Source organism: Stenotrophomonas sp. AB1(2024), assembly GCF_037482345.1.
Taxonomy (GTDB): domain Bacteria; phylum Pseudomonadota; class Gammaproteobacteria; order Xanthomonadales; family Xanthomonadaceae; genus Stenotrophomonas.
The window spans coordinates 2,261,007-2,317,445 of the sequence record NZ_JBBHKO020000001.1 but is presented as its reverse complement, the minus strand read 5'-3'; the positions used below and the strand labels follow the sequence as shown (position 1 = coordinate 2,317,445).

Sequence of the window (56,439 nt, the reverse complement as noted above, 5' to 3'; positions counted from 1 at the left end):
CGTTCCGATCATCGACACCCCGGCACGCGCGGCGCGCTTCATGAACGCATCCCGCTCGCCGGAGTCCAACCATCGATAGTTGAACGTGGTGGGCTGCCCATCAACGACAAAGTCATCGGCTTTTTCCTGGACCCCATACAGACCGTCGTGGGCCGCCAGGTACTCCCATCGGCGCGCGCTGTAATCGTAGAAGAACCTGGCGAAGTGACGACCACTGAACCCGGTAGTGGCGATCGGCGGACGATCTCCGTCCTTGTTGAGTTCCAGGCGCAGCAGGCGGCCACCGGAGGCTTCGGTGTCCAGGAAGCCCAGTACCGGATGTGATGCAAGGAACCGCGCCACGGTCTGGCGCGCCGCGCGATGATCCGGGTGCAGCGCGGAAAAGTGCTCGGACGACAGGTACTGACTCACGCGCGCGTGGTCGCTACCGGGTGCATAGAGGTAGACCTCTTCGAACGAACCCAGTGGCTCCAGACTGCGGCCACCCAAGTGATGCCCGTACAACTGCACAAACCCGATGAACTGTTTCTTCACCCACTCCTCGGCCGGGAACGGATCGGCAACCAGTATTCCTCCCTGCAGCGCCACGTTGAAGCCCACAATATGCAGCCCGCTTACGTCGTACACGTAATGCTGCCCCACGCCTTGAAGCAGCGCCACATCCTCCATCTCGGCAGGTGTGCAGTAGTAGCACTTGTAGGCGATGGGGTCATCGGCCTGTGCCGTCGCGGTCATCGGCAGTGCTGCAAGCAGCAGCCACAACAGTCTGCGCATCGTCTGGTTCCTTTGGTTTTCCGCACGCGCGGATGACCAGTGGAGCAGCGGTGAACGGCGATTGGAATCGGAACGGGACGAATCGGGGTGTAGGGCGCACTACAGCGCGTCACTGTCGGTAGAGCCACGCCCTGCGTGGCTGCTTTACCGCGTGACCGAACCGCGCACTGCCTTAGTGCACATTGCGTCATGCACGTCTTGTTCCGTGGTTCTTGAATTCTGGAATGAGGTTCAAACCAACCATGTGATGCAGCGCAAGATGATCGGTGAATCTACCTCATTGTTGTCTGAAAATTCTGAAATCCAGTTGCAACCAACACGTCCGGCGGCTACTTTCGCGCCCTCGGACAGGGCTGGCGGCGCAGACAGAATGCGACACCGGCCCACCTCAGGAGGGTATGGATGGCGCACGACGGGTTGATCAAGAGGCTTCAAGCAGGAATTTCAACCCTGCCAGCCGGACTCCTTGTAGCAACCCTGTACGCCATCGCCTGCTGGGCGACACGACAGATCTCGCTGGATCAGTTCTTTCTTCCCTCGGGTGTCCGGGTGGCAGTTCTGCTGGCATCGCCGATGCGCATGTGGCCCTACCTGCTACTTGGGGAGTACGCCTACTTCGCCGAATTGCGCCTTCCGTTGGTTGGCACGTATGGCCTCAACTGGGTGCTTCTCTCTTCCGTCTATCAGTTTCCCGTCGTCGCACTCATCGTCTATCTGCATCGCCGCGCCATCCCGGGCCGAACCGACGCCTGGCTGCTGACGATCGCGGCAGCGGCTGCCCTCGCGATCGGGGTCGGAAATCTTGCACTGATGCGGATACTCTGGCCGTCACCGCTGCCGGGGGATGTTGCGGTTGTCGCAGCTCGTTTTGTCATTGGCCACTATATGGCAATCATTACGGTTGCCCCTTTGGCAGCGCTGCTCACACGGCGAATCGCCCCATCAGGGTGGTCAGCATGGCTGTATCCGCCGTCTGCCGCATGCCTGGTCGTGATGTTGATGACTGGTTACGGCATAGCGCTGCTGCCTGCAGGCCATTCCGACGAGAGAGCCGGACTGCAATTGCTTATGGCTGCTCCAGTGATCCTTCTCACCTGCATTCACGGCTGGCGCGGCGCGGCGGTCGGCGTGCCGCTCATGAACCTCATTGTTCACTTCACAACTCCCGTTACAGGACTTCCAGGTTCCTTCGACGCTGCCACCTTCAGAGCGCAGCAGGGTCTCGCACTCGTTTCCACGTCGCTGATCGCACTTGGTTCCATCACCAGCCACTATCGTCGCCGCTTGAACATTTCATTGCAGGATCGGAGCCAGGCGATGCGTCTGGCCAAATCCTCTTTCCTGGCAAGCGAGAAGGATCTTCGGGCGCGTGCACAGCGAATGCGCCACATTGTCGACCACATCGATTTCGCTTTGAATCAGACGGTCGAATGGCTGCAGGAGCAAGGCCATAAGCAGTTCGCTAGCAGCGTACTCAAGGCCATATCGATCAGCTCGCGAAACTTCCGCGAGCAAGCCAGCCTGGTCTATCCAATTCCGCTGGAGCAGGTTGGCCTATACCTGGCGCTGCAGGGATGCGGCATCAGCGAGGCGTGGCACAAGACCGGGCGCGTCAGCTGCGAACACTTCTCAGGCGATCCATGCCTGCTCAGTACAGGTTTACAGTTGGCAGCCTACCGGGCGATTACCGAAGCTGTCTCCCTCCTCCTTGAGCATGAGTCGGGCCAACTCCAGATTCGGGCGCGATGCGGACGACGTCCGCATCTGCAGGGGATTGTGATGACGGTAAAGGTCTTGAACCTTCCCACTGGCCTGGCACCGAGGACTGCTGAAATCGCCATTCAGAATCTGACGGCGCGGGCCAACACCTACGGCGGCCGTCTTCAGTGTCACCGCAACACCATAAGGCTGCTACTGGTCGAGACGCGCGGGTCATCCTCAGTGACGAACCAATGTATGTAGCTGCGCAGCCACGCAGGGCGTGGCTCTACCGGCATGACCGCGTAACCGCGCGGTGCGTGGCAACCGTGCGTAGAGCCACGCCCTGCGTGGCTGCGCGGTATCAGGCGCGTGCGGGCGCCCGCGACCGCCACAGGCTGTCGCCGATGAACAGCAACAACCCGGTCCAGATCGCGGCAAAGCCCACCGCCTTGGCGGTGTCGAACGGTTCGCGGAAGAAGAACACGCCCAGCAGCAGGCCCAGGCTGGGGGCGATGTACTGCAGGATGCCCACCAGCGAGAGTGGGATGCGCTTGACCCCGTAGGCGAAGCCGATCAGCGGCAGGGCGGTCACCGCGCCGCCCAGGATCAGCAGCAGGTCGTTGCGCCAGCCCCAGCCCCCGAAGAAGCCGCCGCCGTGGCCGTTTTCGCTCCACAGGGCGAAACCAATCGCCGGCAGGAACAGGTACAGGCTCTCGATGCCCAGCCCGGCCACCGGGTCTACCGAAATCATCTTGCGCAGCAACCCGTACAGCCCGAACGAGCACGCCAGCCCCAGCGCGATCCACGGCGGGGTGCCGGCGTCGATGGTGAGCCAGGCCACGCCCAGTGCGGCGCAGGCCACCGCCAGCCACTGCAGGCCGCGCAGGCGCTCCTTGAGCACCACCACGCCCAGTACCACGCTCACCAGCGGGTTGATGAAGTACCCCAGGCTGGTTTCGATCACGTGCCCGGCGTTGATCGCCCAGATGTACAGGCCCCAGTTGAAGGCGATGGCCAGGCTGCTCAGGGCCAGGGTGGGCAGCGCGCGCGGCTGGGCAGCGATCTGCTTCCACCAGCCGGTGCCATTGCTGAGCAGCAGCCAGGCCACCACCAGCACCGTGCTCCAGATGATGCGGTGGGCGATGATCTGCTGCGACGGCACCGCCTTGAGCAGGTGCCAGTACACCGGCACCAGCCCCCACAGGGTGAAGGTGAAGGCGGTGATGGCCAGGCCACGGCGCTGTTCCTGCAGGGGCGTCCTTTCCTGTGCGCTCATTTGCGGCGGGTCCTTGCCAGGGTCAGCACCAGCACGCCGGCCAGGATCACACCCATGGCCAGCAGATCGCGCGGGCCGAAGTGCTCATTGCCGATCAGCGCGCCCAACAACACGGCAATCACCGGGTTGACGTAGGCATAGCTGGCCGCCAGCGCCGGGCGCACGTTCTGCAGCAGCCACACGTAGGCGGTGAAGGCCACGATGGAGCCGAACATGCACAGGTAGGTCACCGCCAGCAGCCCATTCATGCTGGGCCAGGTGGTGGGGCGTTCGCCGCTGGCCAGGCCAAGGGCCACCAGCATCACCCCGCCGCACAGCATCTGCCCGGCGGCGGTCATGAAGGGGCTGGGCAGGTCCAGGCCGCGCGCCCAGACCGAGCCGAAGGCCCAGCCGATGGGCGCAATGAGCAGCAACACCAGGCCCTGCGGCGAGGCGGTCAGGCTGCTGCCGGCGTTGAGCCAGACCACGCCCAGGAAGCCGATGGCGATACCCATCCATTCGCCCCGGGTGGCGTGCTGGCCGCGAAGGGCGCCGAACAGGGCCATCCACAGCGGCACCGAGGCCACGGCCGTGGCGGCAAGGCCCGAGGAAACGGTGCGCTCGGCCAGCACCACCATGCCGTTGCCCAGCACCAGCATGGTCAGGCCCATGATGCCCAGGTTGCGCCATTGCCGGCCGGTGGGCGCGGGCATGCCGCGCCAGCGCAGCACCGCGTACATCAGGGTGCCGGCCACGATGAAGCGGGCCCCGGATACGGTCGTCAAGGGCAGCGCGCCGCCTTCCAGCGCCAGCCGGATGCCCAGATAGGTGGACCCCCACACCACATACACCAGCAGCAGGGCCAGGACGACCAGGCCGCTGCGGGGAGCGGCCTGCGGGGTTGCGGAGGAGACGGCCATACACGACCAGCAGGCGGGGGAGAGGCGATTCTAGGCCTTTGCCACCGGCCCGGCATGCCCTGTGGTGGCACGCTGTCGTGCGTGGCCTAGTTACATGGTGCAATGCCCACCGGCCATGCACGTGGGGTAAGGTAAAAGCTGGCAGAACCACCGCTCGACCGTGAGGACCGTTTTCCAGCATGAGCATTTCCCCCACCCTTTCCGCGCCAGCCACCGACAAGGCCGCGCTGAAACGCTCGATTTCCAACACCCTGAAGGGCTCGGCGGGCAATCTTGTCGAGTGGTATGACGTCTACGTCTACTCGGTGTTCGCGGTCTACTTCGAATCGCAGTTCTTCTCGGCCGCCGACAAGAACTCCACCATGTACGTGTGGGCGATCTTCGCGGCGACCTTCCTGATGCGCCCGATCGGCGCCTGGTACTTCGGCCGCTTCGCCGACCGTTACGGCCGCCGCCTGGCGCTTACCGTCTCGGTGACGATGATGGCGGCCTGTTCGTTCCTGATCGCGCTCACGCCCACGGCCAACAGCATCGGGGGCTGGGCCGCGCTGATCCTGCTGTTCGCCCGCCTGCTGCAGGGCTTCGCCACTGGCGGCGAATACGGTACCAGTGCCACCTACATGTCCGAGGCGGCGATTCCCGGCCGTCGCGGCTTCCTGTCCTCGTTCCACTACGTCACCCTGGTGGGTGGCCACGTGCTGGCGCAGCTGACCCTGTTCACCATGCTGATGTTCTGGGAGAAGCCCGAGATCTCCGCATGGGGCTGGCGCATCGCGTTCGGCATCGGCGGCCTGGCGGCAATCGTGGTGTTCTGGCTGCGTCGTTCCATGGATGAATCGCTGGGCGAAGACTCCATCGAAGCCGCCCGCGAAGGCCGTGCCAAGGCCTCCGGCTCGATGTACGAACTGTTCGTGCACCAGTGGCGCCCGCTGCTGCTGTGCTTCCTGATCACCGCCGGCGGCACCGTGGCCTTCTACACCTACTCGGTGAACGGGCCGAAGATGATCCAGAGCGCGTTCGCCGGTACCGACGTGATGACCGGTACGCTGATCAACCTGGGCGTGCTGACCTTCCTGATGGTGCTGCAGCCGATCGGCGGCTGGCTGTCGGATATCGTGGGCCGCAAGAGCCTGCTGGTGTTCTTCGGCGTGGGCGGCGTGCTGTACAGCTGGTACCTGATCACCGAGCTGCCGAACCAGCACGACCCGCTGATCGCCTTCCTGACCCTGGCGCTGGGCTTTGTGATCCTCACCGGCTACACCTCGATCAACGCAGTGGTGAAGGCCGAGCTGTTCCCCACCCACGTGCGTGCACTGGGCGTGGGCTTTGGGTATGCGCTGGCCAACTCGCTGTTCGGTGGTACCGCGCCGCTGCTGTACCAGGGTGCGTTGAAGACGGATCGGGTGGGCGACTTCGCCATCTACGTCACGGCGATCATCGCGGTGTCGCTGGTGGTGTATGTGTTCTTCCTGAAGAACAAGGGCCCGAACTACCTGGATGGCACGCGGAAGTAAGGGTGCCGCGACCGCAGGTCGCACGCATCGGTAGCGCCGGCCGTTGGCCGGCACCACCACCGCAAAGCAGAACGCCGGGGCATGCCCCGGCGTTTTTGTTTGGTGTGTGCCGCCGGAGTGGTGCGTCGCCGTGGCAGGGACCGCCTGGGCCGGCCAACGTTATGGCCGCCTTCCTGTCGGCCACCCTTCGGGCCGTTGCGCTGCAACGTTGGGAACGGCTCCTGCCGTTCCCTGCGGCGCTACCGCTCAGCGACGCGCAGCGTCGCTTCGTTCGCGGGTCTTGCGGAATTCCGAACCCTCTTCCCAATGCGGCCAGCGGCGGCTGTTGGCCAGCTCGGCGCCCAGGTCGTACACCAGCAGGGTGTCGGCGGCGTGGCCGGCCGGGTCCCAGGTGGGGGTCCAGGCATCGCAGGCCTGGTGGTAGCAGTCGGCGAAGTACTTCTCGCGCAGCGCCTTGCCGGCGGCGACGCCACCCTCCACTTTGTCCAGGCCCGGGCCGATGGTGATCGCCGGCACGCCCAGGCGGGCGAAGGCGAAGTGGTCAGCACGGTAGAAGAAGCCTGCTTCCAGGTTCGGGTCCGGGCTGTAGCTGCGCCCACGCGCCTTGGCCACGCGCTCCAGGTCGCCTTCCAGCGACACGCGGCCCTTGCCCCACGAGGCGATGTCGCGGGTGGCGCCGTCCGGGCTGAACATTTCGATGTTGATCACCGCGGCGGTCTTGTCCAGCGGCGCCAGCGGGTGCGCGGCGTAGTAACTGGCGCCCAGCAGGCCCTTCTCTTCAGCGGTGAGCGCGACGAAGTACAGGGTGCGCTGCGGTTGCGGGCCGGCGGCGAACACCCGGCCCAGTTCCAGCACGGTGGCCACGCCGGTGGCGTTGTCGATCGCGCCACGACGGATGCGGTCACCCTTGGCATCGGGCTGGCCGATGCCGAAGGCATCCCAATGCGCGGAGAAGATCACCGCCTCATCGGCGTGTTCACCGCCGGGCAGCTTGGCCACCACGTTGCGGGTGATGACCTGCTCGCGCTTGAGCTTGAACTGCGCTGACAGCGTGGCATCGCCCAGCACCACCGGCTGGAAGGCCGGGGTCATGGCCTTGCGCTTCTCGGCCTCGAAATCCAGGCCGGCGTCACGGAACAGCTGTTCGGCCAGGGCACGCTGCATCCAGCCGCGCACCGGCACGTGCTGGGCCAGCGCCTGTTCCGGCGTGCGCTCGATGTCGAACAGCGGCGAGGTGCCCGAGCTCTTCACCGTGGCCCAGCCGTACGCGGCCGGGGCGGTCTCATGCACGATCAGCACGCCCTTGGCGCCACGGCGCGCGGCTTCCTCGAACTTGTAGGTCCAGCGGCCGTAGTAGGTGACGGCCTTGCCGTCGAAGGCGCCGGGACGGTCGGCGTCGAAATCGGCATCGTTGATCAGCACCACGGCGATCTTGCCGTGCAGGTCCACGTCCTTGTAATCGTTCCACTGGCGCTCGGGCGCGTCGATGCCGTAGCCGATGAACACCAGCGGCGCATCCTGGATGTCCACTGCCGCCTGCGGGCGCAGGCTCTGCAGGGTCACATCCTCGCCATTGACCAGCGTGCGGGTCTTGCCGTTCTGGCGCAGCTGCGCGCGCACCGGACCATCGACCTGGGCACGCACCATCGGCACCGGCTGCACCCAGCTGCCGTCCACGCCACCGGGGTGCAGGCCGGATCTGCGGAATTCCTCGATCAGGTACTGCACGGTGCGCTCTTCACCCGGCGAGGCCGGGGCGCGGCCTTCGAACGCGTCCGAGGCCAGGATGCGCACGTGCCGCGACAGCGCTTCGGGGTCGATGCCGCCGCCGGGCAGGTCATTGGCCGCGTGGGCCAGGCCGCCCACGAACAGACAGGACGACAACAGCAGCATGCGCATCGGATTCACGGCAGGCACCAAAAAAATCGGAATGCCAGAGTGTAACGTGACACTCCGGTTACCGGGCAGGCCCTGCGCGCTCAGCGGCGGTCGCGGTCCAGCCAGCAGGCCAGGCCCTGCGCATTGAGCTCGATATCCATCGCCAGCACCTGCGCCACCGCCGCATCATCGAGCGGGCACCCATGCGCCTGCGCGCGTTCCTGGTACAGCGCGGTCAGCGCGGCGACCAGGCAACGGTGGCGGTCCGGGCGCTCATCGCACTGGCGCCCGATCTCCACCATCGCATCGATCTGTTCGACCAGGTCCGCCGCCAGCGCGGGAATGTTTTCCACGCGCCCGTAGTGGGTGAGATACACCGCCTGCGGCTGCAGCGCGAGCAGCCGCGCGATGGAGTGCTTGAGCGGCTCGGGATCGAACTGCACCGGCGAGGAGGTGGGAATGATGAAGGCGCCGCGCTCGCTGTCGAGTTCGCGGTAGGACAGGCCGAAGGTATCGCCGGTGAACACGCTGCGGCTGCGTTCGTCCCACACGCACAGGTGGTGGCGGGCGTGCCCGGGCGTATCCAGGCACAGCAGGCTGCGCCCGGCCAGGTCGACACGGTGCCCGTCTTCGGCAATCACCACGCGTTCTGCCGGCACCGGCAGGATCGGGCCATAGCTGCGCGCGATCTCGGCCGCGCCATAGACCTCGGTTGCACCGGCAATCAGCCGGGCCGGATCGATCATGTGCGGGGCACCGCGTGGGTGCACCACCAGCGTGGCGTGCGGCAGCTGCTGCATGAGCAGGCCGGCGCCACCGGCGTGATCCAGGTGCACGTGGGTGAGCACCAGCCAATCCACCTGCCCGGGCGTGCAGCCAGCGCGTGCGAGGGCGGCCAGCATGGCCGGCACGGCCAGGCCGGTGCCGCAATCGATGAAGGCGGCGCGGCCGTTTTCGACGACCAGGTAGGCGGCATCGAAATCGCTGCGCTGAAACGCGGTATCGATGGTGAAAATGCTGGGGTCGGAAGACATCGGCTCATCCCTGGCAGGCAATCGGCAGGTATCGACCGTGGGTCGATACACGTCGATTCTAGGCCCGTTACCCAGCCGACTTCGATGCGGCTTTGGTCGCACGCTGCGCCAGCCAGGCGCCACGCAGCAGCAACGCACCCACCATCACCGCCAGGAACGCACCGTAGGCGTACAGCACCGCCAGCACCTGGCGCCAGATCGGGCCGGCGTCGTTCTGCACCACGCCGATGTGGTGGCCCCACAGCATGGCCAGGATGCTCAGGACGAAGGCGAGCAGCAGCGCGACGCCGTCGAACAGGCGCCGCGCGATATCGCGCGGGTGGCGTGGGAACAGCCAGTACAAGGTGCCCAGAAGGATGAACCAGGGCAGGAACAACACCAACGACAACCAGGCCATCGTGTTCTCCGTTTGCCGACCAACGGTCGGCGCTACCGATTGCGTGCACCGACCAACGGTCGGTGGTTACCGTGTCATTCGCGCAGTTCCTGCAATGCCGCCAACACCGTGTCCACTTCCGCTTCCAGCTTGAACAGCTCGCTCTGCAGGCCATCACCATGCTCGGTCTGCTTGAGCACGCCGATCAGCTGGCCGGCATCGCGCGGTGAATCGAAGCCTTCGCTCTGGATCAGCAGCGTGCCATCGCCGGCCTGCAGCTTGAAGTAGAAGCGGCCATCCTTCTCACGGTACTGCTTGAACAGCGGCGGTGCAGCCCGCGCCACGCCGCCGTCTTCGGCAGCGATGTCACCGGCCGTGGACAGGTCGCGCAGACCCACCGCATGGCGCAGCTCCTTCAGCAACGGCATGGCGTACTGCTCGCGCAGCTGCTGGCCGCGTCGGCGCAGCAGCGCTTCGATCTTTTCCGGTTCGGCCATCAACGCGTCATAGCGTTCACGCAGTGGGGTCAGCTCGGCGTCGATGCGCTCGAACAGCTGCTGCTTGGCATCGCCCCAGCTGATGCCGTCGGCGAACGCCTGCGCGAACGCGGCGGTCTGCTCCGGGCTGGCGAAGGCCTGGTACATCTGGAACAGCGCCGAGCCTTCGGTGCTCTTGGGCTCGCCCGGGGCGCGCGAATCGGTCAAGATGGAGAACACCAGCTTCTTCAGCTCCGCGCGCGGGGCGAACAGCGGAATGGTGTTGTGGTAGCTCTTGCTCATCTTGCGGCCGTCCAGGCCGGCCAGGGTGGCGACCTGCTCGTCGATCACCACTTCCGGCAACGGGAAGTACTCCTTGCCGTACACGTGGTTGAAGCGCTGGGCGAAATCGCGCGCCATTTCGATGTGCTGGATCTGGTCGCGGCCCACCGGCACGCGGTTGGCCTTGAAGATCAGGATGTCGGCGGCCATCAGTACCGGGTACATGAACAGCCCGGCGCTGATGCCGGCGTCCTCGTCCAGCTGCTCTTCGCGGTTCTTGTCCACCGCTGCCTTGTAGGCATGGGCGCGGTTGAGGATGCCCTTGCTGGCGATGGCGGTCAGGAACCACATCAGTTCGGTGGTTTCGGGAATGTCGCTCTGCCGGTAGAACCAGACCTTGTCCGGGTCCAGCCCGCAGGCCAGCCAGCTGGCGGCGATCTCCAGGGTCGAGCGCTGGGTCCGCTCCGGCTCCTGCGCCTTGATCAGGCTGTGCAGGTCGGCCAGGAAGAAGAAACTCTCGATGCCGGGCGCTGCGCTGGCCGTGATGGCCGGACGGATGGCGCCCACGTAGTTGCCCAGGTGGGGCGTGCCGGAGGGGGTGATACCGGTAAGAACGCGGGTGGTCATGTGGGAATCATTACGGACAGTTGAACGCCCCCAGTTTACCTGCCCGCGCGCAACCCCGTTGCCCGGGCCTGCGCGTTGAACGTTCTACCCAACCCGCAAAGGCCCTGCCATGAAACGCCTGACCCTGCCCCTGCTTGCCGTGCTGGCCCTGTGCGGCTTCAAGCCGGCTGTCCCGCCCCGCGCCGATACCGGCCCGGTCACGCTGAGCCTGGTCGAGCGCGACCGGCGCCTGGAACTGCCCAGTTACCTGCACCGGGGCCAGTACTGGGTGGCCGGCCGCCAGGGCCAGCCCTACGCCGTGCGCCTGCGCAACAACAGCCCCGAGCGGGTGCTGGTGGTGCTGTCGGTGGATGGCCTGAACGTGATCAGTGGCGAGGTCGCCGCACCGGACCAGACCGGCTACGTGCTCGACCCGTGGCAAAGTGCGGACATTACCGGCTGGCGCAAATCGCGCCAGGAAGTGGCGCAGTTCGTGTTCACCGCCCCGGGCAACAGCTATGCCGACCGCACAGGGCGCCCGGACAATATCGGGGTGATCGGCGTTGCCGTGTTCAACGAAGCGCCGCGTTACGTGCCGCGGCCGCCACGCGCACCGCCGGTGGCGCGGGCCCAGAGCAGGGCGCAGCCGCAGGCGTCTGCTGAAGCGGCCGACGGCGCGCTGTCATCGGTGGAGGTCACCGGTTCGCGGATACGCGCGCCGTCGCCCGCACCCGCGCTGGGCACCGCCCACGGCCAGCGCGAGGCGTCGTATTCGGGCAGCACCCCCTTCGAGCGCGCCAGCCGGCTGCCGGCCCAGCGCCTGGACCTGCGTTACGACAGTGCGCGCAACCTGGTGGCGCGCGGCATCATTCCGGCGCGGTACCCGCGCGGTGAGCGCACACCGCAGGCGTTCCCGGAAGGCTTCGTGCCCGACCCGCCCAGCTACGGCTGGCGCTGACCGCCGCCCTGCCACCGCTGGGGGTGTCAGTGATAGTCCGGATAATCCTTGCGCATGGCTTTCTCGAAGTCCTTGACCTCGGTTTCAGCGCGCTCGCGCGCCCAGCCATAGCGTTCCTGCAGGCGGCCTGCCAGGTATTCGGCATTGCCTTCGGCCACCTCGAAATCGTCGTCGGTCAGGCTGCCCCACTTCGTCTGCGCCTTGCCCTTGAGCTGCATCCACTTGCCGGAGATGATGTCTTTGTTCATGGGTTCGCGTCCTCCATTGCAACGGCATCGTCGCCGTGGAAACAGCATGCAACAGCGCGTGTTCGCCGGCGGTCAAGCGCGGATGAAGCACATGCTCACCTCATTGAATGGACGTTGCCGATCACGCACAAAAAAACGCCGGGATGTTCCCGGCGTTTTTCCGATCGCAGATTGCCTACCGACCAATGGTCGGCAGCTACCGCGCACCGTTGGATCAGTTGCCCTTGGCGGCGTCTTCAACCGACTGGCCCGCCTTCTGCACATCCTTGCCGGCACCGGCAACGGTATTGCAGCCGGACAGCATGGCCAGCGAAACCATCGACAACAGCATCAGTGCAATTACACGCTTCATAGGGTTCTCCTGATTAGTTCAACGTCAATACCGAAATCCGGCCCCACCTGCCTCTTGCAGGTTGCGGTGGCGTCGTCGCCGTTGCCGGCACCGCCGCCGCTTGAGATGCAATCTGGGGGCTGAGGCGTGCAATCGATGTGAACGCGGCGCGTGGCCGTTCAGCCACGCGCCGGGAAACCCTGCCAGGGCTCAGTCGCGCATCAGCGTGGACTTGCCGAACAGGCTTTCCACCAGGTCCACGGCCAGCACCGCGGTGGCGTTGCGGTTGTCGAGCAGGGGGTTGAGTTCGACGATATCCAGCGAGCCCATGCGCCCGGTGTCGGCGATCATTTCCATTACCAGCTGCGCTTCGCGGTAGTTCACGCCGCCGGGCACCGTGGTGCCCACGCCCGGGGCAATGCTCGGGTCGAGGAAATCCACGTCGAAGCTGACGTGCAGATGCGTGTTCCCATCGATGCCTTCCAGCGCCGCTTCCACCGCGCGCTTCATGCCGGCCTCGTCGATGTAGCGCATGTCGTACACATCGACCTTGTGCTGCTTGATCAGGCGCTTTTCTTCCTGGTCCACCGAGCGGATGCCGATCTGGCGCACCTGCTGTGGGCAGATCGCCGGGGAATCGCCACCCAGCTTGGTCAGCGCGTCCGGACCCAGCCCGCACAGGCAGGCCACCGGCATGCCGTGCACGTTGCCCGACGGGGTGACATCGCTGGTGTTGAAATCCGAATGCGCGTCCAGCCACAGCACGCGCAGGGTGCGGCCCTGCTCGCTGCACCAGCGTGCCACGGCGGTGATCGAACCGATGCCAAGGCAGTGGTCGCCGCCGAGCATGATCGGCAGGCGGCCGTCCTGCAGTTCGGCGTAGGTGGCGTCCATCAGCGCGCGGTTCCAGGCCACCACTTCATCCAGGTGGCGGTAGCCGTGCTCCGGCGCAGTCCAGGGGTTGCGCGGTCCATCCAGGTTCCCGCAGTCGCGCACGTCGACGCCGCGCGCGGCCAGGGCCTCCCCCAGGCCGGCGATACGCAGGGCTTCGGGCCCCAGTCCGGCACCACGGGCGCCCGCCCCGATATCCGTGGGTACCCCGATCAGGGATACCGCAGGTTGACGATTGCTCATGCTGACTCCACACACACGGAAAATCCCACCAGTCTAGTGTTCGCAGTAGCAACACACTCGCGGCGACGCAGCAGTGGCCGTCTGCGGGCTGAGTGCCGGCGGCGTACCTCACACCCCGCGCCGGATCCTGACTTGCCGGGAAAGCCTTATGTTTCAATGCTTTGATGTTGATTTCGTGCGACTCACCGGCGCTGCCGCCAGAGCACTCCAGCATGTCCAAGTCCGGTTAACGTAGTTCTCGGCACATTGCCGAGCGGCACGTCCAAGGTACCCCAGTCCCCCTACGACTGCGTGGACGAGATTGCCCGGATAATACTTTCCAAATCCCAGATGAACCTGAATGACCTCGGATTTCAGATTGGTCGTGTGCCGGCACGAACGGTTCAACGTGTTCTGCCAGACGACGAATCACGTGGCGACGGGTTCATCTGCGGAACTGAATCCGTAACCAGCCAGGCGCCAAGCACCATCTGCCTCACGTTCCAACATGATCTACTCTTCGCCGAACCATGCAGCAAACTGAGATGGGAATGTCAGGCGTAGAAACTGCGGCGCACCGGTCGCCGCGGACATTCGAATGGATCGCGTCAGCAGAAGCTGTTCGTGTCCTGCTTCCTCGGGATACGGAAGCCTCTACTTGCCGCGATATGTAAGCCCGACCCCTGCGGTTGTTCCAGCGTAGTCGAGCGTGGCAGTATTGTGCCACGAACGCCCGGCAGAGAAGCTCAGCATCCAGTTTTTTCCGATCGGCTGAACTCTGCGGATGACGATGCTCCTATAGTCTCCGGGGAGAGCAGTGGGGCTCCAGTCGAACTCCTGGAGCACTGTGCCCTGCCCAAGCCACAGCTGTGTGTAGCCATCGCCACTGCCATCCTTGAGCTTGGCCATAAGCAGGTTGCCGTAACCGCTCCCCGAGCCAGACAGCCGGTGGCGCGTATGTCGATAGCGCACCATAACCCGAGGCATGTAATGCGCGACGGCGACGTTCCACGCGTCAAGATCGACTCCATCCAGATACTCTGCGTGCCTGAATCCCGCAGTAAGGGTCGTGCGCGGGATTACCTTGAAGGTGACGTCCTGATCGACGATGCTCTTTGCAAACACGGGGTCATTCGAGGACCTGGAAATCAGCGTACGGGTTGAGATCAGGTCATTCCAATCGTAGTAAAGAGTGCCACTGAAGCTCGTCCCGTGAAATTCACTGCCAGATCCGTAGTTCCGGTCTCCCCTGGCAGCTTGCAGAACAAGAGCACCCTTGTCGAATGCGGTTGCAGTCTCGACGGATGCGATGCGGCGCTCTCCCATGCCGCCATCAAAGTTCGTGTTGCTGATATTGACGGTCGCGGACGTCGTCGCTGCGTGTGCGCACGCGGAATACATGAAGACAGAGGCGATAGCGATTCGTAGCATTGGCAGGTTCTACCTCGTGGGGAATGTCTAGAAGGACTCGATCTGCTGCCGGATCCGGTAGCGGCCTGCAGGCAGGTTCTTCTCAATCGTGATTCGCGGAGCGAACATCGACGCTGGTGCCACGATGCGCCCTGGCAGGATGACCACCTGGACGCCGATGCGTGAGTTCGCTCCCACCAGGCAGCCCAGCTTCTCCCTGCCTGTGTCGATCAGCATGTCGCCCACTTCAACCCAGACTGTTCGCTTGTCAAGACGATGGTTGCTGGTTCGTACCTGCGCACCCAGGTACGATCCGATCTCAATCTTGCTGTTTGCCACAAAGCACTGTGGTCCGATAGTGACATTGCGCTCGATGATTGCGTTCTTTACTTCGCTGGAGAAGCCAATCTGCACGCCGCTATCAATTCGGGTGCTTCCACGTATCATCGTGTTGTTGCCAATGAGGCAATCCTCAGCAATAACCACCGGCCCCTCAATGTGGGCTCCCGGACAGATGCGCGTTCTCGCTCCAATCGAGACTGCGCCAATAATCCGGGCCTGTGGCGACACATAGGCTTCGTCATGGATTCTGCCCTGGGGCAATCCGGACGCGCTGGCAGGATCAATCAGTTCATTCCACCACATGCCCGTACCTCGTCGGCTTATCGCGAACTGGCTCTCGCCCGGTGATCAACCCACTGATGCCATATACGACCCATATGGCATACGCCAGAATCACGTAGAACACGGCGAGCGAGGCAAGTGGAATCAGAACGAATCTTCGATGGTGAATGGCGCTGATAATGCCGATCGCAGTAACCACGGCCACCCAGATCAGGGGAAAGAGCAGCAAAATAATCATGTGCGGTTCACCAGCAACGACTTGTGTTGCCCAGTTGGCCACGTATGTCAGTACGCCCATCACTACAACCAGAAACATCGGACCAATGCTGAAGATTCCAAATCGGCTCAGTAGCAGGCCGCGGTGCAACCGCATGCAGACCGCATAGCCGACAACCCAGCGCCGCCAGCGCTTCCATTCATCGGCCACCGTATTGCATTCCTGCGGGTACACGACGCAGCGACCTGTTTGGCGAAGCTTGTAGCCGTTGGCAACGAGGGTCCAGGAGAGATCGAGATCCTCAACCTTCGTGCGATCAGAGAAGCCATGCTTGCGAAGCACCTCGGTCTTGAACATGCCGCAGGCGCCGGAGATGATGAACGGCGCACCACCCAGCACCTGCTGGAACGTCCGTCTGATGATGATCATCGGCATCTTCACAGTTGCGCGGATGTTTGGCAGCAGGCCAGCGCCGGAGAGGTTGGATGATGGAATACCACCCACCGCATCGGCGCCATGCTCCAGTTCCGAAAGCATGTACCCGAGCCCATCATCGGGCGGCACGTAAGTATCGGCATCCGTCAGGAATACATGCGCGGCTGTCGCATGACGTACTCCGTTCATCAGTGCCCCACCTTTGCCGGTGTTGGACTGGTTGACTGCTACCAACCTGCCGCCATATTCGTCGCAAAGGCGCGCAAGTATCTCGGACGTGCGATCCGTTGAGCCGTCGTTGACGCAGATCACACGTTGTACGTAGGGGTTACGGAGAAGATTCCTCAACGAACCTTCCAGACAGGGCTCTTCGTTGTACGCTGGCACAATCACATCGACTGACTCGATATTCTTGCTGGGGCCGCGGCGCGAGGCGCGCCAGAGCATCAAGACAGCAAGCAGGCACATACCCAGAAATAGGATTTCCATTGCCTTAGAGGACTATCTTGTAGGGCATGAACCCTTCACTGGGCCCCTGGTCAACCTGGTGCCCACGGAACTGGGCATTGCACGCAATCTGCTGCGCTCGCATGTAGCTTCGCGCCGCTTGGCTTTTGTGCAATTGAAGTGCGAGAATTTTCTTCTCGATGAATTTTCCGGATCGCTCGAAGATGACTGGGCTGAAGTTGGGCCACGAGCTCGGGGTCTCGTAGCTGAGTATCTGTGGTACGGAACGGCAGGCCACGATCGATGCGTTGAAGACCGCGCGATGATCTTGATGCCGATCATCAGCGAACATGGTGTATACGCGATCGGGGTTCAAGCGGGCGCACTGCGCCTCGATCGCCTGGATCATTTCGCGGGAGTGGCTGGCCAATTGCGTGTCCGGGAGGCGGAGCTGGACGATGTCGGTGACACCCAGCATCGCAAAGGATTTCATCGTTTCCGCGCAGCGGTCTGCAGCTCCATCCAGCCCGACGAGCCCGTCCGACATGACCATGGCACATACATGCACACCCCTGTCGATCAGTTTCGCAAGAGTAGCTCCACAGCCAAGCTCCACGTCGTCTGGGTGGGCGCCAATCGCGAGTACAGAATTAATTGAAAGCATTGATGGCAGTGATGGTGGCGCGAGGTGGAACGCATGAAGAGGGTCACACGCGATCCACGAGAAGGACATACGAGTTGTCTCATGACTCCTCCATTCACGAAGTTCAGCACTGTTCACCGCGGATAGGCCTGGCCGCGAAGAGAAGCACCAACGATTCTCACGCCGATGCGCGGTGTGCTGCCGAGGCGGTGGATCATCTACCCGATCGGCAAAGGATGCATTGGAGCGGGCGGAGAGTGCGGGCGCCCGCAGGGCTTCCGTGGGCCGGCCAGAGGCCGGCACTACCATCAGATTTCGTGCAGAGTTGTTCAGAGCATCCCTAACGAGAACACCAATGGATTGCTGCGCCAGTACTTCCCCAAAGGAACCGACATCAGCAGATACTCCGAACATGAGCTGGACGCCGTTGCTGCTGCTCTCAACGGAAGGCCTCGAAAAGCAATAGGATGGAAGACACCTGCCGAGGCGCTCGCTGAACTACTATCCTCAACGCAACAATCCGGTGTCGCTACGACTCCTTGAACCTAAGCTGAAAGTCCCGGTCGGAGTGGAACAGGATGCCCGGCTTTTCCGGTAATGCCGACCAAGCATTGAGGAAGGCTTGCTGGACCAGGTCGTCGGGCATGCGATCAGCCAAGCTATAGCCGAGTACCTGGCGCGTCCGCATGCTGATCACAGTGGCCAGATAGAGCCAGCCTTCGCGGGTGGGCAGGTAGGTAATGTCGTCCACCCAGGCGGGCACGTCGCTGTCCACGGAAAACCGACGATCAAGCAGGTTATCGGCAACAGGATGGGCTTTATTGCTCTGGGTTGTCCTGAGCTTGAACGTACCTTTCGTCTTGCCGTGCAGCCTTCCTCGGCCATCAGCCGCGCGACGCGCTTGTGGCCCACAGCATGGTTGCTGGCCCGCAAGGCTTTCACCAGGCGGGGCCACCCATACGTCCGCCGGCTGGCCGCATGAATGGAATGCAGCTCAGTGCGCAGGATCTGATCCGGATCGGGCGCAGCATCGGTCAGGCGACGCTGGTGGTCATGGAAACCGGATACGGAGACCTCCATCAAACGGCAGAGCATCCGCACCGGATAGTGAGTCCTCTCACGGGCGACGAGGGCGTACCTCACTTGGACTCTTTGGCGAGAACGCCGTCGCTTTTTTAAGATTTCGCACTCCATCCGCAGCATGGCGTTCTCAGCCCGCAGGCGGCTCAGCTCGCTCTCTGCATCTGTCGGCGGCTGGCGTACTGCCGAGCGCAGCGGTTGGCCCGAACGCGAGGCATCGAGCCGGTTGCCCAGCGTTTTGACCAAGATGTCCAACTGCCGAGCGGCGGCCGCGCGGCCGATGGACTCCGCCAACGTGACGGCCTGGGTCTTGAAGTCATCGGTGTAGCAACGACTGAAAATGGGTTGCATGGGACACCTCCAAGTGCGATTAAGTTATCGCTTCTTGGCGTCCGTTACAGCGGGGCAGGTTCATTGTTCAGTTGCTCCCAGGCGGCGGCACGATCGACAACGGCTTTGATGTCTCGGTCGGACAAGCCATCGCAGGGCCGGGTGGCCTGACGAAGAACGGCGTCGGCATGCTCGCCCTCGGGGGAGAAGGTACCTACGCAGGTATCACCACGATTGCCGGAGGTCGTCTCCTGGTCAATGGTTCGATCGCCTCGGCGGTAGAGGTAGAAGCGCTCGGCATACTGGGAGGAAATGGCCAGGCGGGCAGCACGAACAACGCCGGCACGGTGGCTCCCGGCAATTCCATCGGGACCTTGGCCATCGCCGGAGACTATCGGCAGTTGCCGAACGGAACGCTCGAGATCGAGCTCGAGCTCGACGACCAGGGTCGTTTCGACCGGTTGAACGTTTCGGGTGCGGCGTCGTTGGCCGGCCATGTCAACTACGTACCCAGCGCGGACAGCACGTTCCCCTCCCCGCTCGTCTATACCTACTTGACCACCGATGGGGGCGCACAGGGAACGCTCGCCACCCCCGACCATGACTTCGCGGGCGTCCGCTTCGAAACCGTCTACGGGCCCAACCAAGCGCAGTTGCGCATCGTGCCGGAACAGATGGCGGACGATCCGTCCCTTCCGGACGACCCGACCGATCCGGCTCCCGCATGCATCAATGTGCTGGACCGCCCGCGTGGCAACGCGCTCACGGCCACAGACCGCACGTTGCTGGCGGCGTTGATCATCACGCCCTCGGGCGAGTTCGCCAGAGCCGCCTCGGAGGCATGCCCGCGCGATTCGGCGTCTCTTCTGCTGGCCGTCCGCAGCACGACGGGGGCGAGGATGGGACTGGTATCCAACCGTATCGCGCAGGTTCACCGCAGCGTGGCGGGTCCGAGCCTGAGCGGGCTGCCCGACGCCTATCGTCTGCGCTCGGGCGTGGAGCTATGGATCCAAGGCTCCAAGGCTCCTATCAGGACGGTGACATGAAGAGGCGAAGCATCTACGAGCCCGGATACAACAGTACGAACCGAACCTTCATGATCGGGCTCGATGCCGCGATCAAGGACGCCGGCGTCTTGGGTGCTTACCTTGCCCATGACAATCTGGATGTCGACGTGAGCGGTGACGCCGATCGGTCGGACATGACTGGCTGGACGGGCGGCTTGTACGGCAGCTGGTGGAGTGATCGCGGCTGGTTCCTGCAAAGCGTAGGCGAGTACGGCCAGCAGCGACTCGAATCCTTCCGCTCGGTGCAGTTCGCCGGCGTTGACATGCAGGCGCAGGGAAATCGAGGTGTAGAGACACGCATGTTCTGCGTAAGTGGTGGCTTCAACATCACACCGAATGGGGCCTGGCTCATCCAGTGCACACTGGCGGCCAGATACGAGTATGTAAAAGATAATGCCTATACCGAACGCGGTGCCGCAGGCTTGAGTGTCGACTACGGCCCGCTGAAGGCTGAAGCGATACGGAGTGAAGGCGGTGTGGCCGTCCGCAGGGCGATCTTCGCCGAGCGCGGCCACAGCATAACCGTCGTGCAGCTCTACGGTGGCATCCTTTACGATGCGCCATTGTCCGGCTGGGATAGAACCGCAAGATTGGCCATGGCCACCGAGCCTTTCATCCTGGCCGGCGACTCAAGCGATCACACCGGATTCCGTGCTGGGCTGGGCTGGGCTGGGCTGGGCCTGGAGCATACGTGGGATTCGAATATGACGCTGCAGACGACGCTGGACGTTGAGCGTGTCGGAGACTCACCACTTCCCGGCTCTTACTTCAATTCAGGAAGCAGTTCTGAGCGCGCCCGACCAGGACTTCGCCACAGGCGCCCCCTCATTGCCGCCGGGGGAAGAGCCGTCTCGATCTATGGACGTGAAAATGAAAGGAAAAACAGCGTTGCCCCTGGTCTATGATGGCGTCCATCCTGGAGCGCCTTGGACCATGAGCTTCCCATAGGAACACCGGGAAGTGATAGCAACGCAGGCGAGTACTCGGAAGGCCTCGTGCCTGGATGAGTTCTTCGATGGTCCCGTGCTCTTCTCGCAGGTCCCTCTCACGGCCACCCAGGTACTCCACGATCAGGCGGATCGACTCCAGATCTGCTGTTGACGTCTTTTCTGATGGTTCGGTCGCCACCTGAGCCGGCACTTCGGGAACGCCTGTACTTCGAACATGCCCACAACGGCGGCAGATGCGTTCATCCGTTGACCCATCGTTTGAACAAGCGACGCTTTCGTCCCCCGCTGCGCAAGCGGAACAAGCTGCTTGTCGCATCTCTACACTCCTGCATGAATTGATAACTTATGTAATGTAGTGCTGCAGGGTGCGCGGCGTAAGGAGATAACTCTTGCTGGAGTTCTCTCAATCGCTCAGCGGTCCACCTACGGCAATCTATATCGCGAAAGCTGCAAAGGCGGCCACCGCCCGGGATGGCAGAAGCCGGCGCGGGCCTTGAGCCCGCACCGGAGTGCCAACTGAGGTCCTCGAAGGAATTAGTTGTAAACGACCGAGTACATCACGAAGGTATCGACGACGCCCGACGTCACACCAGCGCCCGGAGCGAAGTATTGCGCCCAGTAGTTCAGCGTGGCCGTGTTTCCCGCGATCACCGCAGTCTCGTTGTTGCTACCGTCGTTCAGATTGATGTCCTGCTTGGTGCCGTTCAGCAGACCGACCTGCACGACCTGTGCCGTGCCATTCTGGTTCAATAGGCGACCCGTAACGGGGTCGATCGGGCTTGTACCCGCATCAAAGGCAAGCTCGGCGATCTTGCCGTCAACACAACCGGTCTGCCCGGGGCCGCCGATGATCACCGAGAAATCCTTGTCACCTGCACGGTCACCCGCCGCGGCCAGCGCCGACTTCGACACGGTGGGCAGCGTGATGCTGAAGTCGCCGCTAGCACCATTGGTGCCGGCGCCACCGGTAACAAGGCAGGTCACGTCCTCAACCAAACCGTTGAAGGTGATCTTGCCATCTGCTGCAAATGCCGCAGGCGCGGTGGAACCAATAATGCCAGCCAAGGCAACGGCCATCATGGATTTGTTCATATTCAATCTCCTAAATTTTATAAATATATTAAAAATACCGCCTACGATGTCGCTCGACACGACGTGGAAACCACCTGAGCGAGTCAAGGCGAATGGCTGCTTGCGCACCCACGCCCGGCACTTACCCATTTCCGCCTTCGTCACAGTCGATCGAAGACGGCACAACTCACCTGTAACTCATGGTGAACTCAACCTGCGCCTGCACCGAGCCACCCGCGAAATCACTAGAGCCAATCCGCTCCATCCAGGCGCGCAGTGGGATTTCCTGATTACCGCCCGTTGCCGCGCCATAGGTAGTCAAGCTGACCGTTCGTTCCGTACGGTAGGCAACCGGATTATCACTACGGTCGGCGATCCTTACGGCAACGCCCCGCGCCGTTGAAGCAGGCGTTGTACGGATTGCGCCCGGCAAGTTGGTCACCTCACCATTCAACGGGCTCAGCGTGTACAAAATTGACGTCATTCCTGTGCTGCAGTTCCAAAGCCCAATGCTGAAATCGCTATAAGGACCATTGAGACCGCGCCGACTTGACATACCAGGGAAATCAGATTCCCGATGCTGCCCAAGATTGACGGTCACATCAGGGGTTGCGCAAGACAGGACGATAAAGGTCGCACGTCCAGACACATTAATTGTCTGAATATTTCCTGGACTGGCATAGGGCATGGCATCCATTCCGACTCTTGCAATTTGTCCGCCAACCGTCGCCACACCACCCGTGACAGGCCCAGTTCTGACGAACGCATAGCGCGTAGCAAATCCCCAAGGCTGATTTACATTGTCTGCATGAGTTACACCCGCGATATGCGTATATAAGCTTGCGACATCAAATCCCCAAACGTAATCGCCAAAGTTCACTTGGCGTCCAGACCACTGGAATCTGGTGGATCCCTGAACAATCAAGCCAACGCCAGCAAGATTGGTCGGGTACACGGCGTGCTTACGGCCATCAACAGTCACATAAGCATTACTGGCAAACGACCTTAATGCTGGCGCACCATGCCAAACACCACTGGGCGTATTGCATAACCAAGTAGTGGCCTGCCCCTGCCACGAGGTCCACGGCGTCAAGAGAGTCCCTACGACTGCATTCCTGGGTACCGCATAAGTACCACTCGGAGCCACAGCAGTAAAGATGGCGGGCGTGGGCCCGGTACAGTTGGCGCTCGCGCATGCACTTTGTGTTCCGATCATCAGCAGCAACGTCGTTGCATAACGATAAATATTGACGACTATTCCCCCTTAGCAAATGACCGCGCGTAGAACACGAACTCATTCCACCGCTTCAGTGAACTTGCCAATGCATCAACGCCTGCCACTTGCCAACTTGGCAAGCAACACATCGGCCTCTTGTCTGTAACAAAATCAATCATGATCTGTGGCCAGACCTTTTACCACCGCAGCAACTCACAGTTCCACAACTCACAGTTCCACCAAGCCAGACACTTGGTTGCGGAACATCCACCCGCGCCTTCATCACAGCCGATCGAAGGCAGCACAATTCACCTGTACGTCATGGTGAACTCTACCTGTGCCTGCACCGAGCCACCCGCGAAATCACTAGATCCAATCCGCTCGATCCAGGCACGCAGTGGGATTGCCTGATTACCGCCCGTTGCCGCGCTATAGGTAGTCAAGCTGACCGCACGTGCTGAATTGAACGCAACCGGGGTTCCACTACGGTCGGCGATCCTTACGGCTACGCCCCGCGCTGTAGAACCGGGAGTTGTCGCGATTGCGCCCGGCAAACCGCTCACTTCACCATTCAACGGCCTCAGCGTGTAAGAAATGGACGTCATTCCTGCGCCGCAGCTCAAAAGCCCAATATTGAAGTCGCTATAGGTACCACTGATACCGCGCCGACTTCCCATGCTGGGGAAATCAGAATCCCTATGCTGCCCCAAATTGACAGTCACATCAGGGGTGACGCAGGAGGGCACGACAAATATCGCACTGCCGGATATATTTATTGTCTGAATATTTCCTGGATTGCTATAAGGAGAAAGATCCATGCCAGCCCTGGCAATCTGCCCACTCACCGTCGCCGTACCACCTGTGATTGGCCCAGTTTTGACGAACGCGTAGCGCGTAGCAAAACCCCACGGCTGATTCACCTCATCCGGATTGTTTTTACCCGCAACATGCGCAACGAAATTTGAGGTCTGCAACCCCTGATAGTAATCCCCAAAGTTCACCTGACGCTCAGACCATAAAAATGAGCTGGTGTACTGAACAATCAAACCAACGCCAGCAAGATTGGTTGCGTAAACGGAGTGGATATAGCCGTCAACAGTCACGCTTGTACTACTGGCAAAAACTCTTGATACTGGGGCGGCATGCCAAACACCTCCCGGCATATTGCATCGCCAAATGGACGCCCCCCCCTGCCACGACGTCCATGGTGTCAACAGGGTTCCAATTGCTGCATCCTTGGACACGATGTGGGTACCCCCCGGCGCCACGGCAGTAAAAACAGCGGGCGTAGGCCCGGTGCAGTCGGCGACGGCATAGGCGCTTTGCGCACCCACCATCAAGAGTAGTGCTGCCGCGCACCGCAGGACGCGGTTCTGCTTTCGTCGCGAAAGATGGATAGAGGAGGTATTCATGATATTCCGGTCTCTAAAGTATGAGGTTGATATGCCAAGCGCATCAGCAGATCCGATGCGCCCGGCGTGTCAGTGTTCAGCCGATACGCATACGTATTCATAACAATCCGGTCCTTCAAATATATGGCAGGCACCGCAGGCGCACATTAAAACATGATGCGCGTTGCATCAAAGTTTCCGGCCAGTTCGCACATACGAAGCCGCTCGTCCTGGCGGAACAAAACAACATGCTCACCACGCCCGCGCGATCCTGGCGGGACGATCAGGCGCGGCAGCCCGGAAGGAAACCTTTCCAGGCAAATATACGCCAAGTTAGTTGTATTCGATCGAATACATCGCGTAGGTCCGTACCGTGCCCGCCGTCGCTGCCACAATCTTCGTGTAATACTGCGCAACGAAGTTCAGCGTAGCGGTATTACCCGCGATCGTCGCGGTTGGAGTATTGGCGTTGTTGCGTAGATCGATGGTGTTCCCTGCGCCATCAAGCAGTCCGACCAACACGTTCTGGGCGGTGCCTGAATCGTTCCTCAGGCGCCCATACATGGAGTCGACCGGGCTTGCGGCTGCGTCGAACTCCAGCTTCACGATCTTACCGTTGGTGCAGCCAACTTCACCTGGACCACCGATAACCACAGAGAATGGTGTGTCGCCAGCGGTAGCTCCCGCAACAGCCAACTGGGATTGCGGCGCGCTGTCCATCGTAACGGTGAAGTTGTTGTCACTGCCGTCAGTGCCCGCACCACCCCTCACCGTGCAGGTGACGGCGTTGATCGAGCCATTGAGGGTGACCCGGCCATCGGCCGCAAAGGCGGACGGGGCGGCGGAAGATGCGGCCGCAATGATGGCGGCGCAGAGAAACGTCTTGTTCATTTTGAGATCACTCTAATAGATGAAAGGGATACAGATTCCGTCGGCGGGTATCAAGTTCAATAGCGGCGGTTCTTTCTGGGTTGCGTGGCAACATGCCATGCGTCAGGAATTACTACACGTAGCGGGAATGGCCTGCAAAGATTGATCGGCGGTCGAGCTTTCCGTCGACGTCCACTCGATGGAGCACTTGCCGTCACCGTCCCCCCACTGAGCGAAGAGCGGGCCGTCGATTTCTTCCGACAGACGGACAAGCGTCTGGCCGCCCTGCCCGACGTAGCCGACATTATTGCCCTGGCTGTCCACGACTTCGGCGGCGAAGGGCACCGGCTCACCGTCGGCATTCGACAACTGCAACAGGTACGCCATACCGGTATTGGTCTTGAACTTCACAGGCACCACCGCACCGGCGCGCGGCGCTATCTGTAGTCGCGACTCCATGAGCTCGACGTTGGCAGAGGTTCCCTTCGGATCCAGGACGACATCATTCATACGATACGGCGACAGGGCTGTCGTGACCGCATAGCCACGACTATCGATCTTGACGGCCTTGTTGCTGCTGAGGCGCGCGCCACTGGCACCCTTTGCCTCGATGATGCCAACCGTTTCGGCCAGCTGAGGAGCAAACGTAACGCCACCAGGATGGACCACCAGCGCACCGGAGGCAGACACTGCGCTCTGACGCTGGCTGTTCGAGTCCTGGGTGTAGGATGCACCGAGCGTGGCGTAGGCTGCCTGCCAGCCCGCGCTGACCGCCGCGCTGTTCGCGCCGCCTCCGACCCGACCATTGACCCCGTAGCGGTACTGGTCGCGGTCGCCAAACGTGCCATCAACACTGCCAAGCGCCCCATTGCCCTCCGGACCATGCGAACCCTGCAGCGACAGCGTGGGTGCACGGCGGCTTGCCGTGGTGCTACCCAGCGGCACCGAGAGGCTCAGGTAAAGGGTGTCGTCCGTTCGACCGTCCGAACCCATGCTGCGCGAAGCCGACACACCGTACGACACGTTGCGGAAGCGGTTGTTGTAGCCGATGTTATAGCTCGTGGCATTGCTGAGCTTGCTCCAGTAAGCATTGCGCGAACCACTGACGTACAACTGGCCGGCGCGCTCACCCAGGTTCTGGCTGACGGTTACCTGGAAGCGACTACGCTCTGCGGTACGCGCAAGCTCCTCGGGGGTCAAGCCACTGGTGCGCGCCATGTCGTCCATGTTCGCGGCATCGATCAGACTTCGATAGCCCTCGCTCGAGTAGCGATAGGCTGCGAGGGCAAAGTCAGTGTTTGTCTGCGGAATGCTCTTGCTATACGTTGCACGAGCGGAGTAGCCACTTTGCTTCCCAGCATCGTTGCTCAGCTGCGTTTGCGAGCCGGTGACATCCAGCGAAATCGCGCCCAGTGAGGTGTTGAAGCCGGCACCCACTACCGCACTGCGATGCAGGTCGGAATTGGTGGTCGCCTGCACACCCGTATACGCTGTCAACATGTTGTTGACGCCGCGCTGGTAGGTTGCTTCTACAAAAGCAGGAGCGGATGCGTTGAACTGTCCATTACGAACCTCGCCAGCGGTCACTGCATAGCGCGATACACCAGGACGCAACAGGTTCGGCACCGCCGCGAACGGCACTTTGAAGGTTCGCTCGCGACCATCCGCCTCCATCACGGTAACCTCAAGGTCACCGCCAAAGCCGGTGGGGTTCAGATCGTCGATCTCGAAGTTCCCCGGCGCAACCTGGGTCTCGTAGATGACGAAACCTGCCTGCCGGATCACCACACGGGCGTTGGATTCCGCCACACCGCGTACGGTTGGCGCAAAGCCGTTCATGGTGTCCGGCCGCATACGGTCGTCGGTGGCCAAGCTGACCCCACGGACGCCAATTGACTCGAACACCTGGCCTGAGGTAAAGGTATCACCAATGGTCAGCTGCGACTGCAACCGATCGATATCGTGCTGAGCATACGTGCTGATGTTCTGGAAGTTATCGCCTTCGCCTTCCAACCAGCGATAGTTGGACTGGTTGCGAATGCGCCAACCACCAACATTCAAGCCTGCCTCAAAACCGACATACGCATTGCGACGGTCGTAGCTGCTACCGCTGAGCTGGCTAGCGTTTACGTTATAGCCGAGCGTGAAGGCGTTCACCCCACGCTCCCACAGGGAGGGATCCACGTAACCGCGCGGGTTGCGAGCCATCGCGACCTGGGGAATCGACACGTCCAGGCGGAGTTCGCTCGCATCAGCGTTGACCGTTGCATCGGGAATCAGCTGCGCGATATCCAGGCATTCGCCCTCAAGGCTGACGCCGTCGGCCTCCAGCTTGTTCACATCAACGCCCATCAGCACAAGACGCGCTCGATCAATGCAGGGAATTGCCGATCCGCCATCGCCGTCTGCGATGAAGTTCAGGCGCTCACGTGAAACAAGACGATCGTTGACGTAGAGATCGACGCGATGGGTGCCAGGCAACATCGGGTTGCCCTTTTCATAGCGCGCGATGTCGATGGTCTTGGCCGTCGAACCAAGGAACGCGGCACTGAATTCCACCTGTTGCGGCGCCGGCGACGGCTCGGGAGCCGCCTGCGCCGATCCGGCCTGCAGCCCAGCCAGCGCCATCATAATGCAGCCGGCAAGGTGCGCGTGCCGCACCTCACGGTTTGAGGCGGCGAAGCGCTGGTTTCTGGACTCTTTCGTAGCCATAGGAACTATTGAACTCGTCGTCGTTAGGTAAGTATTTGCACGGCGCGCTAAACGCGCAGGATCTCGGGCAAAGCTTCGCCAGGCCCCTCTGTTCAGAGGGGCGAAAGTATGGATATTTCAGAGATGCGGCGCTGGGCCGCAGGGTTCAGCGGGCGTAAGCTGCTTCGCCGTCTTTGAATGCGCCGTAGTCATCGATCGAGCGGAAGGTCAAACGACCGCTATCGTTTCCACCAGCCACGGGAAACGCCTGGGTGCCCTTGGCCGGGCACATTCCGCCACCGGTCGCATCTGATGTCTTGTCCGGGGCGCCCTTCAGACGCACATCGCCGAAAGAAACATTGAACGGGGTGTTGTTGGTGCACTCCAACGCCATCTGGCCGTCCTTGCGCACCATGCGCCACGTAAGCTGATCAACGGCGGTCACCGGATCGCCCTGGAGCGTTTTGGGTCGGTAGAAAATCTTGATGCGCGTACGCACCGCAAACTGCAGATGATTGGAGGATTCGCCGTCGGCAGCCTCCGGTCGCGGCGGAACTTCCACCACGTTGAGCCAGAAGACCGATTCACGATCCTGCGGCAGGCTCGTTGAGCCGGTGAACATCAGGCGGAGCGACTGGCCCTTGCCAGGCTCAACGCGCGACACCGGGGGAGTAACAAGGAAGGGAGCGGTCGTCGTTTCTGCAGTCTCGCGCTCATTGCCACTATCCACCCAGGCCTGCAACAGGCGCGGGGAATCTCCGGTATTCAGAACTCGGACCGACACGTCGCGTTCGGCAGCACCATAAACCACGCGCGTCCCCACGATCTGGGTACCGGCATGTGCGGCAGATACGCAGCATCCAGCCAGCAGAAAAACGGAAGCGAATCGGGTAATGATGTTCATATGAGTTCCTGAATATGCGATGGGATCACCTTTAAAGCGCGAGGGGCTGACACTCCAGCCCCCCGCGAGTGGAAACAACTGGGATCAGTTGTAGCCCACCGAGTACATCACGAAGGTATCGACCGTACCCGAGGTCACGCCAGCGGCAGCGGCGTAGTACTGCGCGTAGTAATCCATCGTGGCGGTGTTGCCGACGATCGTCGCGCTCGAGTTGTTGCTGCCGTCATTCAGGTTGATGTCCTGCTTGGCGGCATTCAGCAGACCGATCTGCACGAACTGTGCGGTACCCGCGTCGTTCAGCAGACGACCGGTGGCGGCGTCGACCGGGCTCTGCGCCGGCTCGAACGACAGGCTGACGATCTTGCCATTGGTGCAGTCGGTCTGGCCGGCAGCGCCGACCTGGACGGAGAAGGCCTTGTCGCCAGCGCGCTTGCCGGCAGCGTCCAGCGCCGTCTTCGAGACGGTATCGAGGGTAACGGTGAAGTCCTGGGTACCGCCGTCGGTGCCCGGACCACCGGTGACCGAACAGGTGGCGTCTTCAACCAGGCCGTTGAAGGTGATCTTGCCGTCGGCCGCGAAAGCGGACGGGGCAGCAGCAGCGGCAATGGCGATCAGGGCGGTGGAGAGGAGAGTCTTCTTCATTTTGTAATACCTATTTAATGGGTTGCGGATAAGTTGAGTAACTTCAGGGGCCGTCTGCGGGGGTTCCGCAGCAGGTGAGCGTATTTTGTTGATCCGAGCCCCCTGAGGAAATGAGAGCACTCTCAGTGCATCTCTAGTTGTTCCCGGCGTTGTTCAGCAAGCCGGTCGACCGTCAATTGCGTTAACCAGGCGCGCGACGCGCTCAGGCAAAGGTTCTGCGGCGATCCCACATCCCTGACTGGGCAAACGAAAATGAACGGGTTCCTGACGCACCTGATGTCGACTGAGCACGCGAGGATCGATATCCACCACGGAACGCACATTCATGCCCGCCATCCCTCGGCGAGCGATTCTTCGAGCACACTTGTCCGGACATATGACGATCTGGCCGCTTCAACGCGCCAGGGCTGCCTCCGGCATGCACCGGGAGGGAGCGGCACATAGATGCGGCGGCCACTACGCACCTTCCTCGAGGTTTCTGGCCCGCGCTGCCGTCTCCTCGATACAAGCACTGATTTCACGATGGAGGTCGACCAGTTCGCCACGAGCGGCATGGACACCGCCCGCCCTCTCCATCAGCCCCATCACCCGACGGATGCGCTTGGCGGTGGACTTGTGACCAACACTTGCCAGTGCACCGGCGACGCGGTGCATCGCCTGCCCGATCTCGTGAGGATCATCGGTCGACATGGCCAGATCGATCTCTTCGTGGAACATGCTCGCTTCCTTGCCGAACGCGCGCACGACGAGCTCATGGATACTTCTGCTGACGAGCTGGCCGCCCTCATGGGGTGCAACCCCAGGTGCCTGTTCACGCTTAATCCACTTGCGCAGGCGGGAAGACAGCGTGGCCAGGGACGCCGGCTTTGCCAGGTGATCATCCATACCGTTTGCGAGGCAGCGCGCGACATCCTCCGGGAATGCCCCCGCAGTCAGTGCGATGATGGGCATTCTGGTGGAGCCGGTAGCGGCCTCGCGCCTTCGAATCTCCGCCGCCAGTCCGATACCGTCCAATCGCGGCATCTGCATATCCGTGATCAGAAGATCGAAGCGCTCCCTCTCCCATGCCTGAAGCGCGGCGACCCCGTCATCTGCAACGAGACAGCGATAGCCCAGTTCCGCGAGTTGGCCGCCGATTAGAACCTGGTTGGTCGGATCGTCCTCGGCGACAAGAACATACAGCCCGCCCACGTCGACTCCCACCTCTCCTATGGCACCGGCTGCGGGATGATCCGGCGGCAGTGCGTATTCCAGGGCACGCAGACAAATGTCACGTACCGCAGTGAATAGGACGGGCTCGCACGCCAGCACGTAGTGCTGTGCGCTTAATACCGCCAGCGGCGGGGCCATGACAAGATATATGACGGGCGCGTCAGTGTATGCGACCTCGCTCTCGTCGGTAATGATTAGATCGGCGCTTCCTGGATCCGTAACAAGCGTGGTACCCAGCGTTCCGAGGTCTCCGCGCACCGCTGCACGGGTTGCAGCATTACTACATACGAGCAAGACCCGCTTTCCACGCAGGGCGTCGCGGGAGTCGTCCAGTTCTACAATGACATTCTGCAGATCGAGTCGGGCGGTCGTCCCCCGACCAACCTCGCTGTTGAGCGTGACACTTCCCCCCATGAGTTCCGCTAGTCGCTTGGAGATGACCAGACCCAAGCCCGACCCACCAAGCCGCCCTGTCGTGTTCGATTGTGCCTGGACGAACGGTTGAAACAGCCGCTCCAGGTCATCCCCGGAGATCCCGATTCCGGTATCGGATACTTCGATGGACCATGTCTGCAGATTGTCGGTCTGCGAAGAGACGGTCGCACGCACTGCGACATGACCGTGCTCGGTAAACTTGATCGCATTGCTCAGGAAGTTGATGACTATCTGGCGGATGCGAGACTCATCTCCCTCGAGGACAGCCGCCAACGTCGGATCAATATGGCATTCGACCCGAATTCCCCTCTGCTCCGCCGCGCCCGACATCAGCAGTACGGCCTCGCATAGCAAGTCACGGGTGCGCATATTGGCCTTCTCTACGCGCAGGCGTCCGGACTCGATTCGGCTGTAATCCAGGATTTCGTCGAGAAGCTCACGGAGTGATCTCGCTGCAGCAGCGGCCAGATCGAGCATGCGACGTTGTTCGCTGGCCAGCTCGCTTCGACCCAGCAGCTCAAGCAGGCCACCCAGGCCACTCATGGGCGTTCGAATCTCATGACTCATGGTCGCAAGGAACGTGGCTTTTGTGTTCGCCGCGAGCTCCGCAGAGACCTTGGCCGCAGCCAGTGCGTCGAGCTGGGCCTGCTCCTCCGTGGCGTCGGCCCAGTATCCAGTCCAGACCTGTCCATGGTCCAGCTTACGCGGAGCCGCGCTCATGCGGAGCCATCGCTCACCGACCATGAGAAAGAGATGGATGGACGTTGCGGTCTCATCGCGCAGTGCCGATACCAGGCGACGGCGATCTTCCGGGCGGAAGCGTTCCAGCAAAACCGAGACACTCTCTTGTATGTCCGTCGCAGTCAGTGCAAAGATTTCTCTCGTATTGCCGCCCACGAAGATTGCCCGCATCCCGCCGTCACCGTCGACGGAAATCTTGAATACGACACCCGGCAGGTTGCGCGTGAGATCCCTGATCAATGCCATCGCCTGCTTCCTGCCAGCCATCTCGCGTCTGACGCGGACATAGGCAAACGTCAACGCACCGGTGATCAACGCCGCGATCACCATACCCAGGATGAATTTCCTCCACGGCATTCCGTACTGCACGTTGAGTTGAAGCCAACCCGATCGAATGCGCTGATGCTCCTCATTGCTCATTCCGCCGATCAACCGATTGATGATCGGGACCAACTCGCCGCGCCCTGGACTCACCGCAAAGATGATGTCCTCCTCGAAACCGGCCGGCGCCACGATCTGCAGCGGCATCCCACCATCGCGCAGGGTGCGATTCACGGTGACGACATCGCCCACGTAAATATCTACCGTACCTACCTCGACCCTTCTCATGCCCTCGACCGCAGTGTCGACCAGAATCACATTGGCGCCCGGCGCTGCTTCGAGAACACGCGCCTTACGTTCTGGCCCGACCGTGGCAACCCTCAGCCCATTCAGATCCGCCGCGCCCGTTACGGTGGCACGGTCGTTGCGGGCGACGATCACGTTCGCGAGACTGAGAATGGGGTCGGTATAGGACCAGCCAGCGGTTAACGCCCGGCCTCTCGTGGTGACAGCGAGGTCAATCTTTCGCTGAGAGATCAGTCGCGCCAGTTCGGGCTGGCCCCTGACAGGCACCGCAACGAAGTGCAGTCCAAGGCGCTCCTCCAGTATGCGAGCATACTCGCCCGAGATGCCTCCCAGCTGCCTACCCACTTCGGGGCTGATCGCGTCCCAGGATGAGTTGAAACCGACCCTCAAGGGTGGCAATTCATGGAGCCAGGCGCGCTCACGTTGATTGAGCACCACGCCTCCCCGATGGTGGTCGAACGCTGCGCTCGATTCCAACCACTTGCTTCGGATGGCCTCATGCTCCGGCGCATCTATAGTCGCCAAAGCCTTGGAGATCGCCCCAGCCAATGGCTTCTCGCGCTCGGCAACCGCGAAGTGAAGCGTGCTGAACGGGGTGCCCGCGTCTCTCAGAATGGCCAGATCGCTGAACTCGTTCTCTTTGAGAAGCCGCGCTGCTACATAGGGATTTCCGATGTACAGATCGGAGCGCTCTTGGGCAATCGCCCGCAAGGCCATTTCAACGTTGGGGGCTATGACCTGACGTGCCGCCGGAAATCGCTCGGCAATGCCAGCCGATGTCGCGAACCCGGCCTCAACCGATATGCGACTCCTGGAGATTCGTGCATCATCTATCCGCCCCAGGGTGCTTGGCCCAATGACGACATTGGGGACATCAATGTAGGGGGGGGTGAAAGCAAGGCAGTGCGTCCATTCCGGCACAAGCGCGACGTTCATCAGAAGGTCGACTTCTCCACTGCATGCAGCGGCGCGCGCCTCGGTCCATGATACAAAGCGTTTCGGAACAATCTCCAGATCAAGCTTTCCCGCGACGATTCGCAAGTAATCGGGTGCAAGTCCCTCGAGATTTCCCGCCTTATCCAGGTTTTCGAATGGCAGCCACCCGGGATCGAACGCACCGACCGTAATCTGCTTATGCTGAGCAAGCCAAGCGATCTCCTCCTTCGACAAAGGAATCTCAGCTGGCCACGCGGGCGCACTTGCGAAAGCCGCGCACAAGGTCAGAATCGCGCACAAGGCGCGGCGGATTGATGACGGCACAGCCTCTCTTTCCATCCGTTACACTTCCGACGCTTACGGCCACCTGACGCAGAGGGCCACACATCCAACCCGAGAATCGATGGTTAGATGATCATTCCGTTCTCGCGCGCATACTGATAAAGCTCAACATTGTTGGCCAATCCAAGCTTTCGCATGGCTTGCATTTTCTGCCGGCTGACTGTTTTTATGCTCTTCCCGAATTTTTCGGCAATTTGATTTACGCCGAGTCCGGCCGCCAAAAGTCGTACCACTTCCATCTCACGGGGCGATAACTTATCTTGCGTACCGCCGCTGGTCCTGTGGATGCTCAGCAGGTCCCGCAACCCTTTCGATACGAACAGGCGCCCGACTACGGCCGAACGCACAGCCAACGGCAATAATTCCAGGTCATCGGCCTTGTCTACCAGCCCGAGTACACCCAGGCTCAGGATCTGCTCCATGATTCCCGGGTTCGCCATCATGGTCATGACGACGACCGGCAACGCGGGATGCGTTTCGCGCACCACCCTTAGGTACCCGATGCCATCGTCCAGCTCGCCTCCCGGCATCGTGAAGTCGGTGACTAATACATCGCACGGCAGCCGGGAAAGTTCACGGATCACCTCATCGGTGGATCGTGCCTCGCCAATGATCGTTGCGGTTCTGGACTGCTCAAGCGCTGCTCGCGCGCCGATAAGTACGATGGGGTGATCATCGGCAAGAAACACGCGGAGTGGCTGAAAGTTCATGGCGACCGCCCACCTGGCATCACGGTTAAGAGATACTGGAAGAACTGTTGAGTAGCGACCGCCCTTACCGGCCCATCGGCTCCGGCTTTTTGAAATGAGCTCCACATAATTTACTGTTGAATCCGTTACTTTCTTGTGAGCCCTGCAGAGGACGGGCATGCCGCGGCGGTTCGATGGCTGCACGTGCGGCGCCTCCGCCATTCGTCGGTCGTGACCCGGCTGGTCGTTATTCTCGGGCCCGGACGCACCATTAGACATCAGAGTTATCTCAATGCACTTGTGGGCACCGTGGACTGCTATCTCGACCAAACGGACGGAAGCAGACGTAGACCGGGTCCAGTCAAGCCGGAACATCATGAATGCGCAGCAGCCCGGAGCACGTCGTGTCTGATGGCGTCGTCCTTTCCGATCAGGCAACTCACGTGTGATCCCTGCGTTGCACACCCCGTGCCGCGCGAAGCGCTCCGGGCTACTCGGTGTTTGACCATGCAGCTCCGGACGCGACAAGGGCCACCGGTGAGCTTCGTTGTAGCTACCTGCTGCAGATATATACAGGCGACTTTCAAACGACAGTGAGCGCGTGGGATCAGCGGCAATGGCCGCAGCGTCGCCGAAGGCTGCGTAGGGAAGGACGCCGTGTACGGATTGGCCCGATTCCACACGCACCTCGCCGCATCCACCAGGGCAGTACGGCCTGTTGAAACCGGGGTGAGAAATATTCACCATTCGGCCTTGGCGAACCTCGCCAGGTTCTCGTTGCCCAGGCAGCGATAGTCCTAGTGAAACTCAGGGGGCGCCTCCGCCGGGTTGGGATACTTCGCTCTGGTTCTACTCGCCTGGCACGTAGAGCGTCTTGAGCAACGCGTCGAGAATCTGGGAGGCGATGATCGCGAGGATGGTGCCGCTTGTCCGAATCGAACGGACGACCTACTGATTACAAATCAGTTGCTCTACCGACTGAGCTAAAGCGGCGATGTCGTACTTCTCCTGCTCAAACCGTGCCCGGCTTGCCCCGCGGTCTACGCGCTGGCGGGCCTGAAACCTTGGCGCGCTTAGCCTTTCGCCCGGTCACCACAACAACCGCGTCCGAGTTACAAGGCAGTTGCTCCATCAACTGAGCCATGCCGGCAACAGCACGGCGACGGCATTGCCGGCGCAGGCGGTAATACTAGCGCAAGCCCGCGCATTCCAGCGAGCGTTGCTGGGCGGCGCCACTGCGCTGGCGGGCTGCGCTGGGGCTGGCCTTGTCGGCCAGGGCCGCATCCACCCACCATTGCTCGGCGCCTTCGCTGCCGCCGACCAGGCGGGCGCTGAAGCCGGCCGCGCTCAGGGCCGCCAGGCGGCGCTCGGCACCTGCGCGGTTGCGGTACTGCCCCAGGGCGATGGCGTTGGCGTCTTCGCCCTGGGCCATGATGTAGTAATCGCTGATGCCTGCGGCGGCGATGCGCTTGACCGTGGCCTGGGCCTCTTCACGACTGGCGGCGGCCGGCATCATGACCCGGTAGGTGCTGCTGGCACCGGGCTTGGGCACTTCACGCAGGCGCGAACGCTGAACGAGTTCGCCGGCCTTGCCTTGGGCGGCCATGGCGGTGTCGCGATCGGCAAAGGGGCCGAGGCTGATGCATTGGAGAGGGGCGGAGGGTGTGGGTGCCGGCGGGGTTTCCGTGGGCCGGCCAACGGCCGGCGCTACCGCGACGGCAGGCGGTGCGGGGTTGGGTGCGGTCGGTGCGGCGGGTTCCGCAGTGGTGGCGGCGGGTTTGGGCGGTTCCGGGGTGGCGTCGGCCAGTGCTGTGGTGGCAGCTGCCGGCTCCGCGCTTGGGGCAGCCGGCACTGTTGCGGCGGGTGCGGGTGCGCCGGGCGTATCGAGCAGCTGCAATTGCGCTACGCCGGTGGGCGCGGCCGGCGGGACCGGCGCGGGGTCGCCGCGCAGCATCCACCACAGCGCGACGCCTACGTTGAGGATGGCCAGTACTACGATCAGGGCACGGGTAAGCATGCGGCGATCCTACCGCGACGCCGGTGGCTGGTGCACCGCCCAGCGCGCAAGACCATCGAGTACCAGCGCCGGCTGGAACTGTGCATCGCCCAGCAGCGGCATCAGTGCCGGCGCGCCGCCGCCATGCACCAGCAGTGCGGGCAGCGCGCCCAACGTGGTGGCCGCGTGCATACGGCTGCGTTCGATCAGCGCAACCGCCGCACCATCGCAGCCGGACGCCAGGGCATCGGCGGTGTCGTTGGCGAATTCGCTGTAATCGCCACCTTGTGCGGGCAGCTGCACGGCGCGCGCATGCAGGGCTTCGCGCATGGTGGTGGGCGAGGCGGCGATGCGGCCACCGTGATGCTGGCCATCGGCATCGAGCAGGTCGAGGGTGAGCGCGGTACCGACCCCGGCAATCAATACCGCCTCGCGGCGTTCGGCGGCGGCGATGAGCGCCAGGTAGCGGTCCACGCCGAACTTCGACGGGTCGGCGTATGCGATGCGCACGCCGGCACAGCTGGCTTCGGTGCGCGCCACCCGCACGTGCGCGAAGCGCGCGCGCAGCACATCGAGCATGCTGGCGGTGAGCGCGGCGGCCGCCACGCTGGCTACATAGGCGGTATCACCGCTGGGCAGTCGTTCCAGCGCATCGGCGGGCATGGCTTCGGCGCCATGCGGCCATGCCTGCACATCGCCCGCGCGGATGCCCTGCAGCGGCGCGAACTTGAATCGCGAATTCCCCAGATCGAACAACCAGTCGCTCATTGCGCCCTCACGCTGACTTCCCCGGCATGGAACACCCGTTCGCTGCCTTCGATGCGCACGTGCAGCGCGCCATCGTCAGCCAGCCCCAGCGCCTGCCCTTCATGTATTACTCCACCATCGTCGACCCGCACGGTGCGCCCGGCCAGGCTGTCCAGCGCGGCGTAACGTGGCAGGAATGGGGCGAGACCGTCGCGCTCGAATGCCTCCAGCGCAGGCAGCAGGGCCGCCAGCAACCAGCCCACCACGTCGTTGCGTTCGATGTCATTGCCCAGCAGCGTGGCCAGGTCGGTCCACGGCTGGGTGATCTCGGCCGCGAACGCCGCCGGCATGCGCACGTTGATGCCCAGCCCGATCACCGCGCGCGCCGGGCCGGCGAATTCACCGCCGCCTTCAACCAGCAGCCCGCCCAGCTTGTGCCCATCCACTACGATGTCATTGGGCCATTTCAGCCCGACCTGGGCAACGCCGCGCGCGCGCAGCGCCTCGGCCACCGCCACGCCCGCCACCAGGCTCAGTCCACCCAGGCGCGACAGGCCGCCGGCAAATCCACGCAGCACCGAGAGGTACACATGCGCGGCCAACGGCGAGGCCCAGGCCCGGCCGCGTCGGCCACGACCGCCGGTCTGGCGCTCGGCCAGCAGCACCCGCGCACCGCGCTCTGGTGCGCTGCACCGCAACAATTCCGTATTGGTCGAGCCCACCGTCCAGGCCACCTCCAGGGTGTCCAGCAGGGGCTTCAGCGCGGGCAGCAGCCGGGCCGTGATGGCCTCGGCATCGAGCAGGTCCAGGTGATGCTGCAGCTGGTAGCCGTCACCGGCGCGCCCGTCGATCTCGATACCGGCCGCCCTAAGTCCTTGAATTCGCTTCCATATTGCGGCGCGCGTCTGGCCCAGCTCGCGGGCCAGCGCGTCGCCGGACAGTCGCCCGGCGCCCAGTTTGGCCAGCAGTTGGCGGTCGTCCACGGCAGCTTCCATCGGTTGATGGGGAAAATTATGCGGGAAAGCGCCGCATCGCGCCCGCCGGGGGCTTCCAATTGAGGCCGTGAATCGGGCTAGAATCGAAGATTGACCCCCTCGCCCTTCCGGATGTTGACGATGCGCCCGTTCGCCCATTGCCTGCTCCTGCTGTTGGCCCCGATGGCCGCGCACGCTTCCGATGCGCTGGCCAGCTCGGGCCGGGGTGGCTGCGTGTATTCGACAGCGGAAGGCGAGCGCGCGGCACCGGCGGCGACACCGGCCAGCACGGCCCCGTCCACGGTCAAGCCCAGCGCCACCGCGCCGGGCAGTTCCGGCGGTGGCGGCGACGATGATGTGTTGCCGCGCCTGCGTGCGCCGAAATGGCACAGCTTCCTGCCGGGCATGTTCCGCTGATCCAGTCGTTGTTGCGCTGGCTGCGGTCGTCACCGCGCCCGATTCCCGAACCCGCCTGGCAACACACCTGCCAGCGCACCGCGTGGCTGCGCGGGTTGCCACCCGAGCGTTTGCAGCGGTTGCGTGGGTTGGCGGCAGCGTTCCTGCATGGCAAGACCATTACCCCCATTGGTGGGCTGCAGCTCGGTGACGACGACGCCGTGCTGATTGCAGCGCTGTGTTGCTTGCCGCTGCTGGAACTGGGCGAGACGGGTCTGCGCGGCTGGTCGCAGGTGCTGGTGTACCCCGAAGGCTTCATCGTGCCGCAGAGCGAGATGGACGAAGACGGGGTGCTGCACGAGTGGGAAGAAGAAGCGATCGGCCAGGTCTCGCACAACGGGCCGTTGCTGCTGTCCTGGCATGACGTGCAGGCCGAGCTGCAGCATCCACACGAAGGCGCGTGCGTGGTGGTGCATGAAATGGCGCACCGCATTGATGTGCTCGATGGCGTACTGGATGGCACCCCGCCGCTGCCGCATGCGTGGCAGCAGCAATGGGCGGCCGATTTCCAGCAGGCGTTCGACGCGCTGTGTGCGCAGGTGGATGCCGGGATGGAGACGGTGATCGATCCGTATGCGGCCGAAGCGCCGGATGAGTTTTTTGCGGTGGCCACCGAATACCACTTTTCCGCGCCCGACCTGCTGGAGCAGGAGATGCCGGTGGTGGCTGGGCATCTGCGGCGTTTTTATGGGGCGCCGCCGTCCTTGAACCGGTAGGTACCGACCGTTGGTCGGTACGCCGGTCAATCAAGGCCCGGGCGGCAACTTCACTTCAAACCGCGCGCCACCCAGCTCGGGCGAGCGCTTGACCTGCAGTTCGCCGCGATAGTCCTTGATCAGGTCCTGCACGATCGACAGGCCGATGCCGTGACCCTGCACGCGTTCGTCGCCACGCACGCCACGCTGGAGCACCTTGGCGATATCGTCCGGGGCAATGCCCGGGCCGTCATCGTCCACCGACAGCACCAGCCCGGCACGACGCATGCCCGGGGCGCTGAACGGCTTGGCAGTGAGCAGCACGCGGCGGTTGGCCCATTTGAAGGCGTTCTCCAGCAGGTTGCCCAGCAGTTCCTGCAGGTCGCCCGGCTCGCCGTGGAAGCGCGCGGCTTCGTCGATGTCGAATTCGCACAGCACGCCCTTGGACGCGTACACCTTCTCCAGCCCGCGCACGATTTCCTCGGCGTTGGACTCGATCGGCAGCGGCGCCGAGAACAGCTTGTGGCCCGACGAGGCCGCACGCGCCAGCTGGTAGGACACCAGGTTGTTCATGCGGCGCAGCTGCACATCGAATTCCTGGCGCAGGTCCTGATCCTGCGCGCCACTGTCGAGCTGCGTCCGCAGCACCGCCAGCGGCGTTTTCAGGCTGTGCGCCAGATCGGCCAGGGTGTTGCGCTGGCGCTCGAGGTTCTCGCGCTCGCTTTCAATCAAGGCATTGATGCTGTCGGTGAGCGGTTCGAGCTCGCGCGGATGGCGTTCACTCATGCGCTCGGTTTCGCCGCGCTGCACCTTGGTCAGCTCGGTGATCACCCGCCGCATCGGGCGCAGGCTCCACTGCAGGATCACCGTCTGCAACAGCAGCAGGATCAGGCCCGCGCCACCCATCCAGAACCACACCCGGCCACGGAACACGCGCAGCTGCGCACCCAGCGCACGCGAGTCTTCCATCACGTAGATGGTGTATGGGAATTCGGTGGCCGGATCGGCATCGGCGTCCCACACCAGGCCCAGGCCATAGCGGTACACCGAGCCCTGGCTGCCATCGATCTGGATCATCGGCAGCGGGCCTTCGAACACTTCCTGGCGCGGGGCCAGCAGCTTGCCGCCCACGGTGGGCAGCATGGGGCCTTCGGCGGACATGGAATTGCCCTTTCCGTCTGGCATTACGACCTGCAGGTACAGGCCGCTACCGGGCACGTCGAAACGCGGGTCCGGCGGTTGTTCGCGGATATACAGCGAGCGGTCGCGGGTGAAGTCGATGCCGGCCGCGTAGGCGGTGGCATAGTTTTTCAGGCGCTCGCGCAGGTTGGCGCGCGCCGTGTCGGCGAACGCGGCATCCAGTGCGTAGCCTGCAATCGCCAGGAAGGCGAGCAGGCTCACACTGGCGGCCAGCAGCTGGCGTGCCTGCAGGGAGCGCGGCCGCCAGCGTTTAAAGAACCACAGACGGCCTGACATCATCCCATCGCCGGACTAACGGCTCAGCCCTCGTTGCGCGGAATCGCGAAGCGATAGCCGCGGCCACGCACGGTTTCGATCGGCTTGAGTTCGCCGTCCGGATCCAGCTTCTTGCGCAGGCGGCCGATGAATACTTCCAGCACGTTCGAGTCACGATCGAAATCCTGCTGGTAGATGTGTTCGGTGAGGTCGGCCTTGGAGACCAGTTCACCGGCATGCATCATCAGGTATTCGAGCACCTTGTACTCGTAGCTGGTGAGGTCCACGTTGCTGCCTGCAACGCTGACCGTCTGCGCGGCAAGATCCAGCGCAACCGGACCGCATTCGAGCGTCGGCTTGCTCCAGCCCGCCGCGCGGCGCAGCAGCGCGTTGACGCGTGCCAGCAGCTCTTCAACGTGGAACGGCTTGACGAGGTAATCGTCGGCGCCCTGCTTGAGCCCTTCGACCTTGTCCTGCCAGCTCGAGCGGGCGGTAAGGATCAGCACGGGGAACTTCTTGCCCTCGTCGCGCAGCGCCTTGATCAGTTCCATGCCCGACATCTTGGGCAGGCCCAGATCAATGATGCCTACGTCGAACGGCACTTCGCGGCCCATGTACAGACCTTCCTCACCGTCCTGTGCGGCATCGACGGCAAAGCCTTCGCGCTTGAGCCGGGCTGCAAGGGTTTCCCGCAGCGGGGCTTCGTCTTCGACCAGAAGGATACGCATGAACTCTCCCTAGTGTCCTGGGTGTGGCCTGGGGCCAGTGGCTAACAGATGACTGCGGACAACTATCCCCGTTCAGGGGTTATCGCCGCGTAGTGATGACATATCCGAACGCGGCGTGCGGGGCTGTGAACGCGGCTGGGCCGGATCGTCCATGTAGCGGACGCGACCCCGGTCATCCATGTATTTCACCCGGTTGATATCCCGACCGTCGAAGGGCACCCGTTCCGCGCCCAGGATGTGGCCACCGGTGGTCCGCTGGACCCGGCGCACGGCGTCGGACAGGGAGCGTTCCTGGGGGGCACCACGGGCAGCCCGCACCATCGCTTCGGCCCGGGCCGGATCCGGCTGGGGGGCCTGCGCGCCGGCACTGCCGATGGCAGCAACGGCGCCGCTCGCCAACAGGGCGACAACGGCAAAACGACGGTGGCAGGTCACGGAGAACATCGGGTCTGATCCTAGCGGAGCGCGTCAAAACGTTCAAAAGTTGTGAATCGGCAGCCGCCAGCCAGGGCCGGCGCTTTACGAATCTTTTGCAAATTCTTGGTTTTACGCAGTGAATCCGGTCTGAACTTTTCTGACCGCCGCTTCGCTTTGTTCATCTAGGTGAACATTGACGGCTACTTCCTGCCCGATGTCAAGCGCGCTCTGGGACGCGGTTCACGCTGCGACGCGCTCGGCCTGGTCGCGGGTGATGGTGAGGGCCTGCTCGATGAGGGCCCAATCGGCACCGGGGCGGTGGGCCCCCTCGCTCAGCACCTGGCGGAAGGCGCGGCCGCCGGGCTGCCCGTGGAACAGCCCCAGCAGGTGGCGGGTGATGTGCTTCAGGGCGAGTCCCTGTGCCAGCTGGGCCTCGATGTAGGGGCGCATGGCGCGCAGCAGCGCCTCGCGCGGCTGCAGTGCAGCACCGGTCTGCGCGGCGTCCAGTTGATGCAGCACGTAGGGGTCGTGGTAGGCCGCACGGCCCAGCATCACCCCGTCCAGCGCCGGTAGCTGGGCCTGGGCGGCATCCACGCTGGCCAGGCCGCCGTTGAGCACGATCTGCAGCTGCGGGCGGTCGGCCTTGAGCCGGTGCGCCCAGTCGTAGCGCAGCGGCGGGACCTCACGGTTTTCCTTCGGCGACAGGCCCTTCAGCCACGCGTTGCGGGCGTGCACGATGAACATCGCGCTGCCGGCGTTGGCCGATTGATCGACGAAGTTTATGAAGTTTTCGTAGTCGTTGTCCTCATCCACGCCCAGCCGGCACTTCACCGTGACCGGGATTTTCACCGCGCCGACCATAGCCGCCACGCACTCGGCCACCAAGGTCGGTTCGCGCATCAGGCAGGCGCCGAAGCGGCCAGCCTGGACCCGGTCGGAGGGGCAGCCGCAGTTGAGATTGACCTCGTCGTAGCCCCAGTCCTGGGCGATGCGCGCGGCCTGCGCGAGCAGGGCCGGATCGCTGCCCCCCAGTTGCAGGGCCAACGGGTGCTCGCTGCCATCGAAGCCGAGCAGGCGCTCGCGGTCGCCGTGGATCACGGCGTTGGCGTGCACCATTTCCGTGTACAGCCGCGCACCCGGGGCCAGCAGCCGGTGGAACACGCGGCAATGGCGGTCCGTCCAGTCCATCATCGGGGCGACGGACAGGCGCAGGGAAGCGGCGTAGCGGTCTGCGGGGGTGGCAGGCTGGGTCATGGGTGTCTGATCGGGCGGGAATCGCTGGGTTTGCCAGCGCGATCAATAGTTTACACCGATCGACTGAACGCCATGGCCAGCCCGAACCGGGACATACGTCAATGACACATGTGCGCCATTGACGTACTTTTGCGGTATGATCTTCATCGAAACAGCAGCTTTCAGCCGAGTCATCGTAGGCCTGCTTGCGGACGACCAATATGCACGGTTCCAGCTTGAACTGGCTGCATCCCCAACAGTAGGCGATGTCATTGAGGGCACGGGCGGCTTGCGCAAGGTTCGCCTTGCGATCCCCGGGCGGGGGAAACGGGGTGGTGCACGCGTCATCTACTACTACATCGCCCCTTCAGACCGGATCATTCTGCTTCTGGTGTATCCCAAGAATGCTCAGGACGCCCTGACTCAAGCGCAGAAGGCGGCGTTGCGATCGATCATCGAGAATTGGAGGTGAGCCATGGACAACAAACTGTTTGCCGAACTCATGGGCAGCGTGACCGAAGCCGACGAGATCCTGAAGGGCAATCGCGCACCATCGCGCGAGCTGCATGTGAGCCCCGTCCAGGTGCGTGAGATTCGCAAGTCTACGGGCCTCTCACAGCAGAAGTTCGCCCGCATCATTCACGTGGACGTGGGCACGCTGCGCAATTGGGAACAAGGCAGGCGGGACCCCACCGGTCCTGCCCGTGCTCTGTTGCACGTCATCATGAAGAACCCGAAGGAAACACTTCGCGTGCTGGCCGAAGCGGGTTGACGGTCACCCGGGAGAGCCTGCTCCAGGCTGGACGGTAAGCTTCCGGAAAATGACAACCTACTGCCCAACGCTGTTCCGCCTCTCCGATGGCCATCACGGATCGAATCAGGATTTCCCCGAACTTCCATGAGCGCCCCGCCCACCTCCACCTTCGACAGCACCACTGAACAGGGGGTGCTGCGTCTTTCCATCGCGGCCTCGCTCGGCGTTGCCGCGATAGCCGTCGCTTTCGGCCTGTTCGCCAACTCCTCGTTGATCATCTTCGACGGCATCTATGGCCTGATCGATGTGGTGATGACCTGGCTGTCGCTGCTGGTCGTGCGGCTGATCAGCCTGTCCACCAACGTCGACGCACTCCAATCCCGCTTGAACCAGCGCTTCACCATGGGCTTCTGGCACCTGGAGCCGATCGTGCTGGGAGTGAGCGGCACGCTGATGATCGGCGCGGCGTTGTATGCAGCGGTCAACGCGGTGGATGCACTGATGTCCGGTGGCCGCGAGATCGCGCTGGGGCCGGCCATCGTGTTCGCGGTCATTTCCATCATCGTCGAAAGCGGTCTGGCGCTGTTCGTGCGGCGTGCCAACCGCACTATCGGATCGGAGTTCATCGCGCTGGATGCGAAGAACTGGATGGTGGCCGCAAGCATGTCGGCGGCCTATCTGGTCGCCTTCGGTGGCGGCTGGCTGTTGCGCGGCACCGAAGGGGCGTGGCTGGTGCCCTATATCGACCCGGCCATCCTGCTGGTGGTCTGCCTGTTCGTGGTGGTCGCGCCGTTGGGTACGGTTCGGCAGGCGCTGTCGGACATCCTGTTGATCACCCCGGTCGAGCTGCAGGCGCATGTGGATGAAGTCGCACGCGGCATCGTGGCCAAGTACGGCTTCATCGAGCATCGCAGCTACGTCGCCAAGGTGGGACGCGGCGACCAGATCGAGCTGTTCTTCGTGGTGCCCGCGAACGACCCGCCGCGACAGCTGGTCGAATGGGACCAGCTGCGCGACGAGGTTGGCGAGGCATTGGGGGAAGAATCGACCGACCGGTGGCTGACGATCATGTTTACGACTGACCGCGAGTGGACGATCTGATCGATATTAGCGTCATGCAACCTGCAGCCCCTGTTTCCACTGCCGCGGGGACTGCCCTGTCTGCGATTTGAACGCACGCGACAGCGCCGCTTCACTGCCATAGCCCACGTCCACTGCGATGCGCTTGAGCGGTTGGCCCTTGCGCAGGGCCTGTTGCACCAAGCGCGTGCGCCAGCCCTGCAGGTAGTGGCCGGGGGTGCTGCCGATGGTGTCGCGGAAGCTGTCGGCGAAGGCGCTGCGTGACATTCCGGCACGCTGGGCTAGCGATTCGAGGGTCCATTCCTGCGCGGGCTCTTCGTGCATCGCTACCAGCGCGTGGCGAAGGCGCGGGTGGGCCATGCCGGCGAGCAGGCCGACGCGCAGCTGGCCGCTTTCCATCAGCGCGCGCAGGATCTGGATCATCACCACTTCGAACAGCCGGTCCAGCAGCGCCTGGCGACCGCAGCGCTGGGCGAAGGCTTCTTCGAACAGCACAGAGAGGATGGGCTGGCCGCCGTACAGTTCTGCCAGCGGCAGGCAGATCACCGGCGGCAGCGCGGCGGCCACCGGGTTGTTTCCGCCGCCTTCGAACTGCAGATGGGCGCAGGCGAAATCGGCGCCGGTCGTCGGATCGGTAACGAAGCGATGCGCGAATGGACGGGGATACACGAGTACGCTGGGCTCGGTGATCTCCAGCACGCTGCCGTCGGGATGCTCCACCCGCACGCTGCCTTCGCGGATAAGGTGCAGCTGGCCACGCTCGCCATCGGCCGCCAGGTCGTTGATGCCGCACAGGGCGCCGGCGTGGAATACCTCGGCGTTGACCGCGAAGCGGCCGAGCAGGGATTGCAGGCGGTCGACCATTTCGGACTCCAGATCAAGTTTGCTGGACGTTATGTTGCCACACGTCCAGCCTGCGGGCGCAAAGTACACCTCACCAACCGGTCCATCCCTTACCCAGCCAGGAGTTTCCCATGTCGATTGAAAAGGTTCTTTACACCGCGCACGCCACCGCCACCGGCGGCCGCGAAGGCCACGCCACCTCGTCGGACAAGGTGCTGGACGTGCAGCTCTCCACCCCACGCGAGCTGGGCGGCGCCGGCGGCCCGGGCACCAACCCGGAGCAGTTGTTCGCTGCCGGTTACTCGGCCTGCTTCCTGGGCGCGCTGAAGTTCGTCGCCGGCCAGGCCAAGGTTGCGCTGCCGGCTGAGACCAGCATCACTGGCAATGTAGGCATTGGTCAGATCCCGACCGGCTTCGGCATTGAAGTCGAGCTGCAGATCAGCGTGCCGGGCCTGCCGCGTGAGCAGGTGGAAGAGCTGGTGCAGAAGGCGCACATCGTGTGCCCGTATTCGAATGCTACCCGCGGCAATATTGATGTGACGCTGACGGTTCTGTAATCACCTCCTACGCCGGAGTCGCAATACTTGTGGCTCCGGCTCGGAGTGCTGACGCTTTCCCTATCGAGCCCCTACCACCGCTTCGCTTGCAGCCTCATCCACGCTCCAGTACCAATTCCCATCACCAGTGTCCGGCCTGCCGAAACCCGACCACGAGAACTGAAGGCAACTTGCATCGTCCTCGACTTCCCCAGCCCCGTCCGCAAGGGCGACGTAGCGTTCGAATCCATCAGTCGCAAGGGCCCAGGTCATTCCATCCCGCTGGGCCAGTGACACCACCTCTGGTTCGATCCAACGTCTTGGCTTGAAGCATCTGGTGACCGTGGATCGATCCCCTGGCGCGGGAGCAATGCCCAGGCGCGAAAGGGTTGCCTCTTTTGTCTGAGGCTGTGTCAACCACGTCCAGCCATCACCGTCGATTGCTCCGATCCGACAGTCACCCGCCAAGAGTGCTGATGCCGCAGGACTGCCCTTCTCAGTCAGGAGCACTCCATAAGTCGCATTCGACAGTCGAAAGCCATCGCGCAGTTCTGAGTGCACGTTGCGCATCATCGCCGCTACCACTTTGCATTCCACACTAGGTTCGCGATACCACCTGGCAGTCATTTGGGAGACTACAGCCCTTGCCAGATTGCCCTGTGCTGGAGATGAGGTGAACTCGTCCACGACGATCGCCATGGCAACCCCTCCAGAAACGACGAGGCCACCTGCATCGTGGTTGAAACGGCGCTGCGATCCCCGACGACTGGTCCATACAGGCGGTAGTGCATCAATGTCCAGCTGCCTTCTCCATTCGGCTGTAGATGGAATCCCGCTGCGCTCGATCACTTGCGGCACTTTCAACAGCGTACTGAAGCCCGTCTTGTTCCAATAGAGCATTCAGTTCACGCTGGATGAATTCCCTGACATCCTGCGGCGCTTCCAGGACTTCAGCCACAATCTCAGGCCGTCCCTGGAATAGCGTGATGATGTCTTCGATATCGGTGCTGGACCAGATGTCGCCCTTTCCCCTTCCGTTATAGGCATCCAGCTTGGTAGCAAGGAAGTACTCTGGGGTTACAAGGCGTATCTCCGTTTCGCCGACGGTCACAGGTCGTGCCGTTGCCATCGCCCTTTCGTACCACTGATTGGAGAATCCGAGGATGGTTGCGTCGTAGGGCATGAAGTCCACTCTCAGATCACCTAGAAAGAGTGCACATGCAGGCGCTTCTTCATGGAGATTGTCATGGAAGCCCTGGCTACGTAGCTTTTCCTGCAGGTGCTGCCAGTCGACACGGCCCATGACAGGCACAATGAGATCAACATCTTTCGTGTGTCTCACGTTCTGCAGCGCAAGCGGGTCCGTCAACTGCAAACCTGTCGTTGATCCACCGATGAAGGCGACCTGCGACCTGAGATGGCTTCCCAAGGCTTTCGCGACCTGCTCGATCATCTGCCTGTGGTCCTGTACCGCGTATTCGTTCACTGTCTCGCTCTCTCAGGCAAGTTCATGATGGTTGCCAACTGACTCTCTGCCACCGCTCGTTCGCGTGGCAGCCCAGCCCGCAGCGAATCGGTGAGCGCCAACATTGCGTACAGCAATGGGTCCGTTCTGACTGCATATGGAACTGTGGGAGTAAGTGGTTCAATGGCTTTTCCCTGGCTGTTTCCCGTCTCGCTGGGCCAGACCAGAATTTGCCCGGCACCTGCCGACAAGTGATCTTGAAGCACAGGCGCACTCATCGCCGTCGGGATTCCCCGACTTACTGGCCCAGCTACCACCGGAAACAGGAACCTCGCGGCGTGGACGAGGAGGCCAAGAACTGCCGGGGCGTTTGCCTTGGGGAGATCCGTTTTTCTGTCAGGGAATGCCAAACCATTGTCAAAGCAGCGGTTCAACGACAAGCTCACTTGGCTCTTGCTGATGCCGGTATCGCCCGCCAACTGCCTGACTGTAAAGAGGCCGCGCCAATGGTTTTCGAATCCTGGGCGCCGTTGGTCCCAATGCCAGTCTTCGTGCGTCGCATGCTCCCAGCCCTGCCAGTTGTCGGTCCGAAGCGGCAGGTGCGCGCTACCGTCCAGCCGCCAGAGGCTGATCAGGCGAAGCAGGAGCACTACATCTTGACTTTTGAGCATGAGACAACCTCGCAACGTCCCGTGTCCCGGGACGTAGGACAAATGAGATACCAATCCGCATCCATTGTCAAATAAAAATGGGCGGATGCCGGTCAAAGTGACCGTGCATCCGCCCATCCCACCGCGGTGGATCCCTGTTATGGGATGCGTTCGTTTTTTCGGAGGGCCGGCCAACGGCCGGCGCTACCGTTTACTTATCGCTTGTTACCAGCTGCACTACGCTGGAGAAGTCGAGCTTGCCGCGCCCTGCCTGGTGGTTCATCGAGTACAGGTTACGGGCCAGTTCGCCCAGCGGGATCGATGCGCCCACGCTCATCGCCGCTTCCACGGCCAGGCCCATGTCCTTGAGCATCAGGTCGCTGCCGAAGCCGCCACTGTAGCCGCGCGATGCCGGCGCATTTTCCAGCACGCCCGGCCACGGGTTGCACACTTCGGTGGCCCAGCTGCGGCCGGTGCTGACCGCCATCATCTGCGACAACACCTTCGGGTCCAGGCCGTGGGCCACGCCCAGTGCGATGGATTCGCCGGTAACGGCCATGATCACGCCGAGTGCCATGTTGTTGCACAGCTTGGCCACCTGGCCGGCGCCGCTGGCACCCACGTGGAAAATGTTCTTGCCCATGGCCTGCAGCAGCGGGCGGGCGCGTTCGAGCGCGTCGGCTTCACCACCCACGATGAAGGTCAACGTGCCGGCAGCAGCGCCCGCAGTGCCGCCGGAAACCGGTGCGTCCAGCATCTGCAGCCCGCGTGCGGCGGCCGCTTCAGATACCTTGCGTGCGGTAGCTGGCGCAATCGTGCTGCAGTCGATGACCAGCGCGCCGCCGGGAATGTCGGCCAGCAGGCCGCTGTCTCCCAGGTACACGCCTTCGACATGGCGGCTGGCCGGCAGCATCGAGATGACCACCTCGGCGTTGGTCAGGGTGTCCAGTGCCGAGCTGGCGGCGGTGGCACCGGCGTCGACAGCGGCCTGCACGGCGGCGGGCACCAGGTCGAACACGCGCACGGCGTGGCCGGCCTTGGCCAGGTTGGCGGCCATCGGGCCGCCCATGTTGCCCAACCCGATGAATGCAATACGGCTCATGCGAGGCTCCTTTCAGGAACGGTGGCGCCCAGGTCGGCCAGCGGGTGCGTGGCATCGGTCCAGGGCGAAACGAGGAAGGTGTCGGCCCACTGCACGGTGGCTTCGGCCAGGGTGCGCGGTTGCCATTGCGGGGTGCGGTCCTTGTCGATCAGCAGCGCGCGGATGCCTTCGGCGAAATCGCCGTGGGCGGCGCAGTGCAGTGCGGCGATGTACTCCAGGCGATAGACGTCGGCCAGCGATGCGCCGGCGGTGCGCTTCTGCAGTTCCCACGCCAGGCGAGCCGAACCAGGGGCACCGGCGGCCAGCGTGGCCTGTGCGTTCTGCAGCCAGGGATCTTCGGTCTGCAGCGCGGCGATGGCATCGACCACTGCTACGACATCGTTGGCGTCGCACAGCGCATCGATCGCAGCAGCATTGCGCAGCAGCGGACCGGTGGCGGCATCGCTGGCGTGCTGCTGCAGCAGTGCGCTGAGCTGTTCGTGGTTGCGCTTGGCCTCATCACTCCAGTGCACGTCGGCCAACGCATTGAACACGTCTGCGCGCTGCGCCTCGGCGATATGGATGTCGGCCATGCCCGCATAGATGGCATCGCCGGCATTGAGCGGCGCACCGGTCAGGGCCAGGAACAGGCCAGCCTTGCCCGATACGCGCGGCAGCAACCAGCTGCCACCCACGTCCGGGAACAGGCCAACGGTGATTTCCGGGAACGCCAGCCTGGAGCGCTCGCTGACCACGCGGTGGCTGGCACCGGACATCAGCCCGATGCCGCCGCCCATGACGATGCCATGGCCCCAGCACAGGATCGGCTTCGGGTAGGTGTGGATGGCGTAGTCGACGCGGTATTCCACGTCGAAGAACTCGGATGCGTAGTGGTTGTCGCGCACATCGGTAGCGCCAGCATCGCGGTAAGCGCGCATGCTCTGGTACAGGCTGTGCAGGTCGCCTCCGGCGCAGAACGCCTTCTCGCCCGCGCCCTGCAGCACCACCAGCGCGATGCCGTCGTCGGCCGCCCATGCGGCCAGGCGCTCGTGCAGCAGGTGCGCCATGGGCAGCGAGAAGCCGTTGAGGGTGCGCGGCGCATTGAGCGTGGCAATGCCAATGCGGGTGCCGTTGGCGGCCAGGCGCTCTTCGAACAGCACCGGCGCTTCGTTGCTGGCGTCCGGCGTGCTCATGCGTTCTTCCATTGCGGTGCGCGCTTTTCAAGGAAGGCGTTGACGCCCTCGGCCTGGTCAGCGCGGTCGAACAGGTCGACGAAGGCTTCGCGTTCAGCCACCAACGCAGCGCCGTGGGTGCCGGTGCGGGTGGCCTGCACCAGGGTCTTGCAGGCGGCGATGCTGGACGGGCTCTGCTTGCCGGCCTTCTGCGCCCATTCGAGGGCCAGCGCCTTGGCGTCGCCCTTGCCGACCTTTTCTTCGGCCAGGCCGATGCGCACGGCGGTGTCGGCGTCGATGCGTTCGCCCAGCAGGATCATCCGCTTGGCCCAGCCTTCGCCCACCAGGCGCGGCAGGTTCTGGGTGCCACCGGCGCACGGCAGCAGGCCCACGGTGGCCTCCGGCAGCGCGACCTGGGCGTGTGCTTCGATGATGCGCAGGTCGCAGGCCAGCGCGCATTCCAGCCCGCCACCCATGGCGTAGCCGTTGATGGCGGCAATCGATACGCCACGGAAGCCGGACAGCGCTTCGAAGGCTTCACCGAAGCGGCGCGCGGCCTCGCGGGCGGCAGCCTTGTCGCCGGAGGCGAACTGCTTCAGATCGGCACCGGCGGAGAAGAACTTCTCGCCACTGCCGGTAATGACCAGCGCATAGATGGTCTTGTCCGCGTTGAGCGCGCCGACCAGGTCGCGCAGCGCCGACAGGCTGTGCACGGTCCAGGTGTGCGCCGGCGGGTTGTCCAGCGTGATCACTGCGACATGGCCGTCGGCCTCGACCTTCAGGCCCACGTGTTCATGCTTGCGCCAATCCATCATCGCAGTTCCTCATCGGTGTTGAGCAGGTGACGGGCCACGATCACACGCATGATCTCGTTGGTGCCCTCCAGGATCTGGTGCACGCGGCTGTCGCGCAGCAGGCGTTCGATCGGGTATTCGCGGATGTAGCCGTAACCGCCGTGGATCTGCAGCGCTTCATTGCAGACCTGGAAGCCAGCGTCGGTGGCGAAGCGCTTGGCCATCGCGCACCACACGTTGGCATCGCTGGCACCGGCGTCGAGCTTGCGCGCGGCGGTGTGCACCATCTGCCGCGCGGCCACCAGTTGGGTGACCATGTCGGCCAGCTTGAACTGCAGCGCCTGGAAGTCGGACAGGGTCTTGCCGAACTGGCGGCGCTCGCCCATGTAGCGGCGTGCGGCGTCCAGTGCGCCCTGGGCGGCGCCCAGCGAGCAGGCGGCGATGTTGATGCGGCCACCGTCCAGGCCCTTCATGGCCAGCTTGAAGCCGCCGCCCTCGTCGCCGAGCAGGTTGGCCACCGGCACGCGCACGTTTTCGAAGGTGATGCCGCGGGTGGGCTGGCTGTTCCAGCCCATCTTTTCTTCCTTGCGGCCGTAGCTGATGCCAGCGAGGTCGGCCGGCACCGCCAGCGCGCTGATGCCGCTGGCCCCTGGGCCGCCAGTACGCACCATCACCACCAGCAGTTCGGTGGCGCCGGCGCCGGAGATGAAGGCCTTGGAGCCGTTGAGCACGTAGTGGTCACCATCGCGAACGGCGGTGGTCTTGAGCGAGGCCGCATCGGAACCTGCACCCGGTTCGGTCAGGCAGTACGAAGCCAGCTTGCTGCCCGAGGACAGCGCATGGCCCCACTCGGCACGCAACGCTTCCTCGCCCCAGCTGCTGACCATCCACGAGGCCATGTTGTGGATGCTGATGTAGGCCGCCGTGGACGGGTCCACATTGGCGAGCTCCTCGATGACGACGGCGGCGTCCAGACGGCTCAGGCCGCTGCCACCAACTTCAGGGTCCATGTACAGGCCACAGAACCCCAGTTCCCCGGCCTTGGCGATCGCCTCGCGCGGAAAGATGCCCTCCGCATCCCATCGCGCGGCGTGCGGCGCCAGTTCGGCCTGGGCGAAATCGCGCGCGGCCTCTCTATAGGCCTGCTGCGCTTCTTCGAGTTCCGTCGTCATCGAGTTGCTCATAAACACTCCGTGCCCTTGCAGGCGCTTACTTCAGGCTGATCGTGGTGTTGACGCCGTGACCCAGGGTCTCGTCGTCGAACCAGCGCGCGGTGATGGTCTTGGTCTGGGTGTAGAACATCACCACCTGCTTGCCGTACGGGCCCAGGTCGCCGAGCTTGGAGCCGCGCGAACCGGTGAACGAGAACAGCGGCACCGGCACCGGGATCGGCACGTTGATGCCGACCTGGCCGACGTCGATTTCTTCCTGGAAGCGGCGCGCCGCCGCACCGGACTGGGTGAACAGCGCGGTACCGTTGCCGTTGGGGTTGGCGTTGATCAGCGCGATGGCGTCATCGAGCGTTTCCGCTTCGAGGATGACCAGCACCGGCCCGAAGATTTCCTCGTCATAGATGCGCATGCCCGGGGTGACGCCATCGAAGATGGTCGGGCCAACGAAGTTGCCCTTCTCGAAGCCATCCACCAGCGGGTTGCGGCCATCGAGCACCAGCTTGGCGCCCTGCTCCACGCCCGAGGCGATCAGACTTTCCACGCGCTCACGGGCGGCGCAGGAAATCACCGGACCCACGTCCGTACCGGCCACGCTGCCGGCGCTGACCTTGAGGGTCCTGGCCTTGGCCACCAGGTCCGGCACCCACTCGCGCGCTTCACCGACCAGCACCAGGGTGGAGGCGGCCATGCAGCGCTGGCCGGCCGCGCCGAAGGCGGCACCGACCATGGCGTTGAGGCTCTGTTCCTTGTTGGCGTCCGGCAGCACCACGGCGTGGTTCTTGGCGCCCATCATGCACTGCACGCGCTTGCCCGCCAGCGAGGCGCGGTTGTAGACGTGGGTGCCGACACGGGTGGAACCCACGAACGACACGGCCTTGATGTCCGGGTGGTCGCAGATCGCGTTGACCACTTCTTCGCCGCCGTGCACGACGTTGAGCACGCCCTTGGGGATGCCCGCTTCCAGCGCCAGTTCGACCAGGCGCATGGTCACCATCGGGTCCTGTTCGGACGGCTTGAGGATGAAGGTGTTGCCGGTGGCAATGGCCATCGGGAACATCCACAGCGGAATCATCGCCGGGAAGTTGAACGGGGTGATGCCGGCGCACACGCCCAGCGGCTGCAGCAGGGTGTAGGTGTCCACGCCGTTGGCCACGTTGTTGGCCAGCTCGCCCAGCTGCAGGTTGCCGATGGCGGCCGCATGCTCGACCACTTCCAGGCCGCGGAACACATCGCCTTCGGCGTCGGGCACGGTCTTGCCCTGCTCGGCGCTGAGGATGTGGGCCAGCTCGCTCATGTGCTCGCGGATCAGCTGCTGGTACTTCAGGAAGATGCGCGCGCGGGTGCCGATCGGGGTTTTGCGCCAGGTCTTGAAGGCTTCCTTGGCCGAGGCCACGGCGGCGTCCACTTCGCTCACGGTGGCGAACGGCACCTGGGCCAGGACGTCCTGGGTGGCCGGATTGACCACGTTCTGCCAGTGCGAGCTGGCCGATTCAACGAACTGGCCATCGATCAACATGCGGATACGGGGCGGTGCAACAGTCATGGCAATACCGGCGGGATGCGAAAGGTGATTGGCATTATTCACAGCCAACCCCTCGATTTCCGGGCTGTCTACGCTTAATCTGGCCAATGCCCGCTACGATTTCTGTTAATTCCGTGAATATCCAGCTCACCCACCGTCAGATCGGCCTGCGCCTGCTCAAGCTGCGCGAGCAGCGCGGCTACAGCCAGGCCGAGCTGGCCCGGGCACTCGGTCTGTCGGCCAGCTATCTGAACCAGATCGAGCGCAACAAGCGCCCGTTGACGCCGGCGGTGCAGGCCCGGCTGCGCGAGGTGTTGGGCGACGTTACCGACCTGTTCGACGTGGATGAGCCCGGCGCGCTGCAGGAGGCGCTCGGCGAGACCCTTCGCGACCTGGGTCTGGACGAGGTCAGCAGCACCGAGCTGCGCGCGATGGCCGGCAACCTTCCGCAGATCAGCCGTGCCCTGCTCGACCTGCACCGCCGCCACCTGTTGCTGCGCGAGCACGCCGCCGCGCTGGAGTTCCAGCTGGGCGACCCGCAGGCCGGGCAGGCGTTGCCGGCCGGCGACCAGGTGCGCGATTTCTTCAACCGCATGCACAACCACATTCCCGAACTGGACGACCTGGCCGAGCAGCTGTTCGGCGAATGGGGGCTGGTGGCCGGGCACGTGGCGCCGCGCCTGCGCCAGCTGCTGGCCGACCGCCACGGGGTGCTGGTGGAGGTGGCGCCGCTGCAGGCCGGGCGCGAGAAGCGCGTGTACGACGGCGGCAGCCGCACGCTGTGGCTGCCCGATTACCTGGAGCCGGGCCAGCAGGCCTTCCAGATGGCCGCCGAACTGGCGCTGCTCGGCTATGCGGCGCAGATCGATGCGGTGATCGCGCGCGCGGGCTTCCGCGAACCGGAGCAGATCGCGCAGGCGCGGATCGGCATGTCCAACTATTTCGCTGGCGCGCTGGTGATGCCATATGCGCAGTTCCTGCGCGCGGCCGAGCACAGCGCCTACGACATCGATGCGCTGGCGCACCGCTTCGGGGTGGGGTTCGAGGCGGTGTGCCACCGGCTGAGCACGCTGGCCCGGCGCAGCGCGCCGGGGCTGCCGTTCTTCTTCATCCGCGTGGACCGCGCCGGCAATGTGTCCAAGCGGCACTCGGCCACCGATTTCCACTTCTCGCAGGTGGGCGGTTCGTGCCCGCTGTGGATTGTGTATGAGGCCTTCAACCAACCGGGGCGGGTGCTGACCCAGACCGCGCGCATGCCCGACGGGCGCCGCCACTTCTGGCTGGCCCGGCAGGTCAGCAGTGGCCCGATTGGTCATGGCCAGCCGCGCAAGACCTTCGCGGTGGCGCTGGGCTGCGACCTGCAGCATGCCGAGCGGTTGATCTACTCGCGCGGGCTGGATATCCAGAGCCCGGGCAACTCGGTATCGATCGGCCCGGGCTGCCGGGTCTGCCCGCGCGAGGACTGCATGCAGCGCGCGTTCGCGCAGTTGCCGGGGCGGGCATAGCCCGCCCTGGCAACGGTAGCGCCGGCCGTTGGCCGGCCCTCGAAATGTCGAGGCATCCCGCAGCCCAACGTGTACGAACGGTGCGGCACCACCTGGGCCGGCCAACGGCCGGCGCTACCCGCTATTGACCGCGTTTGCGGTCAATAGCTGGGGGTCACCTTCATCTGCGGCAACGGGCGGGGGGCGCCATCGGTGAGGTCGGGGCCGAGGTCTTCCCAGGTCTGGCCCTGCTCGACCATCAACCGCCACAGCTGCTGCGATTCGCGACGCTTTTCTTCTGAAGCGAACCGGTACGACGGCGGCGGTGGGGTCCCGTGTGCGACCGATTCGTAGGCGCCCTGCCAGGCGTTCACGCGCTGCGCCGGATCATCGGTTCGCGCGACCTCCAGCGTATAGCGCTGGTAAGCCGAGGCGAGGTTGCGCCAGCGGATCCAGTAATGGTTGGCGAACGAGAAATCGCAGAAGCGTTCGCCCGCCACGCTGCCCTTGGCGGCGATACGACTGAGCACGGCCTGCGGCATATCCAGGTTCATGCCGCCTTCGTCGCCCTGCAGCGATACATGCACGATGCGGTCGCGGTAGCCGGGAGCACGCGCCTGCAGCACATCGCGCCAGTTCTGCATGGTGGACACGATGGAGAACAGGAAACCGGACATCTCCGCCGCCGCCAGCGGCCGCGCAATGGACTGGTAGCTGCGTTGCCAGCCATGCCGGTTCTCGGTGGGCAG

53 protein-coding genes, 1 tRNA gene and 1 pseudogene (2 of these 55 running past the window's edge) are annotated in these 56,439 nt (G+C 63.3%); 13 read left to right on the top strand and 42 right to left on the bottom strand.

Annotated features, from left to right (window positions below; all coding sequences use genetic code 11):
• Nucleotides 1-774 carry the 5' portion of a hypothetical protein gene (locus WIX41_RS10605; protein ID WP_339447339.1) on the bottom strand. The gene continues 72 nt to the left of window position 1, outside the view, so only the first 774 of its 846 coding nucleotides appear in the window; it begins with the start codon at nucleotides 772-774; the stop codon falls past the left edge of the window.
• A gap of 402 nt (nucleotides 775-1,176) precedes the next feature.
• Here WIX41_RS10605 and WIX41_RS10600 point away from each other — a divergent pair, with 402 nt between their 5' ends.
• Nucleotides 1,177-2,736 (top strand): MASE1 domain-containing protein, encoded by a 1,560-nt coding sequence (locus tag WIX41_RS10600; protein ID WP_339447337.1) that lies wholly within the window; start codon nucleotides 1,177-1,179, stop codon nucleotides 2,734-2,736.
• A gap of 100 nt (nucleotides 2,737-2,836) precedes the next feature.
• Here WIX41_RS10600 and rarD read toward each other — a convergent pair whose 3' ends face one another.
• Both rarD and yedA read right to left on the bottom strand, forming a co-directional pair.
• Nucleotides 2,837-3,751, bottom strand: coding sequence for an EamA family transporter RarD (gene rarD / locus WIX41_RS10595; protein ID WP_339447336.1), 915 nt, complete (start codon nucleotides 3,749-3,751; stop codon nucleotides 2,837-2,839).
• Nucleotides 3,748-4,650, bottom strand: a complete 903-nt coding sequence (yedA, locus tag WIX41_RS10590; protein ID WP_339447335.1) for a drug/metabolite exporter YedA — start codon at nucleotides 4,648-4,650, stop codon at nucleotides 3,748-3,750. Before yedA ends, rarD begins: the two co-directional genes overlap by 4 nt.
• A gap of 179 nt (nucleotides 4,651-4,829) precedes the next feature.
• Here yedA and WIX41_RS10585 point away from each other — a divergent pair, with 179 nt between their 5' ends.
• Entirely contained in the window at nucleotides 4,830-6,164 is a 1,335-nt protein-coding gene (locus WIX41_RS10585; protein WP_339447334.1) for an MFS transporter, read from the top strand.
• A gap of 246 nt (nucleotides 6,165-6,410) precedes the next feature.
• On the opposite strand, the gene WIX41_RS10580 is transcribed toward WIX41_RS10585, so the two are convergent.
• The 4 genes from WIX41_RS10580 to WIX41_RS10565 form a co-directional block, all read right to left on the bottom strand.
• A complete protein-coding gene (locus tag WIX41_RS10580) occupies nucleotides 6,411-8,063 on the bottom strand; it encodes a M28 family metallopeptidase (RefSeq protein ID WP_339449464.1) in 1,653 nt (550 codons plus the stop codon).
• Between the two features lie 80 nt (nucleotides 8,064-8,143).
• Nucleotides 8,144-9,076 carry an MBL fold metallo-hydrolase gene (locus tag WIX41_RS10575; protein ID WP_339447333.1) on the bottom strand — a complete coding sequence of 311 codons (933 nt, stop codon included), beginning with the start codon at nucleotides 9,074-9,076 and terminating at the stop codon, nucleotides 8,144-8,146.
• A 67-nt stretch (nucleotides 9,077-9,143) separates the two neighbouring features.
• A complete protein-coding gene (locus WIX41_RS10570; RefSeq protein ID WP_339447332.1) occupies nucleotides 9,144-9,473 on the bottom strand; it encodes a hypothetical protein in 330 nt (109 codons plus the stop codon).
• A gap of 74 nt (nucleotides 9,474-9,547) precedes the next feature.
• The gene (locus WIX41_RS10565) at nucleotides 9,548-10,837 is read right to left on the bottom strand and encodes a tryptophan--tRNA ligase (RefSeq protein ID WP_339447330.1); all 1,290 of its coding nucleotides are present in this window, start codon (nucleotides 10,835-10,837) and stop codon (nucleotides 9,548-9,550) included.
• 109 nt (nucleotides 10,838-10,946) lie between these two features.
• On the opposite strand from WIX41_RS10565, the gene WIX41_RS10560 reads away from it, so the two are divergent.
• Nucleotides 10,947-11,774 carry a hypothetical protein gene (locus WIX41_RS10560; protein WP_339447328.1) on the top strand — a complete coding sequence of 276 codons (828 nt, stop codon included), beginning with the start codon at nucleotides 10,947-10,949 and terminating at the stop codon, nucleotides 11,772-11,774.
• A gap of 26 nt (nucleotides 11,775-11,800) precedes the next feature.
• Here the strand turns inward: WIX41_RS10560 and WIX41_RS10555 are convergent, their stop codons facing one another.
• The 7 genes from WIX41_RS10555 to WIX41_RS10525 form a co-directional block, all read right to left on the bottom strand.
• Nucleotides 11,801-12,022 carry a CsbD family protein gene (locus WIX41_RS10555; protein WP_339447326.1) on the bottom strand — a complete coding sequence of 74 codons (222 nt, stop codon included), beginning with the start codon at nucleotides 12,020-12,022 and terminating at the stop codon, nucleotides 11,801-11,803.
• Between the two features lie 214 nt (nucleotides 12,023-12,236).
• Complete coding sequence (locus tag WIX41_RS10550; protein ID WP_068848583.1) at nucleotides 12,237-12,374, bottom strand: entericidin A/B family lipoprotein; 138 nt, start codon at nucleotides 12,372-12,374, stop codon at nucleotides 12,237-12,239.
• A 189-nt stretch (nucleotides 12,375-12,563) separates the two neighbouring features.
• Nucleotides 12,564-13,487, bottom strand: coding sequence for an arginase (rocF, locus tag WIX41_RS10545; protein WP_339447321.1), 924 nt, complete (start codon nucleotides 13,485-13,487; stop codon nucleotides 12,564-12,566).
• 633 nt (nucleotides 13,488-14,120) lie between these two features.
• Nucleotides 14,121-14,897 (bottom strand): YaiO family outer membrane beta-barrel protein, encoded by a 777-nt coding sequence (locus WIX41_RS10540; RefSeq protein ID WP_339447319.1) that lies wholly within the window; start codon nucleotides 14,895-14,897, stop codon nucleotides 14,121-14,123.
• Between the two features lie 27 nt (nucleotides 14,898-14,924).
• Nucleotides 14,925-15,521, bottom strand: a complete 597-nt coding sequence (locus WIX41_RS10535; protein WP_339447318.1) for a hypothetical protein — start codon at nucleotides 15,519-15,521, stop codon at nucleotides 14,925-14,927.
• Nucleotides 15,508-16,641 (bottom strand): glycosyltransferase, encoded by a 1,134-nt coding sequence (locus WIX41_RS10530; RefSeq protein WP_339447317.1) that lies wholly within the window; start codon nucleotides 16,639-16,641, stop codon nucleotides 15,508-15,510. Before WIX41_RS10530 ends, WIX41_RS10535 begins: the two co-directional genes overlap by 14 nt.
• A gap of 4 nt (nucleotides 16,642-16,645) precedes the next feature.
• Entirely contained in the window at nucleotides 16,646-17,263 is a 618-nt protein-coding gene (locus WIX41_RS10525) for a PIG-L deacetylase family protein (RefSeq protein WP_339449463.1), read from the bottom strand.
• A gap of 321 nt (nucleotides 17,264-17,584) precedes the next feature.
• Between WIX41_RS10525 and WIX41_RS10520 the strand changes: the two are divergent.
• Nucleotides 17,585-17,785, top strand: a pseudogene (locus WIX41_RS10520) (transposase); the annotation flags it as partial.
• Here the strand turns inward: WIX41_RS10520 and WIX41_RS10515 are convergent.
• Together WIX41_RS10515 and WIX41_RS10510 are read right to left on the bottom strand one after the other, a co-directional pair.
• Entirely contained in the window at nucleotides 17,772-17,993 is a 222-nt protein-coding gene (locus WIX41_RS10515; protein ID WP_409187364.1) for a DDE-type integrase/transposase/recombinase, read from the bottom strand. The pseudogene WIX41_RS10520 and the gene WIX41_RS10515 sit on opposite strands and share 14 nt — an antisense overlap.
• Nucleotides 17,936-18,322, bottom strand: a complete 387-nt coding sequence (locus WIX41_RS10510) for an IS3 family transposase (RefSeq protein WP_409187489.1) — start codon at nucleotides 18,320-18,322, stop codon at nucleotides 17,936-17,938. Before WIX41_RS10510 ends, WIX41_RS10515 begins: the two co-directional genes overlap by 58 nt.
• A gap of 422 nt (nucleotides 18,323-18,744) precedes the next feature.
• Here WIX41_RS10510 and WIX41_RS10505 point away from each other — a divergent pair, with 422 nt between their 5' ends.
• Together WIX41_RS10505 and WIX41_RS10500 are read left to right on the top strand one after the other, a co-directional pair.
• Nucleotides 18,745-19,698 carry a hypothetical protein gene (locus WIX41_RS10505; protein ID WP_339447313.1) on the top strand — a complete coding sequence of 318 codons (954 nt, stop codon included), beginning with the start codon at nucleotides 18,745-18,747 and terminating at the stop codon, nucleotides 19,696-19,698.
• A complete protein-coding gene (locus WIX41_RS10500; protein ID WP_339447311.1) occupies nucleotides 19,695-20,624 on the top strand; it encodes an autotransporter outer membrane beta-barrel domain-containing protein in 930 nt (309 codons plus the stop codon). The genes WIX41_RS10505 and WIX41_RS10500 overlap by 4 nt, the downstream gene beginning before the upstream one ends.
• A 579-nt stretch (nucleotides 20,625-21,203) precedes the next feature.
• Here the strand turns inward: WIX41_RS10500 and WIX41_RS10495 are convergent.
• The 13 genes from WIX41_RS10495 to birA all read right to left on the bottom strand — a co-directional run bounded on the left by WIX41_RS10495 (nucleotide 21,204) and on the right by birA (nucleotide 38,162).
• Nucleotides 21,204-21,761 (bottom strand): fimbrial protein, encoded by a 558-nt coding sequence (locus tag WIX41_RS10495; protein WP_339447309.1) that lies wholly within the window; start codon nucleotides 21,759-21,761, stop codon nucleotides 21,204-21,206.
• A gap of 166 nt (nucleotides 21,762-21,927) precedes the next feature.
• A complete protein-coding gene (locus WIX41_RS10490) occupies nucleotides 21,928-22,722 on the bottom strand; it encodes a fimbrial protein (protein ID WP_339447307.1) in 795 nt (264 codons plus the stop codon).
• Between the two features lie 542 nt (nucleotides 22,723-23,264).
• Nucleotides 23,265-24,368, bottom strand: a complete 1,104-nt coding sequence (locus WIX41_RS10485; RefSeq protein ID WP_339447305.1) for a fimbrial protein — start codon at nucleotides 24,366-24,368, stop codon at nucleotides 23,265-23,267.
• 312 nt (nucleotides 24,369-24,680) lie between these two features.
• Nucleotides 24,681-25,238 carry a fimbrial protein gene (locus WIX41_RS10480; protein ID WP_339447303.1) on the bottom strand — a complete coding sequence of 186 codons (558 nt, stop codon included), beginning with the start codon at nucleotides 25,236-25,238 and terminating at the stop codon, nucleotides 24,681-24,683.
• Nucleotides 25,239-25,340: 102 nt separating this feature from the next.
• The gene (locus WIX41_RS10475) at nucleotides 25,341-27,929 is read right to left on the bottom strand and encodes a fimbria/pilus outer membrane usher protein (RefSeq protein ID WP_339447301.1); all 2,589 of its coding nucleotides are present in this window, start codon (nucleotides 27,927-27,929) and stop codon (nucleotides 25,341-25,343) included.
• A gap of 145 nt (nucleotides 27,930-28,074) precedes the next feature.
• The gene (locus WIX41_RS10470; protein ID WP_339447299.1) at nucleotides 28,075-28,812 is read right to left on the bottom strand and encodes a fimbria/pilus periplasmic chaperone; all 738 of its coding nucleotides are present in this window, start codon (nucleotides 28,810-28,812) and stop codon (nucleotides 28,075-28,077) included.
• An 84-nt stretch (nucleotides 28,813-28,896) separates the two neighbouring features.
• Nucleotides 28,897-29,454, bottom strand: coding sequence for a fimbrial protein (locus WIX41_RS10465; RefSeq protein WP_339447297.1), 558 nt, complete (start codon nucleotides 29,452-29,454; stop codon nucleotides 28,897-28,899).
• A gap of 456 nt (nucleotides 29,455-29,910) precedes the next feature.
• Nucleotides 29,911-33,744 carry an ATP-binding protein gene (locus WIX41_RS10460; protein WP_339447295.1) on the bottom strand — a complete coding sequence of 1,278 codons (3,834 nt, stop codon included), beginning with the start codon at nucleotides 33,742-33,744 and terminating at the stop codon, nucleotides 29,911-29,913.
• A gap of 68 nt (nucleotides 33,745-33,812) precedes the next feature.
• Nucleotides 33,813-34,457: a response regulator gene (locus WIX41_RS10455; protein WP_339447293.1), complete on the bottom strand. Its 645-nt coding sequence runs from the start codon at nucleotides 34,455-34,457 to the stop codon at nucleotides 33,813-33,815.
• An 896-nt stretch (nucleotides 34,458-35,353) separates the two neighbouring features.
• Nucleotides 35,354-35,429: transfer RNA gene (locus WIX41_RS10450), tRNA-Thr, on the bottom strand.
• A gap of 196 nt (nucleotides 35,430-35,625) precedes the next feature.
• On the bottom strand, nucleotides 35,626-36,453 hold the full coding sequence (locus WIX41_RS10445) for an SPOR domain-containing protein (protein WP_339447291.1): 828 nt from the start codon (nucleotides 36,451-36,453) through the stop codon (nucleotides 35,626-35,628).
• A 9-nt stretch (nucleotides 36,454-36,462) separates the two neighbouring features.
• A complete protein-coding gene (locus tag WIX41_RS10440; RefSeq protein WP_339447289.1) occupies nucleotides 36,463-37,200 on the bottom strand; it encodes a type III pantothenate kinase in 738 nt (245 codons plus the stop codon).
• Complete coding sequence (birA, locus tag WIX41_RS10435; RefSeq protein ID WP_339447287.1) at nucleotides 37,197-38,162, bottom strand: bifunctional biotin--[acetyl-CoA-carboxylase] ligase/biotin operon repressor BirA; 966 nt, start codon at nucleotides 38,160-38,162, stop codon at nucleotides 37,197-37,199. Before birA ends, WIX41_RS10440 begins: the two co-directional genes overlap by 4 nt.
• Nucleotides 38,163-38,294: 132 nt before the next feature.
• Between birA and WIX41_RS10430 the strand changes: the two genes are divergently transcribed.
• On the top strand, nucleotides 38,295-38,570 hold the full coding sequence (locus WIX41_RS10430) for a hypothetical protein (protein WP_339447285.1): 276 nt from the start codon (nucleotides 38,295-38,297) through the stop codon (nucleotides 38,568-38,570).
• The gene (locus WIX41_RS10425; RefSeq protein WP_339447283.1) at nucleotides 38,537-39,325 is read left to right on the top strand and encodes a zinc-dependent peptidase; all 789 of its coding nucleotides are present in this window, start codon (nucleotides 38,537-38,539) and stop codon (nucleotides 39,323-39,325) included. The genes WIX41_RS10430 and WIX41_RS10425 overlap by 34 nt, the downstream gene beginning before the upstream one ends.
• Nucleotides 39,326-39,355: 30 nt before the next feature.
• On the opposite strand, the gene WIX41_RS10420 is transcribed toward WIX41_RS10425, so the two are convergent.
• The 4 genes from WIX41_RS10420 to dusA form a co-directional block, all read right to left on the bottom strand.
• Nucleotides 39,356-40,780 carry an ATP-binding protein gene (locus WIX41_RS10420; protein WP_339447282.1) on the bottom strand — a complete coding sequence of 475 codons (1,425 nt, stop codon included), beginning with the start codon at nucleotides 40,778-40,780 and terminating at the stop codon, nucleotides 39,356-39,358.
• Between the two features lie 23 nt (nucleotides 40,781-40,803).
• Entirely contained in the window at nucleotides 40,804-41,487 is a 684-nt protein-coding gene (locus tag WIX41_RS10415; RefSeq protein ID WP_004136763.1) for a response regulator transcription factor, read from the bottom strand.
• A 72-nt stretch (nucleotides 41,488-41,559) separates the two neighbouring features.
• Entirely contained in the window at nucleotides 41,560-41,931 is a 372-nt protein-coding gene (locus tag WIX41_RS10410) for a hypothetical protein (protein ID WP_339447280.1), read from the bottom strand.
• A 213-nt stretch (nucleotides 41,932-42,144) separates the two neighbouring features.
• Nucleotides 42,145-43,158, bottom strand: a complete 1,014-nt coding sequence (gene dusA, locus WIX41_RS10405; RefSeq protein WP_339447277.1) for a tRNA dihydrouridine(20/20a) synthase DusA — start codon at nucleotides 43,156-43,158, stop codon at nucleotides 42,145-42,147.
• A gap of 136 nt (nucleotides 43,159-43,294) precedes the next feature.
• Here dusA and WIX41_RS10400 point away from each other — a divergent pair, with 136 nt between their 5' ends.
• The 3 genes from WIX41_RS10400 (at nucleotide 43,295) to WIX41_RS10390 (ending at nucleotide 44,992) form a co-directional block, all read left to right on the top strand.
• A complete protein-coding gene (locus tag WIX41_RS10400) occupies nucleotides 43,295-43,609 on the top strand; it encodes a type II toxin-antitoxin system RelE/ParE family toxin (RefSeq protein WP_339447275.1) in 315 nt (104 codons plus the stop codon).
• Nucleotides 43,610-43,612: 3 nt separating this feature from the next.
• Entirely contained in the window at nucleotides 43,613-43,909 is a 297-nt protein-coding gene (locus WIX41_RS10395; protein ID WP_339447273.1) for a helix-turn-helix domain-containing protein, read from the top strand.
• 126 nt (nucleotides 43,910-44,035) lie between these two features.
• Nucleotides 44,036-44,992 carry a cation diffusion facilitator family transporter gene (locus WIX41_RS10390; protein ID WP_339447271.1) on the top strand — a complete coding sequence of 319 codons (957 nt, stop codon included), beginning with the start codon at nucleotides 44,036-44,038 and terminating at the stop codon, nucleotides 44,990-44,992.
• Between the two features lie 12 nt (nucleotides 44,993-45,004).
• Here WIX41_RS10390 and WIX41_RS10385 read toward each other — a convergent pair whose 3' ends face one another.
• Complete coding sequence (locus WIX41_RS10385) at nucleotides 45,005-45,835, bottom strand: AraC family transcriptional regulator (protein WP_339447269.1); 831 nt, start codon at nucleotides 45,833-45,835, stop codon at nucleotides 45,005-45,007.
• Nucleotides 45,836-45,945: 110 nt separating this feature from the next.
• Here WIX41_RS10385 and WIX41_RS10380 point away from each other — a divergent pair, with 110 nt between their 5' ends.
• Complete coding sequence (locus tag WIX41_RS10380) at nucleotides 45,946-46,371, top strand: organic hydroperoxide resistance protein (protein WP_339447267.1); 426 nt, start codon at nucleotides 45,946-45,948, stop codon at nucleotides 46,369-46,371.
• 769 nt (nucleotides 46,372-47,140) lie between these two features.
• Here WIX41_RS10380 and WIX41_RS10375 read toward each other — a convergent pair.
• The 7 genes from WIX41_RS10375 to WIX41_RS10345 form a co-directional block, all read right to left on the bottom strand.
• On the bottom strand, nucleotides 47,141-47,803 hold the full coding sequence (locus WIX41_RS10375) for a hypothetical protein (RefSeq protein WP_339447265.1): 663 nt from the start codon (nucleotides 47,801-47,803) through the stop codon (nucleotides 47,141-47,143).
• A 29-nt stretch (nucleotides 47,804-47,832) separates the two neighbouring features.
• A complete protein-coding gene (locus WIX41_RS10370) occupies nucleotides 47,833-48,486 on the bottom strand; it encodes a hypothetical protein (RefSeq protein ID WP_339447263.1) in 654 nt (217 codons plus the stop codon).
• A gap of 190 nt (nucleotides 48,487-48,676) precedes the next feature.
• Nucleotides 48,677-49,567 carry a 3-hydroxyisobutyrate dehydrogenase gene (gene mmsB / locus WIX41_RS10365; RefSeq protein ID WP_339447261.1) on the bottom strand — a complete coding sequence of 297 codons (891 nt, stop codon included), beginning with the start codon at nucleotides 49,565-49,567 and terminating at the stop codon, nucleotides 48,677-48,679.
• On the bottom strand, nucleotides 49,564-50,739 hold the full coding sequence (locus tag WIX41_RS10360; protein WP_339447259.1) for an enoyl-CoA hydratase/isomerase family protein: 1,176 nt from the start codon (nucleotides 50,737-50,739) through the stop codon (nucleotides 49,564-49,566). The genes mmsB and WIX41_RS10360 overlap by 4 nt, the downstream gene beginning before the upstream one ends.
• Entirely contained in the window at nucleotides 50,736-51,533 is a 798-nt protein-coding gene (locus WIX41_RS10355; protein ID WP_409187363.1) for an enoyl-CoA hydratase, read from the bottom strand. The genes WIX41_RS10360 and WIX41_RS10355 overlap by 4 nt, the downstream gene beginning before the upstream one ends.
• A complete protein-coding gene (locus tag WIX41_RS10350) occupies nucleotides 51,530-52,696 on the bottom strand; it encodes an acyl-CoA dehydrogenase family protein (RefSeq protein WP_409187362.1) in 1,167 nt (388 codons plus the stop codon). The genes WIX41_RS10355 and WIX41_RS10350 overlap by 4 nt, the downstream gene beginning before the upstream one ends.
• Nucleotides 52,697-52,721: 25 nt before the next feature.
• Nucleotides 52,722-54,227, bottom strand: coding sequence for a CoA-acylating methylmalonate-semialdehyde dehydrogenase (locus WIX41_RS10345; protein ID WP_339447253.1), 1,506 nt, complete (start codon nucleotides 54,225-54,227; stop codon nucleotides 52,722-52,724).
• A 113-nt stretch (nucleotides 54,228-54,340) separates the two neighbouring features.
• On the opposite strand from WIX41_RS10345, the gene WIX41_RS10340 reads away from it, so the two are divergent.
• Nucleotides 54,341-55,711 carry a helix-turn-helix domain-containing protein gene (locus WIX41_RS10340; RefSeq protein ID WP_339447251.1) on the top strand — a complete coding sequence of 457 codons (1,371 nt, stop codon included), beginning with the start codon at nucleotides 54,341-54,343 and terminating at the stop codon, nucleotides 55,709-55,711.
• Between the two features lie 140 nt (nucleotides 55,712-55,851).
• Here WIX41_RS10340 and WIX41_RS10335 read toward each other — a convergent pair whose 3' ends face one another.
• On the bottom strand, nucleotides 55,852-56,439 hold the 3' portion of the coding sequence (locus WIX41_RS10335) for a hypothetical protein (protein ID WP_339447249.1). Its footprint extends 1,296 nt past the window's final position; 588 of the gene's 1,884 nt are visible here — the last part of the coding sequence; its start codon lies off the right edge, out of view — the gene reads right to left on this strand; its stop codon occupies nucleotides 55,852-55,854.

Coding starts and splice junctions, on each gene's coding strand:
- WIX41_RS10570 (WP_339447332.1), bottom strand. CDS start 9,473: ATGGCCTGGTTGTCGTTGGTGTTGTTCCTGCCCTGGTTCATCCTTCTG.
- yedA (WP_339447335.1), bottom strand. CDS start 4,650: ATGGCCGTCTCCTCCGCAACCCCGCAGGCCGCTCCCCGCAGCGGCCTG.
- WIX41_RS10540 (WP_339447319.1), bottom strand. CDS start 14,897: ATGCTACGAATCGCTATCGCCTCTGTCTTCATGTATTCCGCGTGCGCA.
- rocF (WP_339447321.1), bottom strand. CDS start 13,487: ATGAGCAATCGTCAACCTGCGGTATCCCTGATCGGGGTACCCACGGAT.
- WIX41_RS10360 (WP_339447259.1), bottom strand. CDS start 50,739: ATGAGCACGCCGGACGCCAGCAACGAAGCGCCGGTGCTGTTCGAAGAG.
- WIX41_RS10375 (WP_339447265.1), bottom strand. CDS start 47,803: ATGATCGAGCAGGTCGCGAAAGCCTTGGGAAGCCATCTCAGGTCGCAG.
- WIX41_RS10530 (WP_339447317.1), bottom strand. CDS start 16,641: ATGGAAATCCTATTTCTGGGTATGTGCCTGCTTGCTGTCTTGATGCTC.
- WIX41_RS10470 (WP_339447299.1), bottom strand. CDS start 28,812: ATGAACATCATTACCCGATTCGCTTCCGTTTTTCTGCTGGCTGGATGC.
- rarD (WP_339447336.1), bottom strand. CDS start 3,751: ATGAGCGCACAGGAAAGGACGCCCCTGCAGGAACAGCGCCGTGGCCTG.
- WIX41_RS10475 (WP_339447301.1), bottom strand. CDS start 27,929: ATGGCTACGAAAGAGTCCAGAAACCAGCGCTTCGCCGCCTCAAACCGT.
- WIX41_RS10580 (WP_339449464.1), bottom strand. CDS start 8,063: ATGCGCATGCTGCTGTTGTCGTCCTGTCTGTTCGTGGGCGGCCTGGCC.
- WIX41_RS10585 (WP_339447334.1), top strand. CDS start 4,830: ATGAGCATTTCCCCCACCCTTTCCGCGCCAGCCACCGACAAGGCCGCG.
- WIX41_RS10395 (WP_339447273.1), top strand. CDS start 43,613: ATGGACAACAAACTGTTTGCCGAACTCATGGGCAGCGTGACCGAAGCC.
- WIX41_RS10440 (WP_339447289.1), bottom strand. CDS start 37,200: ATGAGCGACTGGTTGTTCGATCTGGGGAATTCGCGATTCAAGTTCGCG.
- WIX41_RS10420 (WP_339447282.1), bottom strand. CDS start 40,780: ATGTCAGGCCGTCTGTGGTTCTTTAAACGCTGGCGGCCGCGCTCCCTG.
- WIX41_RS10415 (WP_004136763.1), bottom strand. CDS start 41,487: ATGCGTATCCTTCTGGTCGAAGACGAAGCCCCGCTGCGGGAAACCCTT.
- WIX41_RS10565 (WP_339447330.1), bottom strand. CDS start 10,837: ATGACCACCCGCGTTCTTACCGGTATCACCCCCTCCGGCACGCCCCAC.
- WIX41_RS10400 (WP_339447275.1), top strand. CDS start 43,295: ATGATCTTCATCGAAACAGCAGCTTTCAGCCGAGTCATCGTAGGCCTG.
- WIX41_RS10480 (WP_339447303.1), bottom strand. CDS start 25,238: ATGAACAAGACGTTTCTCTGCGCCGCCATCATTGCGGCCGCATCTTCC.
- WIX41_RS10350 (WP_409187362.1), bottom strand. CDS start 52,696: ATGAGCAACTCGATGACGACGGAACTCGAAGAAGCGCAGCAGGCCTAT.
- WIX41_RS10355 (WP_409187363.1), bottom strand. CDS start 51,533: ATGATGGATTGGCGCAAGCATGAACACGTGGGCCTGAAGGTCGAGGCC.
- WIX41_RS10535 (WP_339447318.1), bottom strand. CDS start 15,521: ATGTGGTGGAATGAACTGATTGATCCTGCCAGCGCGTCCGGATTGCCC.
- WIX41_RS10600 (WP_339447337.1), top strand. CDS start 1,177: ATGGCGCACGACGGGTTGATCAAGAGGCTTCAAGCAGGAATTTCAACC.
- WIX41_RS10555 (WP_339447326.1), bottom strand. CDS start 12,022: ATGAACAAAGACATCATCTCCGGCAAGTGGATGCAGCTCAAGGGCAAG.
- WIX41_RS10500 (WP_339447311.1), top strand. CDS start 19,695: ATGAAGAGGCGAAGCATCTACGAGCCCGGATACAACAGTACGAACCGA.
- WIX41_RS10385 (WP_339447269.1), bottom strand. CDS start 45,835: ATGGTCGACCGCCTGCAATCCCTGCTCGGCCGCTTCGCGGTCAACGCC.
- WIX41_RS10380 (WP_339447267.1), top strand. CDS start 45,946: ATGTCGATTGAAAAGGTTCTTTACACCGCGCACGCCACCGCCACCGGC.
- WIX41_RS10575 (WP_339447333.1), bottom strand. CDS start 9,076: ATGTCTTCCGACCCCAGCATTTTCACCATCGATACCGCGTTTCAGCGC.
- WIX41_RS10390 (WP_339447271.1), top strand. CDS start 44,036: ATGAGCGCCCCGCCCACCTCCACCTTCGACAGCACCACTGAACAGGGG.
- WIX41_RS10510 (WP_409187489.1), bottom strand. CDS start 18,322: ATGGAGGTCTCCGTATCCGGTTTCCATGACCACCAGCGTCGCCTGACC.
- WIX41_RS10560 (WP_339447328.1), top strand. CDS start 10,947: ATGAAACGCCTGACCCTGCCCCTGCTTGCCGTGCTGGCCCTGTGCGGC.
- WIX41_RS10525 (WP_339449463.1), bottom strand. CDS start 17,263: ATGCTTTCAATTAATTCTGTACTCGCGATTGGCGCCCACCCAGACGAC.
- WIX41_RS10345 (WP_339447253.1), bottom strand. CDS start 54,227: ATGACTGTTGCACCGCCCCGTATCCGCATGTTGATCGATGGCCAGTTC.
- WIX41_RS10460 (WP_339447295.1), bottom strand. CDS start 33,744: ATGGAAAGAGAGGCTGTGCCGTCATCAATCCGCCGCGCCTTGTGCGCG.
- WIX41_RS10495 (WP_339447309.1), bottom strand. CDS start 21,761: ATGAACAAATCCATGATGGCCGTTGCCTTGGCTGGCATTATTGGTTCC.
- WIX41_RS10425 (WP_339447283.1), top strand. CDS start 38,537: ATGGCACAGCTTCCTGCCGGGCATGTTCCGCTGATCCAGTCGTTGTTG.
- mmsB (WP_339447261.1), bottom strand. CDS start 49,567: ATGAGCCGTATTGCATTCATCGGGTTGGGCAACATGGGCGGCCCGATG.
- WIX41_RS10445 (WP_339447291.1), bottom strand. CDS start 36,453: ATGCTTACCCGTGCCCTGATCGTAGTACTGGCCATCCTCAACGTAGGC.
- WIX41_RS10410 (WP_339447280.1), bottom strand. CDS start 41,931: ATGTTCTCCGTGACCTGCCACCGTCGTTTTGCCGTTGTCGCCCTGTTG.
- WIX41_RS10370 (WP_339447263.1), bottom strand. CDS start 48,486: ATGCTCAAAAGTCAAGATGTAGTGCTCCTGCTTCGCCTGATCAGCCTC.
- dusA (WP_339447277.1), bottom strand. CDS start 43,158: ATGACCCAGCCTGCCACCCCCGCAGACCGCTACGCCGCTTCCCTGCGC.
- WIX41_RS10485 (WP_339447305.1), bottom strand. CDS start 24,368: ATGAATACCTCCTCTATCCATCTTTCGCGACGAAAGCAGAACCGCGTC.
- WIX41_RS10430 (WP_339447285.1), top strand. CDS start 38,295: ATGCGCCCGTTCGCCCATTGCCTGCTCCTGCTGTTGGCCCCGATGGCC.
- WIX41_RS10455 (WP_339447293.1), bottom strand. CDS start 34,457: ATGAACTTTCAGCCACTCCGCGTGTTTCTTGCCGATGATCACCCCATC.
- WIX41_RS10550 (WP_068848583.1), bottom strand. CDS start 12,374: ATGAAGCGTGTAATTGCACTGATGCTGTTGTCGATGGTTTCGCTGGCC.
- WIX41_RS10465 (WP_339447297.1), bottom strand. CDS start 29,454: ATGAAGAAGACTCTCCTCTCCACCGCCCTGATCGCCATTGCCGCTGCT.